This is a genomic window from Flocculibacter collagenilyticus (assembly GCF_016469335.1).
GTDB classification, from domain to species: domain Bacteria; phylum Pseudomonadota; class Gammaproteobacteria; order Enterobacterales; family Alteromonadaceae; genus Flocculibacter; species Flocculibacter collagenilyticus.
The window spans coordinates 1,556,916-1,614,586 of sequence record NZ_CP059888.1 but is presented as its reverse complement, the minus strand read 5'-3'; the positions used below and the strand labels follow the sequence as shown (position 1 = coordinate 1,614,586).

Sequence of the window (57,671 nt, the reverse complement as noted above, 5' to 3'; positions counted from 1 at the left end):
CGATAAACATGAATTACTTAAACTGATTTTACCTTATCTTGAAGATATTGTTGTTGGTGTTGAATGCATGCATTGCTGGTATTGGGTCAGTGATTTATGTGCCGAGCATAATATCGATTTTGTACTTGGTCATGCGCTGTACATGAAAGCCATTCACGGTGGTAAAGCCAAAAACGATAAGATTGATTCTTATAAAATTGCTAGCCTATTGCGTGGAGGCAACTTTCCACTGGCTTACAATTATCCTGCTCAAATGCGCTCAACTCGTGATTTACTTCGTAGAAGAACACGGCTTGTTCAACATGGTGCGCAACTTAAAGCGCATATTGTTAATACAAACAGCCAATACAACTATCCGCCTCTTGAACTGCATATGAAAAACAAATGTGTTCGCCAAGAGTTTCAAACGCGTTTTGACGACCAAGCTGTTCAACGCAATGTCAATTTTGATTTAGCCATCCTCGATGCCTACGCCGAGGAACTTAAAAAGCTTGAATACTATTTAGAGAGTAAAGCTAAAAAGCATCAACCAAACTATTACGCACAGCTACGTACTATACCTGGCATTGGTCTCATTCTAGCGATGACTATCTTGTATGAAATTGGTGACATTAATCGATTTGAGTCTGTACAAAAGTTTTCGTCTTATTGTCGGCTTGTAAAGTGTAAAGCGGAATCTGCTGGCAAAACTTATGGCACTAGCGGCAACAAGATTGGCAATGGTCACTTAAAATGGGCGTTCAGTGAAGCCGCAGTGCTTTATTTACGTGGAAACGACAAAGCAAGGCGTTATTTAAACAAGCTACAAAAACGTATGAGTAAAGCCAAAGCATTATCTGTGCTTGCTCATAAGCTTGGTCGTTGTGTTTATTTCATGTTGAAAAACAAAACGGTATTTGATGATGATCGATTTTTAAAAAGTTAAGTCGCACAATGGGATGAGCTCTATACCTAACTAGATAGCCATGAACAACCATGTACTATTTGTGTTTAAGTCAGCAAAAGTTGAACGTTACAGGTAAGTATTGTCGAAGTAATAAGCTATTTGGCCTTGATTAGACACCCCATTGGTGCGCATTAATTTAAGCAATGCATTAAATCGTTTGCACCTTAGCTGAGCCTTTAACTAACTGGACGAAAGAGCCATCCCCTTGAGTAGTGCCAGACTAAGGTTAACCGATGAATGTCTAGTGCCCCTAAACGACAGCTGTATCGACTGATTTAGGCAGCGATGAGCTCGCAATAAGAGAGCCTCAATATGTGTTTGCCGTAAACGATTTTAACGGCTACCCGACATAGCGAAGTTGAATAGATTTAAAAGATTGCTAAAACAAATTAGCTGCTTAAAAGCAGCTAAAAAGAATCGTTATGCTTACTTGACCCGAGAAGGTTCATATGTGTTATGTGTAGGAACACGATGGTGCATAAAACGGGGTAAAGGTTGAATTAAGATCAACCTTTATATGGTAATTTGCAATTGCCGCATCAATAGCACATTGGTCATTCATAATAATTAAATTTAAGTGTGACAAAGAAGCAGCATCATAACTATTTAGAAACATTGGCGGTAATTTCTTAAACACTTTATAACCCAAATAAAAGAATATTCCTACCGAAGACATCGCCGCTAATGCAGGCATAATAGTCCAAGAATAATATGAGTAGTATGTTGCATTACCATAAAGAACAGCGAGGATATAAAGTGCTACACCAATTATGGTTAGAATTATAGTACCAAAAGTTTTCATATACTCTCCTGTAGACCGACACATAACGCCTCAATCAGCCGACGCGTCAGCGGTCGGCTGGATTGAATTGTTAGGCTCTGATTTTATGTGCGTTTTTCGTTTAAACGCATAGCTAAATGCGCAGCCATATATAAACATCATAATCGCAAAGAATAGGGTCATTACGGCAAATCCTTGTGCCTGCGCTGAAGAATTAGAATCCGGGTTTAAGTGTATAAATAGTGATATAGCTGCCATGACTCCTGTAGCACTGGAGCCAAATACATATATTGTTTTTGGCATTTCACACAGTATTTCGTTTATGTAGGGCTCTACATATTTGTTATCAAAGACCCTGCCAATTGCTGAAAAGAAACCAATTACCAAAAGAATTGCTACAAAGGTAAGTCCTAGCTCTCCTAAAGTACCGTCATTTATTTTTTGCTCAGAGAATTTGACTAATTTCTCTTCACTACTTAAAAAGTTGGACGTAAAAACAGCGACAGAAAAAAATACAGCTACCTGAGATAGGAAGACTATGAACTCAGTGAAGATAAACTTGCCTATTGATTGCTTATAAAAGTCTATTTTTTCCATATTTGATTAAACCCTTGTATGAAGCCTAACTATTAATATAAGCGGCATAAATGGTTTGGCTATACTGCGCGAAGCGCGAGCCAAGCTACTTATGTCCACTTGATGTTTTTGTTATGTTTATTTTATCAAAACCCTTTTTGAGGCTTAACAAATACCGTAGCACGATTAGCGCCAACAAATTCAACCGTCAAATCGGTTACATATACATTTTGAATAGTATTTATTAACCCACTAGATTTTAACTGTTTCAAAATATTATGCTTGGCATTATCAATTCCATTCTTTGTTAACTCTTGTAATGACAATGAGCTCAATGATATTGCAATAATCTCTCTGGCAGCCAAAACATCTGCTGCGTCAGCAAGAGGAGAATCCACAACTAAATGAATTGAGGCAATGACCTTATGTGCGGAATCATCATATGGATTAACCTCAATTCGATTAAAGCTTTCGATAGAATTTGCATACAACAAGCTGGAGAAAATCGTAAACACAAATAAAAAAGTTAAAAGTTTCATAATACTCCTTTATTAACACTGAACTTTAGATAAACATAACGCCTTGCTTAGCCGAGCCAAGCATGGAGCCCCTTTGTGTTAAATTGAGCGAAGCGAAACACAAAGGGCGGAGTGTTTGGCGTCGGCTACAGCAACTTGTTATATGCTGAATTACAACGAAACTACCTTAGCTTTTAAGAAGTCATCCAGTGTCAGACCAATAAAGTCTATATCTCCGAACTCTCTTTGGAGAACCACTCCAGTTTTAGACTTTGCTTCCAATAGTAAGTCATGGCCATCAGTGTTAACCGCAAACTAGAACCAACTATTATCAATATCTTCTTTCTGCTGTCTATCTGCAGAAACAAAATATTGAACTTCTATAATCCAACTACCGTCTGAAGCTTCAAACCGTACTGGGCAAGGAGTTTCCATCAAAGTTTCTAGCTTGCGATTGATATTCAAACAGCACTCCAAGCTTTCAGATTATTTGGCACATAACGCCTCTGTTAAAAGGCAAAATTAAGTTGGCTACAATGTGAAGCGGAGCGAAACCAGCCAACATAATTTTGTCCGCTTTTGAACAGTTTGTTAGATACCGTTATGTACTAGATCGTACAAATAATTTATTGAATGATGAAGTTCATTTTGATTACAGAAATAATCATTGATAACCCCAAACTCTTTAAATTCGCTTATATTGTAGCCGTCTTCAATATCGTTGAAATATAGTACTTGGTTTCCAAATATAGCTACAACATAAAAACCACCACCTAAGTCCCCAGTAGGTGATAATTGCCATTTCTGAGGCACAACCTTAATAAGGTTCCAAAAGCGCTGTTGAGGTTCCTCAAGCAGCCAGAATTGATTTTCAAGGTCGTTTTTAATCCATGCCTTCTCTACCTGCTTCCAGTTATTCACGATATTACCTAGGTACCTAACTTTTAAATATGGGGCGCAAAGGCGTGGGCTATAATCGCGCCTCGCGCGAGCCCACGTTTTTGCGTCCCAGCACGCCATGCGTGCGACATGATTTTTTTGTTATGTGCCACCCTAAACGGAGATAAAGAGCTCAACTTCGTTTTCACTTTTGTAGAGTTCGAAATCTGTAGTAAATGTTCTCTTATGTTGGCTAGTTGGTGATTCGAAGTATTCCCATACCTGCCTCCACAAATCAATGACCACTTGCGGCATTTGACCTGTGCCCTTGAACACCAAATAGTTACCAGCTTCTAGTTGATAACTAGAAACATTTTTTGCCTCGACTTTGTCTGAACAAGCTATAACATCGAAGACTCCGTTGTGATCTGATTCATAGTTTGTATAAAGGCCATAAACATTTGCACCTTCTTTAAGCGAGGGTGCTAACTCGGCATAAAACCTTTCCCACATAGAACCAATTTTAGCAGTGGTAGAGTCCATTTCTGATAAATTATCAGTTCTGACCGCTATTCCTTTTACATCAATGTTTTCGATCTGAGTTATTTCCATTTTTTCTCCTTGGCACATAACTTTTAAATAAGGGGCGAAGACGCGTGGGCTAAAATGCTAAGCAGCCCACGTGTATGCGTCCCAGCGAACGAAGTGAGTGACTTAATTTTTTGTTAGGTTTTTGCTTGATATTCGAAAAGAGCATCTAGGACTACTTCCCCTCTATCTGTTGGCGCAATTTCAAAATAAATTAAATCGCTTTCCATTCCATGATCACTCATCCAATTGGCTGGATGCCGCAGATGCTCTTTAGCTGCCTGGAAACTCAACTCTTCTGATTTCGCTAGTAAAATTTCATTGTTGGGAATCTCTGTGTACTTGTTTTTTTGAATCGAAATCAATCCTAATTCAAGCAGGTGAATAATGGCATTCTCAGCCGTTTCGAATTTTTTACCAACTGACTTACATGTGTCTTCGAAGTGCATATCAATAGCTACTTGTCTAAGTGAAGAATTGAAGTCGGTAAGCTCCATTAGGATGCTTTTTTCTACTTTATTTAATCCAGAGAGATTAACTTTATCCATAAGCCTAACAATTTATTGGATCCCATTTTGGGGTGATTAAACACCCCAAAATGGTAAATAATATTCATGTGCGTTTTTACCATGGCTACAGGCTATATGCAATAAGCGCTCTGGAGCTGTGTGTTTTTTGCACGTCAAAAAAAGACATTGTGTCGTATATCTGCTGTTATTGGACACCGCAGCAAGTACTGTATATATAAACAGCGCTATATAAGAGGTGTAATTAATGAAAATGTTATTTTGGCAATATGTTGCAGAGTGATATGTGCGTTAGCAGAGACGCTGAACGAACTATCCAACGTTATACAAGAACAATCATCGTTTACATTCACTTTCATAATATGCTGCACACTTCATCTATGGGGCACAGTTACCGCTCGCAGTTTGCTATGAACATCATAAAAAATGCCAGTCACTTCAAAGTACTGGCATTTTAGTTTTCTATTTACAAAAAATTTTATTGTTCTGTTTGCATGGCTCCGATATTACCTTCAGTGCTACCGTCAGTACTACTTAATGCTTCATTTTGCTTTGGCTTCTTATTGCGAAATAAGCCTTTAAAATCATCAAGTATGATATACAGCGAAGGAATTAGTACTAGCGTAATTACTGTCGCGAATACGATACCAAACGCTAACGATACCGCCATTGGTATAACAATTTGTGCTTGTAGGCTTTTCTCAAACACAATTGGCGTTAATCCAAAGAACGTAGTTAAAGAAGTCAGGATAATTGCTCTGAAGCGTTGTGTTCCTGCTTCAACGGCAGCGTCACGAATACTCATACCTGCTGCACGGCCCTTATTGACAAAATCAACCATGATTAAGCTATCGTTTACTACTACGCCTGCTAGCGCGATAATTCCGAACATTGATAACATGCTCATTGATAAACCTAGCAGCAAGTGCCCCACCAATGCACCAATTAATCCAAACGGTATAACCGACATTATAATTAGTGGCTGCGAATAGGATTTAAGCGGTATAGCCATTAACGCGTAAATCATAAATAATGCTAACAATGCTGCTTTAGCTAGCTGAATAATAGAGTCTTGTTCGTCCTTACTTTGTCCTTCTAGCGCAGTGCTTACGCCTGCGTATTTTTCGGTTAACTGTGGTAAGAATTCCGCATTAATTTCTCGAACAACGCTACCAGGTTCTATCTTGTCTTTGTCTGCTGCGGCACTTACTGTAATTGAACGTTGACCGTCTATTCTAGTAATAGTTGAATAACTAGGCTGCATTTCAAACTCTGCGACTGTTGAAAACGGCACTTCATCACCATTAGCAGTACGGATCATCATTGATTCTAAGTTACTAATACTGCTACGTTCTTCACGAGGATAGCGAACCATTACTTTTATTTCTTCACCATCGCGCTGTACGCGTTGAGCCTCGGCACCATAGAAACCATAACGCACTTGTCTTGCAATGCTGGCTAACGATAGTCCTAAGGCTTCTGCTTCCGGCTTCACTTTCAAAATTAATTCGTCATTACCGCCACTCACACTATCATTAATATCATTAATGCCTTCATAAGTTGCTAATTTTTCTTTGAGTTCTTCTGCTGCTTGCCTTAATACAGGTAATGACTTGCCTTGCAGACGGAATGAAACATCTGCCCCGCCACCATTATTGATACCAGCGTTAAATGTTAAGTTTTTAAGCCCTGGTATTTCAGGCACTTTCTCACGCCATCTACGTACAATTTCAAAACCGTCTATTTCGCGGTCTTCACCTTTTTTAAGCTCAACAACCATTTCACCGCTAGTTGCTGATTGATTAAAAGCTAAGTAATGCTTTACAACGGGTTCGCCAAACTCTTTTTCAAAATCCTTATCCATCTCAAGAAGCGCATCTTGTAGCTTAATAATAGCTGCATTTGTGCTCTCTTCAGAGGTGCCTTCCATCATTGTAATATTACCTTCCACAAAATCACTTGGAATATTAGGGAACATCACAAAACGAACAAACCCACCTGCAATCATGCCAATAACAAGCACAAACACCCCAACAAATGTAGCTAAGGTAGTGTAACGGTATTGAATTGACTTCACTAAGAATGGACGATACTTGGTTTCAACAAACGTTTTTAATTTGGTGGCAACACCTGTTCGTAATCGCTTGCCAAACGAAGGTTTGTCAGTCTTATTTGTTTGTTTTAAACGCATATGCGCTAAATGTGCGGGTAGAATTAGTTTTGACTCTACTAACGAGAAGGCTAATGAAAGCATAACTACTAAAGCGATTGCTTCCCAAATAGCACCTTGAGGCCCAGACACCATCACCATTGGGGTAAATGCCGCTATCGTTGTAAGTACACCGAATGTTGCAGGCATTGCAACGCGTTTGGTACCAGCTATTACAGAGTCGGTTGATAAACCTTTCTTTTCAATTTCAGAGTAAGCACTCTCGCCAATGATAATGGCATCATCCACCACGATACCGAGTACTAATATAAATCCAAACAGGCTAATAACGTTGATTGAAACATCAAACATTTCCAATGGCATTAAGGCAATGGTGCCTAAAAAACACACTGGAATACCAATAACTACCCAAAACGCGACTTTTAATTCTAAAAATAATGCTAATGCGAGTAATACTAATAGACCACCTAACAACATATTGTTCATCATTAAGTCGAGACGTCCTTGAAGGTAAAAAGACGAATCACCCCAATGATCAATATTTACGCTACTTGGTAAGTCAGCCTTTTTCTGTTCAACATAACGTTTTACCGTTTCAGCAATTTGTAGGGTATCTTCTTCGCCAACCGCATTTATACGAATATTAACAACTGGCTTGCCGTTAAATAATGATAAATTTTCAACTTCTTCAAATCCGTCCTTTACGGTTGCAATATCAGCGAGTGTTAATCTTGTGCCGTCTGCGCGAGTAACAAGCACAATTTCTTCAAATTCCTGCGCATTGTATGCTTGGCCTTTTGCACGCAGTAAAATGTCACCATTTTCTGATTTAATTGAGCCACCCGGCACGTCAATTGACGAATTGCGAACGGCATTAACCACTTGTTCAAAGGTAAGATTGTATTTACGAAGCGTTTGTTCCGTTACTTCAATGGCAATCTCGTAGTCACGCTCTCCCACTACATCCACTTTTGAGATGCCCGGCATTGCTTTAATTTCGTCGCGAATATCATTCGCAAATACTTTCAAGCCGCGCTCTGTTAAATCACCGTATACAGCCAGCCACATTACGTTACTAGTAATTTTGGTGCGATATACCACTGGTTTTTCAGTTTGCTCTGGAAAGCTAGAGATAGAATCGACCTGAGTTTTTACTTCATCAAGGATTTCTTGAACATCGTAATCATCGTCTACTTCAACACGTACCGTACCCAGTCCTTCAACTGATGTTGAAGTGACTTTTTTAATGCCATCTATGTTCTCTAGTACTTCTTCAACCTTATCAATGATGCCCTCTTCTACTTCTTGTGGCGCAGCACCTAAATAAGCAACACGAACATTTACTACATCTACCGATATTTCAGGGAACATTTGTTTTTTGATAGTGAATGTGGTCGCGATACCTGCCAATAGAATAATCGCCATTAATAAATTGGCCGCAACGCTGTTTCGAGCAAACCAAGCAATTATGCCTTTATTTGTATCTATCATAATTACTGACCTCGATTCGCTAACGCAGTGCTTTCTTCTTCATCATTTTCTATACGTTCAGATTTAAGCTTAACGAGCATGCCTTCCATTGGGTTAGGAATTGAAGTAGTAATCACTTGGGAACCAGCAGGTATGCCAGAAGTTATATAAGCATGCGTCACATTCGTTTTTACTACGTCTACAGATTTTATACTTACCATATTATCAGGCGTAGCAATTAACACAGTGCTATCTTGCTTTAAAGCTATACGTGGGATCATCACTATATTTTCAGCAGTATTACCTTCAATTTCCGCACTAACAAAACGACCAAATTGAAGTTCAGACTTTTGATTGCCCGATTGTTTATTTCTGCCATACGGATCATTTATTTGCGCAACCGCATAAACAACACGACTTTTTTCGTCTATCACGCCTTCACTTCTTACTAGCTTAGCCTGCCAAGTTTTAATTTTACCCGCTACAAGCGCCGATAAAGTAACGTTAACTGGCATACTTCCATCGTTAAAAGTTGGTAGCGTTAAATAGGCTAAATCATTATCTGGGATCGATAATCTTATTTCGGCAACTTCGGTACCATAAAGGGTGGCTAAATTAGTACCTGTTGACACAAAGCGACCTAAATCAGCTGTTTTACCTTTAACCATGCCATCAAATGGAGCGCGTATTTTTGTACGTTTTAAGTCTCTTTCTGCTCTTTCAAGTTCAGCTTCAGCAGAACGCACGTTTGCTAATTCGCGTGCTAATTGTGGCTTACGCAAATATAAATCAGGTGCATTCCCTTCCATGAAGTTAATCCACTCTTTTTGCGCTACTTTCGCACGTGCTTTTTCTTCTTCAAGCGACGCTTTCGCTCGTGCTAAATTAGCCTCAGCAGACTTAACATTTGTAATGTAATCTGCTGGCTCAATTGACACCAGTATGTCACCTTTCTTAAAAAAGCCACCTTCAACAAACTTTGACGACACTTCAACAACTTTACCGTTAACCTGCGAAACCAAGTCTGTCACGATTTTAGGCTTAACTGTGCCCTGAGATTTAACTACAAACTGTACATCTTGCGGTTCAACAGTAACCGTTTCTACTAATAACTCGGTTTTCTTTTGTTCTTTTTTTTCAGGTGGCTGCTTTGAACCAACAAACAGAAGTGCAACAGCAACACATCCAACTAAAACTAGAATTGGAAGTACTATTTTTTTTGCTTTTGGTGACATATCCTTTAATCCTACATTTAACGCAAACATGTGAACTGGGTTAGCGTGCGATAATTATCGCAACGTTAATTTAAGTATATTAACCTTACAAGTTATAAGAGTAACGAAAATAGATGTTAGATTTTGTTTCGTTGCACATACTTTTAGCGCTATTTCATTATTTCATCTCATCTTTTAATAGCTTCATCTTATTTAGTTTTACTCTGCAAAATTATCACACAACAATAAACCTTTTGTTCCTGTGTAATCAATCATTTATAATGCGCGCAAAAGTTCGCTTTTTATCGCTCAAAGCACTAAATAGCATGCAAATGTATATTTTTACAATTTATGTTAGCTATTAAAGCTGGGTATCGAATAGTTTGCTTGTGCTTTATACCAAGGAAGTATGTGCAGTTTGCTGCTGCATTGTTGAAATTGATATGAATAAATTGAAAACTTTTTTATAGATATTCTCGACTAGTGATAGTGACAATATCTATAAAAAATCTATATTCAGGGAGTAATTGAATGAAAGCAAAGTTGAGCACGCTGTTATGTTTAGGTATGTTGTTGCCAAGCCTATCCATAGCTCAAACAGAGCAGCAAATTAATAGTCGCGATATTCCAAAAATTAATCAACCAATCACGATGGATGGTGTGTTAGATGAAGCACACTGGCAAGATGCCTTAATATTATCGTTAGATTATGTTACTTGGCCAGATGAAAATGTGCCCGCCCCCCTCGAAACTACCGTCTATGTTTATGAGAACGGTGAATCTCTTTTTGTTGGCTTTAATGCCAAAGACACCTCGCCAGAGAACATTCGCGCCTTTTTACGGGATCGCGATAATCTTTGGGATGATGATTCAGTGGGTATAAAAATAGATACTTATAATGATCATCGTCTTGCCTACCAGTTTTTTGTTAACCCGCTTGGCGCACAAGCTGACTCAATTGAAGATGCCATTAATAAACGCGAAAGTTCAGCGTGGGATGCCATCTGGGATTCTGAGGCCAAAATAACTGCAAGCGGTTATACCGTGGAAGTTGAAATTCCCTTACGCATACTTAACTTTAATGACTCATTAACCAATCAAACTTGGGGCATGGAATTTATTCGCTTTTTGCCTCGCTCTCAGCGCCTAAGGCTATCTACTAATAAAATAGACCACAATATCGATTGTTGGGTTTGTCAGCTTGAACATTACTCAGGCTTTGAAGATGCAACACAAGGTAACAGCCTTTCAATTATCCCTTCTATTGTGATGGGTGCTGAGCAAAGTCGAGATATTACAGCAGACCCAGTTACTGACTGGGAAACCGAAACTAATATTGAGCCGGGTTTAGATGTAAAGTGGGGCATTACACCTGATATTTCATTAAACGCAACCATCAACCCCGACTTTTCTCAAGTAGAGGCCGACGTTGCGCAACTCAGCATTAATAATACATTTGCCTTATATTCCCCTGAAAAGCGCACATTCTTTTTAGATAATATTGACTACTTTTCATCACCTTGGGATCTTATTTATACACGCACCATCAATAATCCTGACTTCGGCGCAAAATTAACGGGACGTGTTGATAAACATGCGTTCGGCTTATTTGCTACAGATGATAAAACGACCACGTTTATCGTACCTGGTAACGTAGGTTCTGATATTGCAGAATTAGATCAAAAAAGTACTAACGCAGCATTGCGTTATACCTACAATTATTCTGATGAACTCTCAGTCGGTATGTCGAGTACATTAAGAACCGCTGACGATTATCATAACTATGTAGCTGGCGTCGATTTTAAATACCAACCTACTGAAAATGACTCTATTTCCTTCCAGTTTTTAAACTCAAATACTGAGTATCCACTGGAATTAATGGATGAGTTCTGTGGTGAAGAAAACGAATGTAATTCACCAGAGCAATCTGAGTGTGATCAATTTGACTGTAATTTTAACGAGCAAGTGTTAAGAACATACAAAGATGACGCCTTTTCAGATACAGCCTATCGTATTGATTATCATCATGATGAGCGTGATTGGTTCTTTTACTCAGGTTACCGTAATTTAGGCGCTGACTTCCGAGCTGACCTAGGCTTTTTAGATCTGGTCGACTTTAATAAATTTGTTGCAGGTGGCGGCTATATTTGGCGCGGCGACGCTTCAGACTGGTGGAACCGCTTCCGTATTCATGGTGATTGGGATATTACTCATAATGATGATGGAGAGCTATTAGAGAAAGAAGCAGAAATTCATTTCATTATTCAGGGTCCGATGCAGTCAGAACTAGCTTATGCTATCGAAACACGCGATAAAGTTGGTCAACGACTTGATGCTCGTTCACTAAAAATTGATGGCAACACCACGCTTTTTACTGAATTAGGCCATAGAATATTTTTCGAAATTCAACCAATCTCAGGCCTTTACTTTAATACCATTATTAGCAAAAGTGATCGCATTGACTATAGTAATAACCGCTTAGGTGAAGAGTTCCGTGTAAGGCCTGTGTTTAATTGGAATATTACAAAAAATCTCCAATTAAAGTTACGCCATACCTATCAAAAGCTTGAAGCAGATAACCCACTATTGGATGACGATAAGGTTTTCACAGCAAACCTAACTGATGCACGATTAACATATCAATTTTCAACTAAAAGTTATCTGCGTTTATCTATGATAAGAAGTGATATCACAAGAAATGCAGACAATTACTTATACGATACTGTAAATGAAAGCGACCGTGATATTTCAGCTCAATTACTGTATTCATATAAAATCAATCCGCAAACAGTATTCTTCCTAGGCTATTCTGATTACGGTTGGAAAGATGATGAATACACAGAGTTTAAGAAAGAAGAGCGTAGTTTATTTATGAAAATGAGTTATGCATGGTTGCTGTAACAGAGTTTAAAACTTTAAACCGCTGATAAACATTATTTCCTGAGAGCACCTTTAACGTGCTCTCAGAAATAATACTCCCTCTCCTAACTATCACTAAAATAAATTCTGACTATTTTTCATACCGCTATTGAAATTGGTTTATTTTTTATACATGCTAGAAATTGTTGGCTTCCGAAAATAATAATTAAAGGAAATGACGATGAGCCTAAAAAAACAATATTTGAAATCTAAGCCTCTGTGTAAAGTCACTTTTCATTTAACTAAGCAACAAGCAAAAAAAGCTTCTAAGGTGTCATTACTTGGAGACTTTAATGACTGGGATCGAACTGCTACTCCCATGAAGCAATTGAAAAGTGGCGACTTTACAACAACAATTAACCTTCCAAAAGATAATAGTTATCATTTTAGGTACCTTCTTGACGATGCAAAATGGGAGATTGATTGTCAGGCGGATGCGTTGGTTAAATCACCAATTAGCCAAAGCGATAACTCAGTGATAAATGTATAACGCATTATTGAATTTATGGCATAGTAAATAAGTAAGCCTTATATACTGTGGTTGTCATAAACAATAAACAGGCGTTATTACTGATCCGCAATTTACATCCCCCTCCTTTGCTTTAGCCGTATATCTACATAATCTCGCACATTTCCGCTTTCAAACTATACTTATGCTTGGGTTAGTACTTTAAATACATTCTTAACATTTAGTTTCAGAGGTGCAGTCGATGAAAAAGCCAGAGGAAAAACAACACTCACAAAATAATGAGTATCAACAAGCAAAAGAAGATTTTTTAGACCACCCTTCTTGGATCCGTATTAATAATCTTATTCAGGTTGCTGAAAAAGATAAAGAGAAGCAAAACACCAAAGAGCAAAATATTGCTAACGATCAAAACCCATCTAAATAAGTTTCCATTGTGGGTCGTTTATTTTTTTGCTCTAGCATAAATTATTAACGCCAAATTACTTAGAGAGTTTCTGCTTATCTGATTTCATACCACCTAATGAATCGGCCAGTGCCAATTTGCTACTTTTGTTTGAAGGTTGACTTACACCTTCTTCATAAGCAATGTCGTCATCTTCATCGTTATTTTGAATTAGATTCTTATGCTCACGCATTCTTTTTTGCCATTTACTTATTGCTTTTTCCTGCATGTCAGAAAATTGATCGCGCTCATCTAAAATATCTAAGCCGATTAGCGCCTCTATTAAATCTTCGAGCGTTACCACACCTTTAATCTCACCATATTCATCTATGGCTAATGAAATATGTGTACGATGCTCTATCATGTCTGCAAACAGACGGGGTAATTGTAGCGTTACAGGCACGGTATATAGTGGTTTAACTAATTTCCCGATTCGATATTGAGCCCCTAAGCGATGAAAAGCGAGCATGACATCATTTCGATGAACAAACCCAACGATATCATCGGGATCTTTGTCATAAACTAAAATGCGCGAAAACGAAGTGGAACCATGCTGTTTCAAATATTCACTTGCGGTCATATTCTTACTTACTTTAAACAGCACCGTTCGTGGCGTAAGAATAGACTCTAGCTTGCTATTTCTAAACTTAAGTAAACTGCTAATAATTCTTGATTCGCTTTTATGAATTGCCCCAGACTTCTTCGCAAGCGCAGCCATCGCTTCTAATTCAGTGCGAATGTATTCATTACTGCCTTCTTTTTTCGCGAAAAGCTTACTAAGTCGAACAGACATCAGCACAAAAGGTTTCAAAAGAAACACCAACCAAGTTGCCATTACGGTGATTGTAGGTGCCATTCGGCGCCAATAATTAGCGCCTACTGTTTTTGGAATAATTTCAGAAAATACAAGTACTAACAGCGTCATTAATGCTGAGGCAATACCCAGCGCAGATTCACCAAAAATAACAGTGGCTTGCATCCCTACGCCAGCAGCGCCTGCAGTGTGCGCAACAGTATTTAGTGTTAGGATTGCTGAAAGGGGTTGGTCTATTTCACTCTTTAACTCAGACATTTGGTTTGCAACGTTAGGCCGTGTTCTTTTAAGCGCTTCAATATAGCTTGAAGTAATACTAAGTAAGACCGCTTCCATTATCGAACAAATAAACGACACCACAATTGCAACTAGCATGTAAACTAATAATAAAGTCAATTCAGCTCCTCAATTTGTATACGCGTTACATGGCTTTGCTTAGTATGGATGTACTAACCAAATTCTGCGAATAAGATTTACATCCTCTAAAAGCCAAGCCAATAAATGAATAAACATTCTAAATTAGTGGATATATACCAACTGGCTTGTGTATGTTTTTTTAGTTGGTGTATTTTATCCCCAGAATCGTCCCCAGTTATTTTCCAAATTACCGATTTAAATCACTTTTCCACAGATTCTGTGGATAAGTCACTCGACACCTTGAATTCTCTCAGCGGTTAAAATGCAAGTGATATTAAAATAATTTTTTCGCATTAAAAAATGTTTCATTTGTTAAAAAAGTGCTTAAAGAAACTGTACCTAAAAATTGAATTTTCTTACATCTTAGTCTTCTCTGAAAACCTTTATTAATGACGTTATCGCGTTGTTTGACCGCTGAGGCTGCCAATGTTTAACGTAATTGGTGCATAGTTAATTGACTGACTATCATTGAAGCAATCAATATAAGTGAAAATATCCACTAATTTCCTAAGCCCTACTTTAAGCCTATTACCGCAGTTTCCCTCTATCGTGTAGATTGAATCGTTTCTAGCCGACCTACCTAAAACAAACCCCGTATGGCCCTTACCACCAGAAAATAACTGTACAAAAATATCTCCAGGCTTGGGGTTGTTACAAGTTAGATTTTCTTTAACCGCGGCTAAATGCATTTTTTGGACTCCAACATGGTGCTGTTTAGCAATCGGGTAATCAGAGAAAACATGAAATAAAACCCAAGACACAAATGCACAACACCAAGGTAAACCGATAAGCCCGGTTTTTCCCCAATATTCATCAATTTCTGCACTTCTATTTGAGCCATCTGGAGATTCAAAAACCGGTTTATAATATTGTTTTAAAGCTAGGTTTAATAACTCAGCTCTCAAAGCAGAGATGTCTGATGGTATCTCTACTATAAAATTATTTCGCTGCTTTTCACCACTGCCGTGATGTAACGCCCACCATGTTTTTCGTCCAACAACTCCATCAGCATGCAATGCCAGCCCTTCACTATCTATATGCTGAGTTTGAAATACTACGGTTTCATCGTGCGTTACTTGATCAAACAAACCTTCCGCAGGTAATCTATCTCGAAGATAACCGTGACTCCGCAGTAACTGTTGTAGTAATACAACAGTCGGGTTTATCGGTAACTGCTTAATAGTCCTAGGCATATGATTTCCAAAACTTACCAATAAGCTAAAATCCAGCTATAACTTATACTGTGTTTGTATCTGATTTATGTACTATCGTTAAAATGTGTCATATAAAAAGTTTAGTACTAAAAGGGTTAAATAGCCTTAATCTTATTAGTACCTTAGTCACCTGCATACTCAGGAATTTAAAATTGCTTACAATAACCATATTCACTTATACTTACGCAGCTGATTTATAAAGGTATTTTCTTGTAGTTTTAGACTACTTTTCATTCTACGAACATTAATTAGAGCTTCCTCTTTAGCCGTTATTACCACTTTACGAGAACAAATATGAATAGACGGAATAGCCACATCATCAATGAAGAAGTCACATTTTCTGAAGGTCAGGAATTAGTATCAACAACCGATACACGTGGTGTGATTACTTATGCTAATGATATTTTTTGTGAGATAGCGGGATTTGAACGTGATGAATTGATTGGTAAAAACCATAATATCGTTCGCCATCCCGATATGCCCTCTGCTGCATTTGCAGATCTTTGGGAAAAAGCTAAAGCAGGTAAACCTTGGCGCGGGGCTGTAAAAAACCGCTGTAAAGACGGTAGATACTATTGGGTTGATGCTTTTGTCACTCCTATATACGAAAGAAATTCAATCGTAGGCTATCAATCTGTTCGTACCAAATTAGATCACAGCATTAAACAACGTGCTGAAAAAGTGTATAAGCAACTGAATAGTAACGAAAGTATTACGCCTTGGTATGCCAATAGTGCGTTAAAACACGCTACATATATTACTGCTAATGCATTAATTATTGGCGCTTGCTTTTTAACGCCACTTGCTGCACTTGCACTGCCGTTTTTGCCTTTTGTGATCTATAAGAAAGAACTCGTCGACTCTAAAAGCTACCTTAATGACTTAGCAAGCAAATATGACAGCCCCTCCCGCTTGGTATACTCCCACAGTGCAACATTAGATATCCCTGACTTTCACTTAAAAATGAATGAAGGCAAAGTGAAAACCATTATTGGCCGAATTATAGATAGTTGCACCGTTCTTCATTCAGGCTCTAACAATTTATCAAAAGCTGCACAAGCAGCGAAAGAAGGCGTTCAAAAAGAAGCCGCCGAATTACAACAAGTATCAACAGCTGTAGAAGAAATGGTCGCATCTATTGCAGAAGTTGCACAAAACACAATAAACACGTCGCAAAAGGTTACCGAGGCACATGGTGATTGTGAAACGGCTACTGAAGCGATGAATATGACAATGAAAAAAGTAAACTCGCTTGCTGATGACGTTTCGAAGTCTGCAAGCTCTGCAACAGAGCTCGCTTCTGAAGCAGAGAAAATTGGTGAAGTTATGCAAGAGATACAAGGCATTGCCGATCAAACTAATTTACTTGCACTAAATGCCGCAATTGAAGCGGCTCGAGCAGGCGAGCACGGCAGAGGTTTCTCAGTTGTTGCAGACGAAGTACGTGCGCTTTCTAGTCGAACACACGGAGCAACTGAGCAAATTCAAGTATCCATTTCTGAAATTCAGAGCACATTACTCTCTTGGTCAAAAACCATGCAAATTGGCAAAGAATCCGCTGAGCAGTGTGTAGCAGACACTAAAAGTACGCAGTCTATCGTTAATAAGGTTTATCAATCGATTACCGACATTGCCGATCTAGCGACGCAAATATCCACCGCTTCGGAACAGCAAAACTTAGTGTCACAAGAAATTAGCCAGAACATCATGAATATAAATGATGCTTCGCAAGAAAACCTCACTCAAGCTGAGCGAGTTGAAGAAGAAGCTGAATTGATTAGAGTAAGAACAGAAGCTCTGGCCGGCCTAGGAAAAACATTTGGAGGCTAATTCCACTATTTTCCGCATCACTATTTAGTGCCCCTTGAGGTGAAGCAACTCGCTTAGTCGGCCATGTTGCTCTTACCTTAAGGGAACTTAAGCGTTAAATTTAACGACCCCAACTCGCTGCTTCTTGATAAAGACAGCGCTAAACCTTAGCTAGCTTCGTCTAAAATATCGGATACTGCTTGTGAAAGCTCGATAGCATGATTGCCCACTTCGATCTTTGCTTTGAGGTATTGTTCATTATGTTTATTGGCGTACACGCCAGTTTCAACATGTTCATCAACCTCAATATTATGGCGCTTCATCGCAGCAAGCTTTTCAGGATTATTGGTCATTAGATTAATGCGTGTGATGCCCAGTGCCAGTAACATTTGCGCTGCTACACTAAAATCACGCATATCGTCTTCAAAACCCAGTTCACGATTAGCAGCGTAGGTGTCATAGCCTTTGTCTTGTAACTTATAGGCATCTAACTTGTTGTATAACCCTATGCCTCTACCTTCTTGGCGAAGATATAATAAGATACCACCCGCTTTACTCATTGAGTCTATTGCTTCATTAAGCTGCTTACCGCAGTCACAGCGAGCTGAATGAAAAATGTCTCCGGTCAAGCATTCTGAATGAATTCGCACTAACGGCGCTTTCTTCTGTTTGTCTGCTTGATTAAATACCAATGCAACATGTTCCTTATCATCATTAAGGCCATGAAAGCTAACAAATTCAGCAATTTGATCTTGATTTTTCCCGACTGGAATTTCTACACGGGCGCGGATACTCGACATTCGTCTACCTCAATTATCTGGCATGTGGCATTAACTAATAACATCATACGTAATATTATTAAGTATGAATCAACTATTATTAGCTACACCTCCCAACTTAGTGGTACTTATGTAAGTTTAAACCAATAAGCCGTTTAAACACAGCGGCATTATACAAGATATAATTATACAGGCAAAACACTGCCTCTTAGTTTTTTAGAAACACAGTCTCATAATGTTGCCAATAATCTGCATCTTTATCAGAATTCAGCAACCACTTGCCTAAGGATTCTCGGTAGTACGATTTATTTTTTTCTTTATCCAGTAATTTATTAACTTGAGTGATAACTTCTTTCCCCCAGGATGTTTTGCTACACCCTACAGAACCGTATACAAATTTATCCGTTTCAGTAATATTAAAGCTTCTTAGCTTAGGTTTACTTTTAAGCACTTGTTCTGCATATAACGCTTCATAAGGAAAGCCTAAAACAATATCTATTCGCTTCTTAGCTAGCATCGAAAACAAATCCATTTTGCTATCCCCTGCGCGGAAAACCACTTGTCCAGAGTCACGAAATTGATAAATAAGTTGGTCAATCTTATCTCCGTATGAACGCTTATACTGCACCCCAAGTACTAATTTGGTATTTGTTAATGTATCACTGAGCGAAATATTATCGGTAAAAGTGTGTTTGAATGCCGTATTCTTGCGGGTTATAGCCTGAATAGATTTATACATAACACTATATTGGCTATATAAAATAAAGTCTTCTCGTTCGGGAATTTTTAGCAATGCAGGGAAACAGCCGTTTGCGCCATTCTTCGTTTCATGAAATGCACGAGCAACCGGCAAGCGCACAATTTTATGTTTATATTGCGGAAGGCCGTCTATCAGTATTTGCAGTGTGCTATCAATGATCCCTTCCCCCTTATCATCACCTTCTAAAATCATTAAAGGGGGCCAATGAAAAACATACCAGTTTAAATCAGCGTGACTACCTTCAGATAGATTGGTTTTTACTAACGTCAACTGTTTCTCATCTGCTTGCGCATATTGAAAAAAAGTAATAAAAAAGAAAATAAAAAGACCGAGCATATTTATCGAAGTAGGTGGCTTCATTAGTAGCTCATTGTTAGGTAAGGTCTAAAAATTATAGCAGTAAACAAAAAATTCAAGGACTTAATTGCAACTATTTTACCCATTTTGGGTTCGTGGCATTGTAGTGGCTTTCATTGCTTGTTAGTAAAGTACTTTTGAGCAATTCACAATGTCATACAATGCAATATAGTGCCATTGATAAACCGTATTCAATGGCATTTAAGCTTAAAACGATATGTATGTTTTAAAATACTAACTGATCAACTAAACCGCTAGCACCAATTCTAAAGGTACTTGGTTTTACCCAGCCAGCTCCCATAATGGATTCTGCTAATGCTATATATTCTATTGCCCCTTCAAGGTCGCGAACACCACCAGCTGCTTTAAAGCCCACGGTTTTTTCTGACTGTTGAATTTGAGTTAAAATCACATTTGCAGCCTCAAGTGTCGCGTTAACAGGCACCTTACCCGTAGAGGTTTTAACAAAGTCAGCCCCAGCTTGAACACATACACTAGACGCTTCATCGATAAGTTGAGCAGTGGCCAATTCACCACTTTCAATAATGACTTTAAGCAGCACATTACCGCACTCTGCCTTAATCGCCTCAACAAATGTTTGTGCTTCTGCTTGCTTATTTTCTTGAATTAGGTGGTATGGCAATACTAAATCGATTTCATCAGCACCGTCTGCTATTGCAGTTTTTGTTTGCTGAATAACTTCTGTCAACGCTTGTTTACCATCTGGAAAATTCACAACGGTAACAACTGTAGAGACACTGTTATCGATTTCTTTTAAGGTGTTTTTTGCAGTTTTAATGAATTCAGGATAAACACACACGCCTGCACAACAAATACCATTTTTTTTAGACTTTCTTACTAAAGCAATAACATTGCTTTCATCGTCATGCTCTTCAAGCCTTGTTAAATCTACTAACTGAAACACTTTCGCTGCATCAGCTACTGAGGCAGCATTAGCCTCTGCTTTTTGCTCTTGTTCATTAATCATTATTCTTCCCCTGTATTTCTTATGGCGGGCAGAATAAAATGATCAAGAGCATATTGCAATATACCCTTGATTATCATTTCGCAAAGTTTGACATGAAACAATGTAGCCAGAAAAATACGGCATAATTGTCTATGGAGTGCAGACTCAAAAGCCTGCAAGATAACTGTATAGAGTTCTCAATCTAGCTAGTTTGGCTTAATCACTCCGTTGATAGAATTTTCTCTAGTTCACCACTCGTCATATGAACGCCTTTAGCCCAATTTTCATCGAGTGTTTCTATAATATCGGCAATTAGCTCTTTTCGCGCTTCTAGCCGCTCTACCGTTTCGGATAATTCCGTATATTTTTCTTTCAACCTAAGCATGATGGAATGATGATCCCACTTCACTTCTTTGTCGAGCAATTTAGGGATCTCTTCTTGAGTGAAGCCAAGACACTGACAGCTTTTAATCAATTGTAATCGCTCTAATGCGGCCTGTTTAAATTCATTTCCACCACGAGTTGATGATTTCTTTTTGGGTAACCATCCTTTTGCATCATAAAAACGAATCGTGGCAGGTGCCATACCTGTTTTACGAGTAAGCTCTCCAATCCTCATGAAGACCTCCCTTAAGCTTGATTATAGTCACTTGAATAACATAAAAATGGAAAGACAAATTTCAATCAAATACTACAGATTCAAGACGTAAGTTATCCGTAAGCATAGTCAAATATATGATATTTGGCTAATTAAGTAAGAATATGAACAAGTTGGAAGAGGAATAGAAAAGATGCAATATCTTTAAAAATACAAAGCAGAGTCATAACATATAAAAAAGAGCAATATGGAGTTCATATTGCTCTAGTAGCGATTATGTTGAATCAATCAATGATATTATCGATTAATTTTCTAGCAACTCATCTGTTTTAGCCGCACAGATAAAATCATTTTTGTGTAAGCCACCGATAGCATGGGTCCACCAAGTTACCGTCACTTTACCCCATTCAGTTAAAATACCTGGATGGTGGAATTCTTCTTCTGCCATTTCTGCAACTTTGTTCGTAAAAGCAAGTGCTTGTTTAAAGTTTTTAAACTTATATTCACGCTCTAACTGCATTACGCCATCAACGGCTTTAGGTGTCCAATCAGGGATTTGCCCCATTAACTCTGCTAATTCTTCATCAGAAACTTTTGGCGCATCAGCACGACATGCTTCACATTTCATTTGGTTTAATTCAGACATTACACTTCCTATTTTAACTAGCTTTTTTTTCTTTAGGTGGGAATTTGGGTTCATGTAAGCCAAGCGCTTTGGCTTTTTCAACTAATGACATTATATCCATATGTGAAATATCAAATAAGTCTTTAATATCATTAATCATAAAATATATTGGCTGCATAATATCAATGCGATATGGCGTACGCATTACATCAATAGGATCAAGCGGTTTGCGTTCGCACTCATCAGACTCTATTGCATAAATGGTTTCACCTGGTGAAGAGAGTATGCCACCGCCGTAAATACGTAAACCATTTTGCGTTTGCATTAAGCCAAACTCGATGGTGAACCAGTATAATCTTGCCAAATAAACACGATCTTCTTTTGAGGCGGCAAGCCCGAGTTTGCCATACATGTGAGTAAATTCAGCAAAATCTGGATGTGTAAGCATTGCACAATGCCCAAAGATTTCATGAAAGATATCTGGTTCTTGAAGATAATCAAATTCTTCACGTGAACGAATAAACGTTGCAACAGGAAACTTTTGATTCGCTAACAAATTAAAAAACTTATCAAAACTGATCAATGCAGGGACTTCCGCACACTCCCAGCCTGTTGTTTCGCGTAAAACTTTATTAACTTCTTCGAGCTGTGGGATCCTATCTGTCGGTAAATCCAGTAGCTCTAAACCATTTTGAAATTCGTCACAAGCTTTTCCCTGAATGCACGATAGTTGACGAGTGATTAATTCAGACCAAATTTGATTTTCTTCATCCGACCACTCGATAAAGCCTGACTCATCAGACTGTCTCGATACGTATTTACTCGCTTTACTCATATTAGTTCCTGTACAACTTTTGGTGCTAACTTTTCACGTTTGTGATTAATTATAATAAGTGTTAGCACTGAGCTTTTGTTGATCAGCATATTAGAGTAAGCAGGCTAATTAATTAATAGGGCATGGTAAATCTTATAGCCGCACTTCATGTTAAATTGTAAAAAAATAAATACATTAGAGCATTAAATTACTTTAAAACAATTACTTAGCTAAACTTAAAGCAATATTCATTTGTACACATTAATATACAACTTAATCTTTTTTGGGGGACGTTACCGACTTAACTTTCTTGAATAATAAAATTGCCATGTCGTGTAACTTTTTCTGCTGCTTATGCTCAAGTGCTATCGGTCTTGTTTTATTAATACATCGTAAACCTAGCCGTGCTGTTAGAATGCCAGCTCCCACACCTTGTGCTGCACGTGTAGAAATCTTTGATGCTAAATCCATCGTTAGTGTTGAAGAAGATAATTCAATTAATAACTCTGAACTGCCTGCAAATACCATGTTTTTGATAATATCTTTTAGTAAGCCGATGCGCCCCCAATAACCAAGCTTAATACCATATAACTCTGTAATGTCTTCTATCATTTTCAAGTTTCGCCACACTATGGCCAACATATCAATGAACGCGACTGGGCTTAATGCAACCATAACCGCAGAGTCTGATGCATATTTAACAACTTTATCATAGGCTGCTTTGTCGATGGGGCTTAACACCGTTTTAGAAAATAATGTAATAACATCCTTATCGTTATATTCAGCCTTTAACCTACTTTGCCATTCTTGTAAGCGTTCGCCTTGTAGCTGGGGATTATTGTTTGCAAGCGCTAGGCAAAGAGATTCAGCCTGACCGCGTTGCTTTGAATTTATTATTCTGTATGCATCTTTTTGGAACTCATTATGCGCACGTAGCCTGCGTAAATTTTTGTATTCTTTAATACATAAGTGCGTTACTTTTAGTGATAACAATCCAACTATAAATAAGTAAATAAAACCTAACGCAGGATTATGTAGCCACTTTTCGATAAAGAAATTGATTAACTCCCATCCTATTAATATCACCAGTGCGGTAATAAATAGCTTTTTAAACCAACTAGAATTTATCGTTTTTTTAATTTTCTGATCAGAAGAACGACTCTTAGCCTCTGTATTAGCCTGTGTCGCAATTAAACTTTGCTTATCTGGCAGTGGTTGTCCAACGCTTTCCTTAACATCTTCTTCCACTGCTGCGTCAATTTGCTCGTGAAATTGCAAGGCATCATCAATCACGGTCGCCTTTTTAAGCGCGTTTTCTTTTTCATCTACTTCTTCGAGATGATTGATTATCACTTGCTGCTTTAGCTTGCCTTCTTTCTCTTCCATCATATTAATTTATCTCCAAGTAGATATTCCAAGGCGTGATCCATTCTAATGTGCTCTACACTGCTGCCGTCTAGTGAAAGAGGCTCAAACTGTTCAAACTTAAAGCCTGTTTTCCACTGTGATATTGACGGCCGTTTTGGCGGAATTTCTCCGGGATATAACGTAATTGCGTTTGACTCTTCTTTTTTGCGACCAGTAAGGCATGGCAGGGCTTGATCGTTTTGGCGATAGGTTCCGTACCGCGTTGCCTTTATTGCAGCAACTGAAATTAATTCTGTTTCAATGCCTTCAAATTTGATTGCGCGCTGCGACTCTAACAATAAGTCGTTTAATAAAAGTATAAGGTTATCGTGTTGTTCGGGTGTGATGTGATCACTCTTACTTGCTGCAAATAAAATTTTATCAATACTTGGTGAAAACAAGCGTCTTAGTACTGAATTGGAGCCATAATTGAAGTTTTTTAATACTTCTTCTAATGCATGTTGTAAGTCATAGTAGTTACTTTGCCCTTTCGCTAATGCGCTTAGACAATCTACTAACACTACTTGGCGATTAAAATGCTTAAAGTAGTTATGGTAAAACGGCTTAATCACTTGTTCTTTGTAAGCGTTAAAGTGCTTAACAAGCGTTGTAATAAAAGGGCTTGTTGACGCATTTACCTCTTCCCCTAGCCAAGGAAAAAAATTCAATAGTGGTGCGTTTTTTAAGTCGCCAGGTTGCACAAATCGGCCTGGTTGAATTAGGTGTAATCCATGCTCATATTTACATGCAAGCAAAATGCTTGTGTATTCTTTACTTAATTGCTCAATCTCGTTGTGAAGCTCATCCGACTCAGTAAATTGTGTTAAGTCTAATGCTGCCAACTTTTGTTTGAAGGGTTTAATGAGTGATTTACGAGGTTCAGAGTTAAACACGTTCTGCATTGCTTTACTCCACTGGAAGTAGTCCATTTCCAGCATGGGTAAGTCGATTAACCATTCGCCTGGATAATCTACAATTTGAACATGTAATTTGCTTATTTCACTAATATGCTTTTTTAATGGGTGCTCAGTTTTATATCGAATTTCAAGATTAATTTCACTGATGCCATCGGTGGGTTTTGGCCAGCTTGTTGGCTCTCCCTCCAATGCTTGCATTGATTTTCTGAATGGGAAACTTGGCACATGTAAATGCTGTTGAGAAACAATTTTTGCCCCAAGTATTCGCTCTGAGCCCACCACATCAAAAAATGGCAAGTCGCGCTCAGTGCCATTCAGTAATAAATTGACTAAGGAAGTAATAAAAGCCGTTTTACCACTGCCACTAACCCCAGTTACAGCCAGCTTTATATGACGATCTAATGATTTATTAAGTTGCTTTTTGGCTTTCGCTTTTGCGCGTTTAAATAGTTTAGCCGGTTTTGTTGTTTTTAATTCCATAAAAAAATAACGCCCTTTCGGGCGTTTCATTAAAGCTTATTAATTTCTCGCGTCACTGTGTACTCAGGTGACGTAACATATTTTTCCATTGTGCGTAATCTAGATTCCATACCATCAAATTGACGGCATATATCTAACAATGCTCTTCTAGGTGGTTCGCCAGACTGCCATACCTTTTCTTTTACCTCGACGGGCTTAAGTTTTTCCATGCTCTCTGTAGCGCTATATCCACTTGCTTTGCTATACGTGTTGTTAGATGAAAACATCACATCGGGCTTTTTATCTAAAATAAACCACGCCGCAATGTAGGCAACAAAAAAGAATCCGCTAGAAAATACCAAGCCTGTGACTGCGCCAATGCGTACTAACCAAACTTCAATCCCGAAATATTCGGCAATACCCGCACAAACACCTGCAATTTTGCCTTTTTCACTATCGCGATAAAGCTCTTTGCGTTTATTTATGCTCATCCCTTTGCCCTCCATTGCGGGCTTTCTTCATCTAAAATAGCTTCTAATGTTTTAATTCTTTCAGCCATTTTTTCAGCTTTTCTTGCCAAGTCATTCAATTTTGCATAGTCAGTTTCTGACAAGCCTTGGTTTAATTGTTTCTTACTGCGGTAGTGCATAATCAACCAAATTGGTGCAACAAATATCATAAAAATGATGATTGGCAGTGTTAGAAACATTACGATATCGGAATCCATACTTCTCTCCTTGATTTATCTATTGTTAGTGGCTTATTTTTTCGAGTTCATTTTGCTTTTTAACGCTTCAAGCTCATTTTCAATCGACTCGTCAGCCTCTAATTCAGCAATTTCATTTGCTAACGACTTTTTACCCATATCATAAGATTCTACCTGAGCTTCTAAATTGTCAATCTTTCTTTCGTAACTTTCAAAGCGTGAAAGTGCACCTTCTACTTTACTGCTGCCTAAATTCTTTTTCACCCCAAGACGACTACTCACTGTTTGTTGTCTTAGTAGAATGGATTTTTGACGAGCTTTAGCGTCTGATAGTTTGTCTTGCAGCTGGCTCGTTTCAGCTTGAAGCTTCATGATATGCTCTTCAATGTGCGCTAATTCTTCTTTTACTGCAGAAGCATAATCAACCGCTTTTTGTTTTTCCATTAATGCAGCACGCGCCAAGTCTTCTCTATCTTTCGATAATGCAAGCTCTGCTTTGCTTTGCCAATCTTCAGCTTCTTGCTCTAATTTTGTGATTTTTCTTGTTAATTCTTTTTTACTTGCAATGGTTTTTGCTGACGTAGAACGCACTTCAACTAACGTGTCTTCCATCTCTTGAATGATCAATCTGACCATTTTCTCAGGGTCTTCTGCCTTATCAAGTAACGAATTAATGTTTGAATTTACAATATCTGTAAAACGCGAAAAAATACCCATAATTGTTACCTCTTTTATTTTGAAGAATATTGGGAATAATAAAAATTTCCTGATTTATATATACAGATATCTTGCCAAATTGACTAAAAAATATAAAACCATGATTTTATTGAGTTTTAAAGAAATAATAAAAATACTTTAAGTTATTTGATTTATAAAATACACTACTTATTAGTCATTTTCGCTAATTAGTTATGGAAAGCACATGAGTAGATTTCGCCAACAAGACAACTTACTTGGGCAGTCGAATAGTTTCTTAGAAGTATTAGAGCAAATATCTCAAATCGCTCCGTTGGATAAACCCGTTTTAATTATTGGTGAACGAGGTACTGGTAAAGAGTTAATTGCTGCTCGTCTTCATTATTTATCTCAACGTTGGGATAAGAACTACGTAAAACTCAACTGTGCTGCACTAAATGAGAACTTATTAGAGTCTGAGCTATTTGGTCATGAGTCTGGCGCATTTACCGGTGCAGGAAAAAAACACGAAGGCCGCTTTGAACGGGCTGACGGCGGCACATTATTTTTAGATGAATTAGCGAATACCTCCGGCCTTATTCAAGAAAAGTTATTGCGGGTCATTGAATATGGTGAATTTGAACGCGTAGGCGGAAACAAAACGGTTCGTTCAGATGCACGTTTAGTCTGTGCAACTAACGAAGATTTACCTTATTTAGCAGACATTGGCGAATTTCGTTCTGACTTACTTGATCGACTAGCATTTGACGTAATAACACTACCACCTCTGCGCGAGCGCCAAGATGATATATTGCTTTTAGCGGAACATTTTGCGATTAATATGGCTAGGGACTTAGAGTGGGAGTTATTTAGTGGCTTTAGTCGTAAAGCAAAAGAGGTGCTACTAAATTACGATTGGCCAGGTAATATTCGTGAATTAAAAAATGTGGTTGAGCGAAGTGTATATCGTAGTAATAACCCCCACGTTCCTGTACACGAAATTATTGTTGACCCCTTTGATTCTAAATTTAGGCCTACTGGCCGAGTAAAAACTCAAGATAGGGTTCAATCAAACCCGTCCGCCGCATCACCTTCTAATGTTAGCGGCCAGCAAAATAATGCTGTGGAAAATCACGCTGACGCGTCTACAAATAATAATCAATCTGCAAGTTTATCAAGAGCAAATTTAACTAGCAGTTTCCCTATCGATCTTAAACAGTTATCATGTGATTATGAAATTGAATTGATACAAAATGCACTGGCACACAGTCAATTTAACCAGAAAAAGACAGCTGAAAATTTAAATTTAACCTACCATCAATTACGTGGTTATCTTAAAAAATACAATTTGCTTGAAAATGACCAAAAAGAAGAGGCTTGATGAAGTTTAATTTTTTTACAATGCTCGCTGTTTTACTGTGTGGAACAGCGTGCACTCCCTCTTCTCATAAAGACTCTATAGATAAAAACGGGCTAATTTATTGTTCTGAAGGTACACCAGAAACCTTCAACCCGCAGCTAGTTACTTCTGGCACCACAATCGATATTATCGCTCATCAGCTTTATAATCGATTAATTGGTTTGGCCCCCGTCAGTGGTCGCTTTAATCCTGAACTGGCTGAACGGTGGGACGTTTCGGCAGATGGTACCCGCTACACATTCTTTTTACGCGATGACGTCGAATTCCATTCAACCGACTATTTTACCCCTACAAGAAAATTTAACGCCGACGATGTTATCTTTTCATTTAATCGGATTTTAGATAATTACAACGAGTACCATTACGTAAATGGCGGTAATTACCCATTTTTCCAAAGTGTGCGATTTGCAGCGCTTGTTTCAAATATTAAAAAAATTGATGACTACACCGTAGTCTTTGAACTATACCGACCAGATAACACTTTTTTATCTAACTTATCTACTGATTTTGCGGTGCTTCTTTCAAAAGAATATGCCGATCATTTACTGGAAATTGAGCAGCCAGAATTGCTGGACAGTTACCCTATTGGCACAGGCCCGTTCAAGTTTAAAGAATATAAACCTAATGTATTGGTGCGGTTTTACGATCACGAAAAATATTGGAAGAATAATGTTTTTCTAAGCCAGCTGGTATTCGACATTACCGTTCAAACCAGTAATCGCATGGCAAAGCTACTCACCAAAGAATGTGATGTGGTTGCTTACCCAGTTCACTCGCAACTTTCATTACTTGAATTAAATGAAGAGATAACTGTACAGCGCGAAGCCAATTTGAATGTAGGCTTCTGGGCATTCAATACCTCTAAAGCACCATTTAGTAATCCGCTGGTTCGCAAAGCGCTAGCATATGGCATCGATAAAGATGCTATTTTACAAGCGGTTTATTATGGGCAAGCTCAGTATGCTAATTCAATATTACCGCCAAGCTCATGGGCGTTTAAAAACACCTTAAGCGACTATTACTACGATCCGGATAAAGCTAGAAATTTACTTAAAAAAGCGGGATTAGAAGACGGCTTTACCATGGACATTTGGGCCATGCCCGTGCAGCGTGTTTATAACCCTAACGCCACCAAAATGGCCGAGTTAATTCAGGCAGACTTAAATAAAATTGGCATTACTGCCAATATTGTTAATTACGAGTGGAGTACGTTTCGCCGTAAACTTGCTGAAAATCAACACGATTCTGTATTAATCGGCTGGTCTGCTGATAATCCAGATCCCGATAATTTTTTTAGTCCACTGTTAAGCTGTGCGGCTGCCATCACTGGGAGTAATCGCAGTGGCTGGTGTCATGAAGAGTTTGATAACTTACTAGTAAAAGCACGCACAACCACTGATTTAGATGAGCGCACTGCCCTTTACTATCAGGCCCAAGAAATTTTAGCTGACGAGTTGCCCCTTTACAGCATCGCGCACTCATTACGCTTTCAAGCGCAACAATCAGATATCGAAGGGTTAACGATTTCACCCTATGGTGGTTTATCTTTCGAACAAGTAAGGAAGAAATAATGGCTTATTATATTTTACGCCGTATTTTCCTATTCTTTTTTGTCGTATTCTCAATTACCGTGTTTGCTTTTTCGCTTAGCTATTTATTTCCGGGTGAACCACTAAGTAATTTAAGTGGGTACCAAACCATTGAATACGCCGATATCGAGTTTTTGGAGCAAAAGTACAACATTAACGACTCGGTCATTACACAATATTTTACTTACTTGGGTCACGTATTAAATGGGGACTTAGGTTTATCTTTTAGTAGTCAAACCCCTGTTTTTGATGAGATCTTGCGTTTTTTACCTGCAACCTTCGAACTTTCGTTTTATGCCTTGTTAGTGTCGATGTTTGTAGGAGTACCAATCGGTATTATTGCTGCATCCAAGCACAATAAGTTTCCCGATTATTTGATTAAATACTCTACGCTAATAGGCTATTCCATGCCTATTTTCTGGTGGGCTTTACTGCTTATTATGCTCTTTTGCTTACATTTAGGCTGGCTACCTATGTCTGGCAGAATATCCCTACTTTATGAAATTCCGGCAAAAACAGGATTTATGATACCCGACATATTATTAGCCGATGTTGGTTATCGACATGAAGCATTGCTGGATGCACTTAAACATTTGTTATTACCAACGGTTATTCTTGCCACCTTCCCTACCACCGTATTGATAAGGTTTACTCGAGACTCCATGCTAGAAGTGTTGGAAACACAATACATTAAAACGGCCAGAGCAAAAGGCTTGTCTCGTATGCAGGTTTTATTTAGGCATGGCTTGCGTAACGCTTTACTGCCCGTGATCCGCCAAATTGGCTTACAATTCAGTACGCTAATCACTTTGGCGATGTTAACTGAAGTAATATTCTCGTGGCCGGGCATTGGCCGTTGGCTGGTTGATAGCATTTATCAGCGAGACTTTCCTGCTATACAAGGGGGTCTATTGGCTGTTTCATCATTCGTCATTATTGCTTCAATTCTTGCTGATAGTGTTCATTCTATCTTGAACCCGCTAACACGGAAGCGTAACCATGGCTAAATTTAAGCTTTATTACGAAGAATATAACCTCTCTCCATTCGAGCAATTATGGAATAATTTTAAGAAAAATCATTTAGCACTATTAGGCTTATGGTGTTTCACGCTACTACTGCTTATTGCTATTTGGGCGCCTGTCATTTCACCCTACGATCCTAATGCTAACAACAGTGATATCTTGCTTATGCCACCTTCTTGGGTCGTAAACGGGCAAGTTAACTACTTATTTGGCACGGATGATTTAGGCCGTGATATCTTTTCAAGACTATTAGTTGGTACAAGTTACACGTTCGGGTTAAGTATCTTATCGGTACTGTGTGCAATGATAATTGGCCTAATATTAGGTTCCTTAGCAGGTTTGAGTAAAGGGGTTAAATCCAGCTTTCTAAACCATATATTAGATATTGCATTATCAATCCCGTCTTTATTGATCGCAATTATCATTGTCGCGATTCTTGGCCCCGGCCTGCTGAATACCGTATGGGCTGTCATCCTTGCATTATTGCCACAATTTATTCATTCAATCAGAAATAGTGTGCAAGAAGAGCTACAAAAAGACTATGTTACCGCTTATAAAATGGACGGTGCGTCTCCATTAAAAGTCTTGTTCGTGGGTATTTTCCCTAATATTTTTGAAACACTGGTCATCGTTGCAACCATGGCTATTTCATCTGCCATACTTGACATTACCGCGCTTGGCTTTTTAGGTTTAGGCGCGCATCCACCTCTTTCTGAATGGGGAGCAATGCTTGCTGACAGTTTAGATTTATTATCCATTGCGCCTTGGACTGTAGCACTGCCCGGCATTATGATTTTCATCAGTGTATTCTCTACAAATTTAGTAGGTGATGGCTTAAGAGATGCGTTAAAGCGCAGAAGAGAAAGTTAATGCTGTTATTAGATATACGAAACCTTACTATTGAACTGAAAACCCCTGAAGGGTCTATCCGAGCAGTTGATAAAGTAAACTTTTCACTTAAAGAAGGCGAAGTGAGAGGGCTAGTTGGCGAGTCAGGTTCAGGCAAAAGCTTAATTGCTAAAGCCATTGTAGGTGTGCTAAACCAACGTTGGGATGTAACCGCAGACAGGTTACACTGGCAAGGTGAAGATTTAATGCACTTAACGCCAGAAAAGCGCAGAGAAATAATCAGCCGCGATGTCGCAATGATTTATCAAGAGCCGAGTCGCTGTCTTGATCCTACTGCACTGGTTGGTGAACAATTAGAAGAAGCCATTCCAGTATCTGATGGTGAATGTAGCTATTTAGGGCGCAAAGCATACCGAAAAAAGAAAACAGAAGCGCTGCTCCACAAAGTGGGCATTAAGAATCATGTTGAAGTTATTCGCTCCTACCCACATGAACTATCTGAAGGTGTGTGTCAAAAAATAATGATTGCTATCGCAATCGCTAAAAAGCCGAAACTACTTATTGCAGACGAACCTACAACTGCGCTAGAAAGTGCGACACAGGCGCAAATTTTCAGATTACTAAAGAGCCTTAACCAACTGAAGAATATGTCTATTATTTTAATCAGCCATGATTTAGAAACGATTACCAGTTGGACACACTCAATAAGCGTTTTATATTGTGGGCAGTTGGTTGAATCCGGCACTACAGAGCAAATATTTAATCAGCCTTTTCACCCTTATACCCAAGCACTGATTAAAAGCGTGCCTGACTTTCGCAAAAATATTGAACACAAAAGCAGACTTTATACACTGAAAGGCACTATACCAACATTACAACATTTACCTATTGGCTGCCGTTTAGGGCCTCGTTGTCCACAAGCACAAAAAACATGTGTGGAAACACCAAGCATGCGTAAGATTCAAAATCATTATGTGAGCTGTCATTTTCCACTTAATCAGAACATAGTTTCTAAGAAGAAAGTTAAATGAATCATTTTCTTGAAGTTAAATCGCTTTCTAAAGATTACTATTACAGTAAAGGGTTTCTTAACAAAAAAGTCGTTAAAGCGGTTTTACCTACCAGCTTTGTATTAGAAAAAGGCGAAACCATTGCCATAGTGGGTGAAACTGGCTCAGGTAAAAGTTCTTTAGCTAAAATCATTTCTGGTGCCGACAAACCAACCTCTGGTGACGTTTTTCTTGAAGGGAAAGCCCTTAGCTCGTCTAAACGCGCAAAATGGGCAAGAAATATAAGATTAATCTTTCAAGACGCAAATAAATCACTGAACCCAAGTTTAACGGTAGGCAAAACGCTATCAGAAGTATTAAAGCTAAACACCAAATTAAACGCTGTTGAGCGTAAAGAAAAAATAAAAGAAACCCTATTAACGGTTGGCCTGCTAAGTGATCACCGCACCTTCTACCCTCACATGTTTTCAGGAGGGCAACTTCAACGTGTTGCACTAGCACGAGCACTCATTTTAGATCCACAAGTGCTAGTACTAGATGAAGCCCTTGCATCGCTTGACCCATCTGTACGTGCTCAAATTATTAACTTACTGTTGGACTTACAAGAGAAAAAAAACCTTTCCTATATACTCGTCACTCATCAACTTGGCTTAGTAAAACATATTAGCGATAAGGTACTCGTGTTGCACGAAGGTGAAACGATTGAACAAGGCGTGACTGAAACTGTATTCGCATGCCCCCAGCATAAATATACTCAGCGATTATTAACGAGTCAGAATTATTAACTTTCAACGTTTTAATTTAATTAACCAGGAATGCCACCAAACTCATCATCTTCTACCGGTGCCGCTTTATCTGTTGAGCTGTGACTGTCGACTTTCATGATCTCCGCCGTGTTAATGCCTAAGTAGTCAATAACCTGCTGACTAATGTCGACAACTTCACCTACAGCCGCTATATGAGACAAGATATCGTTTAATTCTGCTGACTTATAATGCGCGTATTGGCTGATATAGTGTAACTCATTGGTTATATTGTTTAGCTCAACTTTACTTACTGGGCTTGTAAAAAAGCGCCAACAATGGAATTGCCCTTTTCGTAATGCACTATCAACAAACATTTTGCGAGCGCTTAATGTGCTTAAGTCACGCTGAGAGCTAATTTGTAAATTGTTGCCATCATCCGCTAGTGAAAAATACATATCAATGAAGGTATAGTTCTGCTCAAAACTAACAATCTTGTTGAACTGATTAATAAATTGGCTAAACGATTCATTATCAATTAACGGTTTTAAATTCAGTTGTCCCAACATTTTATCTGAGTCGAATTGATGCAATAATTGCGGCGTATTTTTTGCGACAATCATTTTATTTAAACGGCACTGTTTATTGATATTGTGAATAAAGAAAGGAACTGTAACTAATGCTTTTTGATATATGCTTTTCAATAATACAGAAAGCGCTCTAATTTTGTCGCTCTCTTGCGCAATATTTAATTTATTTTGATTTTTAACAATTAAATCATGAAAGAAGCTGGAGCCTTGATGGTTTTCAGTATCTATCGATTTGGTAAAAACGATGCGTTTATTTTTATCAAACCCTACTATCTCATAAGGTAAATTTGCTAGCTGATGCTTTTTTGTGATTTTTTGTAATAACGGAAAGGATAAGTGCAGTGTGTCCCCTTTATTTAAAGGAATGGTGCTACCCGCCTCTAATTTAACACCTTGCGTGGAAAAATCTAAAGTAGTAGCCACTAACTTGTTGTTACCAGCCTGTATAATGGCTTTTGTTTTGTATACGTATCTAGGCTCTTTGCGTAATTCTTCAAGTCCAATTGGAATATTTTTTAGTTTATATTCAACCTGTTTAGCAGCTACTTCATGTTCCGCTAATAACTTAACTTTAGTTTTATCATACGGTTTGCTGGCATAGATTTTTGCCGCTGCTTTATCAGTAACATCACTAATAAGTACACAATGAGAAATATTTTCAACAAATCCCATCATGCTATCCGCTAAACTAGCCTTATCCTTTTTATCACCATCAACTTGCGGAAGCTTAAATCTGGTTTTTAAATCTTCTGGCGATAATGAAATAAGTTGTATCTTGAACGTTTTCCAACTTTCTTTTTTTGCCCCAACGCTACAAAAAACATTTTTAAGTGCAGTATTGCTTTCCAACTGGGTAGAAAACGCTGCATAACGTCTTACACCTAACTTGCCTTGAACACTGAAACTAAACAAAGTGCATTCTGTTTTATTGGTCTTAATAAAAGTTTTTAGCCAGCTTGGTGTGAGGAGATCTTCTAGTAATATTCTAGAGTTTTTATCTTTCCAATAACGTAATGTATTTTCGGCATAACCTGAAGTCAGTGCAAACGAGGCTTGAAACTCATTATCAGGGTGAGTGGTAATAAAGATTGGTAACGAGTGTGTTCGGGCAAAAAACGCTTGTTCATAGCCTTTTTTGAGCACTGCATCAATCACATTTTCTAAATCTACTTTATAGACCTTTTTATTACCTTTAATAAAGCCCTTAATATAGTCGGTAAATAAATCGTCAGTCTCACTGAACGTTCTTTCTAGTCCCAGCCAAATTGCACCATCTACAAAAAGCACTTGCTTTACTTCGTATTCAATACCCTCTGGGCAAGCAAGGTTGTATTCTTTATTTAACCCTAATAGCGTAACGGTAACTTTATCACCTTTATTTATTTCGTGAGCGGCTGTGATACGTAGCTTTAGTCCATTTACTGAAATATCTCGGGTTGTCGCGTCAATGGTAACTTTTTTTGATAGTTTAACCTTTGCTTCTACCGCAAAGTTCATTCGCTCTTCGTGTCGGCTTAAGTAGGCACCGAACTCTAATAAAAATGATGGATAATGATCTTCATTAAAATCTTGCTGCTGCAACAGTAGATCTTGTAACTTTTGTGCTTTTCTTAAGTTTTCAAATGCTAAGGCTTGAGCCAGTGCTTCTTTGCGTTTTCGCTCAATGACTCGGTAATTATTCTCAGTATTATGGACTTCATCCCACACACCTAAACAGTAATCACCGTACTTTTCTAATCCCTTTTTAAATACTTCAATTGCGATCGGGTCCATGTAGTGCACACGGCCTTCATATACAAATTTACGGCACTCGCCTTTTACTTCTTCACGAAGATCGATGATTCGCTGGCAAGGCTCTTTTAGTCGTTGTACTTCATGATGAACTAGGTGCTGTTCACCCACGGTCAACTCGCCCGCAACAAGAGCAAAAACATCTTCATATTCGTCAGTACCAAATACTGGTAATAACTTCTCAATACAAGCTGAAACTTTTGACGTAAATTTATTCATGTACTACTCGAATTTAATAAATTCAATCATCCAACCTTGCCTTACGCTACTTAATAAAAGCAACACCGAACAATGTAAAACACTTTAAATTCATTAGGTTATCTTTGCCTTACACATAGCTGCAACGTGATTAAGATTCTGTCCATCTAACCTATTAGTAAGCCATTCATTCAACACATTTGCACCTAACGACTTATAAAAATCGATAGCTGGCGTATTCCAGTCCAGCACACTCCACTCTAATCTACCACAGTTTCTTTCAATACTGATATTTGCAAGCTGAGCTAACAGCTCTTTACCTATACCTTTTCCTCGATAAGCCTCATCAACATACAAATCCTCTAAATATATACCTGGCTTTGCCAGAAATGTTGAGTAGGTATGAAAAAACAAAGCGAAGCCAGCTGGCTTACCTTCATATTCTGCAATAATAACTTCAGCAAAAGGCGTATCTGAAAACAACGTTGTAGTAAGCTTTTCAGTAGTGGCTACTACGTCCTTGCTCATTTTTTCATATTCAGCAAGTTGTTTAATAAAAATAAGTATTTGTTCTACATCTTGCGGCTGTGCTTTTCTAACCACTAATGGGTTAGCTTCATTGTAGTGACTCACTGATATACTCCTGTACATTTAATTAGCATTAAGCCCTTATAACAAAGTAAAGTAGCATACTGTTGTTGTTACTACGGCAACGATCACGTTAAGTGCAATACCCTGTCTTGCCATATCCGCAATGGTTACTTCACCGCTCGCAAATACTATCGAATTTGGTGCGGTTGCAACGGGTAAACAAAATGCGCAGCTACAACTTATAACGGCAGGGATCATCAATAACTCAATAGGTAAATTGGCACCAATAGCAGCGCTGGCTAAAATTGGCATTAAAAGTGTTGCAGTAGCGGTATTTGAGGTTATCTCTGTTAAAAATGACACACTAATACACAGCGCAAACAAAAGTAACAGCGTTGGTAACTGGGTAAATGAACTTAGTTGCTGGCCGATAATCTCACTTAAACCGCTTGCTACAAATGCTTTCGCAATACATATTCCACCAGCAAATAGTAGTAACATTCCCCACGGAATATCACTCGCAGTTTTCCAGTCTAGCAGCTTATCATTCACTGTTTTTGATGGATTACTATCAATCACTCGCTGTTTACCATTATTCACTAAGAACATTAGCACTACGCCGAACAATGCAATGGATGAATCACCCACCATTTTCAGATCAAATAAGCCGCTCCAGCCACCAAATGGCGCTTTCCTAAATACCCATAACATGGCGATAAACCCAAACACCAACAATGCACGTACTTCTTCTGTACGCCATACTCCAACTTTTGGTAAATGAATTTTTTCGTTTAGCGTTACGCCCCGAGATAACCACCACGCCATTAGCGGAATAGCCAATAAGATGATCGGTATGCCGGTTTTCATCCATTGTAAAAAGTTAAATTCTTGATGTGCGAATTCTTCATATACAGATGCAAAAATCACATTCGGTGGTGTACCAATGAGTGTTCCTACCCCGCCTAGCGATGCTGAATAAGCTAATCCGAGCAACAAAGCTATTTTAAACTTTTTGTCGGCTGACGCTTGTGTTACTGCGATTGCAACGGGTAATAAAGCAAGCACGGTGGCGGTATTAGAGATCCACATTGACAACACTGCGGCGCTCGCCATAAACGCAAAAATTAATTTAAATGCGCTGCTACTACCAATGAAACTGACCATGCCTAATGCAATTCGTTCATGTACTTTGCTTTTTTCAATAGCTTTAGCCAACATGAATGCGCCCATTAATAATAAAATAACGTGCGAACCCAGCGCAGAGGCAGCCTCTTTATGATTGATAACACCCGCAATTGGAAATGCAAAGAATGGTATCAGTGAGGTAACAGGAATAGGTAGGGCTTCTGTTACCCATAAATAGGCAATAAAAAACGTGAGGCTGGCAGTAATAATTACGTTATGCTGCCATGGTGATAAATAGGTGAGTGCTATAAAAAGGAATAGCGCCAATACAGGCGCTATTACTAAGTGTTTTATTTTTACTTCCATTAAAAGACCTAACTATTAGTGCTAACAACTTTTTCAGTATTGGCGATATCACCTGCCAACGCTACAGCCTCTTGCCATAACTCACTTTGTGATAAATCGTCAAAGTTTAATGCTAGTCGTCCTGCTAATTCCGTTAATTTCACTCCGTTCTCAACAAAGTGATCAGCATCCAGCCTATCTAGCACTTCAATGGCACCGTTTCGATCATTACATACCAGCACCATATCACAGCCAGCATTAAGCGCAGCAGTGGCTCGGTCTTCAAAGCTACCGATTGTTGTAGCGCCTTTCATGGCCAAATCATCGCTAAACACAACGCCGTCAAAATTAAGATCCGTTCTTAAAATCCCATTTATCCAACGTTTAGAGAAACCGGCTGGTTTACTGTCGATTGAAGGGTAAATCACATGTGCGGGCATAATTGCATCAATTAACTGCTGCTCAATTAGTTGACCAAACACTTTCATATCGTGGTTAAAAATGCGCTCTTTTTCACGGCCATCCACTGGAATAGCAATGTGCGAGTCTTCTTTAACGCTGCCATGGCCGGGAAAGTGCTTACCCGTTACTTTCATGCCAGCTCTTCGCATGCCTTTAATAAAACCAGCAGCCATAGGTACAATTATATCTGGCGAAGCATGGAAGCTACGGTCGCCAATAACTTCACTGATCCCCCACACATCTAATACAGGCGCGAAGCTAATATCAATGCCAACGGCCAACGCTTCTGAGGCCATTAACCAACCCATTTTTTCACTTAACTGGGCCGCTTTTTCAATATTGCCGTCACAGTACGGGTAAATATCGCCCATCGCAGGAATATGCGTAAAGCCGTGGCGGAATCGCTGCACCCGACCACCTTCGTGATCCACTGCAATTAGGATTTGATTTCGTGAACTTTGGCGGATATCCGCAATAAGTTTCTGAATTTGTTCACGAGATTCATAGTTTCTAGTAAAAAGAATCACACCACCGACAAGTGGGTGATCGAGTATTTCCTTTTCTTCTTCGGTTAGCGTTACGCCAACCAAGTCGAGCATTACTGGTCCCATAATGATGATTTACTACATTCGTTAGTATTTTATGGTTAACGAAAATACATGAATTTAAGAAGCTTGGAAAGCACCACTAGGCAAGTTAGTGGCTCAAAAAACAAGAAAAGCTGAATAACTTCAGCTTTTCTTGAGGTAGTAATTAAAAACTATGTGTTTTTAATCTTCATTTAGGCAACGTCTTTATCAAAATTTAGTGCCATTGACTTAAACACATCCGGAGCGAAGCTATCAACATTAATAGCTTCCCAGCGAAGCTTCTCAGCGTGCTTCAGCTGTGTTGCCTCATCTTCTGTGATAATGCCTTTCTCTTTGGCAATGCTAATTGCATCTTTAAGCGGCAATTTACGTTTCATCTCGCCCGCTTTTTGCGCTTTCGTGATCTTTCTGAAAATGTCATCGGCTTCAGACATAGCAATAAATGCATGTTCCATATGACCTGTTAAATCATCTTCACTTTCACCCACATAACAAAGGTGAGTTAAACGATCGCGCATCACGCCTGGCGTCGTCATTGAATCGCACATTGCAATTGATAAATCATCTTTTGGCATTTTGTAATTAATACCGAACGGGAAGATCATCACTTTTAATAGATTAGCAACAACACGGTTAGGGAAGTTTTCAAAGAAACCACTAAACGCTTCACCAGTTAAGAATAAGCAACGCTGCAGCGCATAATGTACATATGGTAAATCAGACGCTTGGTGTCCATCATCTTCAAAACGTTTAAGCACGGTAGAAGCAATGTATAGTTGACTGAGCACATCGCCTAAACGCGCAGATATCATTTCTTTACGTTTTAGGTCACCGCCTAAAATTAACATTGAAATATCTGACGTAAAAGCTAACGCTCGGCTCATTCGTGTTAACTGCTTATAGTATGAGCTGGTTTCACCTGAAACTGGCGAATCGTTAAATTTAGCATCCGTTAAACCTTGGAATAAGCTGCTAAACGCATTTCCAGCTGCGTACTTCACATGCTTAACAAGCAGCGAGTCAAACGACTTTAAACCTTGTTTAAAGTTTGTATTTGCTGCGGCTTCCATTTCATCAAATACAAACGGATGACAACGTGTTGCACCTTGACCGAATATCATCAAGTTACGTGTAAGAATATTCGCACCTTCAACCGTAATTGAAATTGGGATCCCCATGTAGCCATGACCTAAATAGTTTTTTGGTCCTAGCTGAATACCTTTACCAGCATGAATATCCAAAGAGTCGTTAATACAGTCACGTCCCATTTCAGTCATGTGATATTTTGCAATAGCAGTAATTACCGATGGGCTTAAGCCTAAATCGATTGCACCTGCCGTCATGCTTCTCATGGCTTCTAATACATAGGTATTTGCACCAATGCGTCCCATTGCTTCCTGAACGCCCTCGAACTTACCAATCGACATACCAAATTGACGACGCACTGATGTGTAAGCACCTGTCATTCTACTGGTTAAATGCCCCGTTGCAGCACTCAGTGCAGGAAGTGAAATACCTCGTCCAGCTGACAAACATTCAACTAGCATTCTCCAGCCCTTACCCGCAAATGAAGGACCACCAATGATCCACTCAAGCGGAATAAATACGTCTTGACCATAAGTCGTACCATTCATAAAGGCCATGTTCATTGGGTAGTGTCTGTCTCCTACTTCAACCCCTTTGTGCGATGTAGGAATAAGTGCACAGGTAATGCCCAGCTCTTTTTCATCACCTAATAAACCATCTGGATCTTGCAATTTAAATGCTAACCCCAGCACTGATGCTACTGGCGCAAGTGTAATATAACGCTTGTTCCAATTTAGGTTAATACCAAGTACTTCTTTCCCTTCATGAGTACCTTTACATACTACACCGTTGTCTGGAATACCACCTGCGTCTGAACCTGCTTCTGGCCCTGTTAATGCAAAACACGGTACGTCAGTGCCATCTGCTAAGCGTGGTAACCAAAAATCTTTTTGCTCTGGTGTGCCGTAGTGCATTAATAATTCACCTGGCCCTAACGAGTTTGGCACCATTACGGTTACAGCGGCCGTTAAACTACGCGTTGCAATAGTTGCAACAATCGTGGAGTTTGCAATTGCTGAAAATTCTCGCCCACCAAATGCTTGAGGAATAATCATCGCGAAGAAACCTTCTTTCTTCATGTAATCCCAAACTTCTTGTGGTAAATCTTTTTCTTCTTGAACAATCTTGAAGTCGTCTAGCATTTTAATCAGCGTTTGCACTTCATTGTCTAAAAATGCTTGCTCGCGTTCATTAAGTTTTGGTTTTGGAAAATTATGCAGCTTTTTCCAGTCAGGCTTACCTTGGAATAAGTCACCATCCCACCATACATCGCCGGACTCCATCGCTTCACGTTCAGTAGTCGACATAGGGGGTAATATTTTTTTGAAGATTTTAAAAACAGGTTCGGTTATGAGTTTTCGGCGTATATTGCCAACGCCAAGTATGATTGCTAGCGCAATCAAAATAATAAAAATAAACTCCATGGTTATTTCCTCTTAGTAATACTAACGATCAGTGTGCGGCGTAAACGGTGCCGCGAATCCAGACGATATAAAAGGGATAACCTTTTCTATCACGTGTTTAATGGTTACGTCTTGATTAAAATCAGCTGTAGAAATTTCTGACAATGCATCAATTGATGCCATTGTGAAAACAGCAGTTCCCAACGTAAAATGCAAGCGCCAGAAGACTTCGCTTGCTGGTAGCTCAGGGTATGCGGTGTGAATGAGTGAAATAAATCTATCTAGTGGCTTACCATAATTTGCATATAGATATTTACGAAGATGTCCTTGGCTATCGTAATAACCTCTACCCAATAGCTTCAAATATATACGAGTACCATTGGGCTTTAGTTCATTAAGCATTAACAAGGGTCGAATGTGTACTGAAAAAACATCGTCTAAATTCGGCGTTTTTTTGGTATCTAGCAGCTTATCAATTTCGTCATCTAATGCTGGCATAACAACGCATAAATAGCGTTCAAGCACCTGCTGAATAAGCTCTTTTTTAGAGCCGAAGTGATAATTAACTGAAGCAAGGTTAACGCCCGCTTCGCTGGTGATTTGTCTCAATGAAGTATCACTAAATCCGTTCTCCGAAAATAGTGTTTCAGCTGCATCAAGAATTTTTTCTTTGGTCGACAATTATTTACCTTTTAAAACAAACGTCAAACAGCTGCATAAAACAACCGTATTAAACAGGTGTTTGAATTTACGTTTTAACCTTGTTTATGTCAAGTCATCTAAGCACATTATAAATTTAGTCGCGATCCTCAAGAATGCTAGCGGCTAATGATCATTAGCCCATGAATTTTGTAAGAATAAAATGATCAAAAATTACCACACATATGCCAAATACTGTGTATTTTTCTCTTTGCTGGAATGCTATATACTGGCTGCGAATTTAAACAATAGGACTTATAAAAATGAGAACAAAGTCATTCAAGCTCTCACTTACTGCTTTAACGGTTATTTCATCGTTAGCATTAAGTGGTTGTGGTGAACAGCTGGTTAATGCTAAACCAGCCTCTTCTGCAGAATTATCTAAAGAAGCGTTAAATCATCAACCAACTGCAAAAGAAGCGAAAGCATTTGTTGATAAGGCAGGTAAACAACTTGCAGATCTATATTACGAAGCAAGCCGTGCAGAATGGATTTATGCAAACTTTATTACCGACGATACTGCATCACTAGCTGCTGATATTAACGAAAAACTTACTACAATCATTGTTGACTTAGCTAATCAAGCTGCAAAATATAATAATCTTGAACTTGATTACGATACGCGTAGAAAGCTAGAAAAGTTAAAGCTAGCCCTGACTATCCCTGCCCCTTCAGACGCTAAAAAAACCGCTGAACTGTCTAAAATTGTTGCCGACCTAAGTGGCATGTACGGTAAAGGTAAATACAACCATAAAGGTGAAACGTTAAGCCTTGGCGATATGACGCAAATCATGGCGTCGTCTCGTGACTATGAAAAATTACTAGATATTTGGACTGGTTGGCGTCAAGTATCTCCGCCAATGCGACCTTTATATCAACGTCAAGTTGAGCTAGCTAACGAAGGCGCTAAAGAGTTTGGTTATGCTGACACAGGTGCAATGTGGCGCTCCAAATACGATATGCCAGCAGATGACTTTGCCAATGAGCTTGACCGCCTATGGGGACAAGTGAAGCCACTTTATGATGCCCTTCACTGTCATGTTCGCGCTGAATTGGGCGAGCAATACGGTACCGACAAAGTGCCTCAAAATAAGCCTATTCCAGCACACCTTTTAGGAAATATGTGGGCACAAACCTGGGGGAATATTTACGACATTGCTGCACCAGAAAATGCAGATCCAGGTTACGACGTAACAAGCCTGCTTGAAAAGCATAACTATGACGAAATAAAAATGGTTAAAGGGGCTGAAGGCTTCTTTACATCTTTAGGGTTTGAACCATTACCTGATACATTCTGGGAACGCTCATTATTTACGAAACCTGCAGATCGCGACGTGGTTTGTCATGCATCAGCATGGGATTTAGATTCAAAAGACGACTTACGTATTAAGATGTGTATTCAACGTACGGGTGAAGAGTTTTCAGTTATCCACCACGAACTTGGTCACAACTTTTATCAACGTGCATACAAAAACCAGCCTGTTTTCTATCAAGAAAGTGCTAACGATGGTTTCCACGAAGCCATTGGTGACACCATTGCCCTATCGGTTACTCCGGGATATTTAAAAGAAATTGGTTTATTAGACAAAGTACCAGATGAGTCTAAAGACTTAGGCTTATTGATGAAAATGGCTCTGGATAAAGTCGCATTCATTCCATTTGGCTTACTTGTTGACCAATGGCGTTGGAAAGTATTCTCTGGCGAAATTACGCCTGAGCAATACAACACAGCTTGGTGGAATTTACGTGAAAAATATCAAGGTGTGATGGCACCTGTAGAGCGTAACGAAAATCACTTCGATCCGGGTGCTAAATATCACGTTCCTGGAAACACGCCTTATACCCGTTATTTCTTAGCGCATATTTTACAATTCCAGTTCCATCGCGAACTTTGTAAAATTGCTGGTAATGAAGGCCCTGTTCATCGCTGTTCAATTTACAACAGCAAAGAAGCCGGTAAAGCATTAAATGCAATGCTTGAGATGGGTTCTTCACGTCCGTGGCAAGAAGCGCTTGAAGCGTTAACTGGTAGTAAAGAAATGGACGCAACTGCTATTCTTGATTACTTTGCACCGCTTAAAACTTGGTTAGACAAACAAAACCAAGGCCGTCAGTGTGGCTGGTAAGTAAAAGTCGAATAAACAAAGATTTATTGACGATATAAAAAAAGCACTTAGCGAATTTTTTCGTTAAGTGCTTTTTAATTACTTAGCAAAGTAACTGTTTAATCTAATTTATCTGACACCACTTTATAATGTGGATCTTCAGTAAAATTCACTTCCACTAAATCACCCGCTTTTTTCAGCAACTTACAACAATCTTCACTTAAATGACGAATGTGTAATGTTTTACCTTTCGATGTGTAGCGCTCTGCTAAGGTATCAATGGCTTCTATTGCTGAGTGATCGGCAACACGACTGTATTTAAACTCTACAATAACGTCTTTAGGATCGTCCTGAACCGTGAATAACTCTAAGAAATGAGACACCGAACCAAAGAAAAGCGGTCCATGTAATTCATAGACTTTTGAGCCATGCTCGTCTACAAATGTAGTCGCATAAATTTGTTTAGCATGTTCCCAAGCAAATACTAATGCAGACACAACCACACCAACTAATACTGCAATCGCTAAGTCAGTAAATACTGTCACACTTGAAACAAGTACAATCACCAATGCATCAGCCACAGGCACTTTGTTCATTATTCTGAAGCTTGACCATTCAAACGTACCCAGAACAACCATAAACATAACACCAACTAGGGCAGCAAGCGGGATCATCTCTATTAAGCTTGAACCAAATAGAATAAAGGCTAGCAACATTAATGCGGCTGATATACCTGATAAACGTCCACGACCACCAGAGTTAATATTGATCATACTTTGGCCAATCATGGCACAACCACCCATACCACCAAAGAAACCAGTAGCAACGTTTGCAACACCTTGACCCACACACTCGCGATTACTTTGACCACGCGTGCCTGTGATTTCGTCAATTAAAGACAGCGTTAATAACGATTCAATTAAACCAATTGCTGCCAGCACTAACGCATACGGGAAAATAATTCTTAATGTTTCTAGGCTAAATGGCACATCTGGCACCATAAAGCTTGGTAACCCTCCAGCGATTGTTGCATTAGCATCGTTAGTCATTGTTTTTACAAAATCAATGACTGTACGCGTGTCTAAGCCAAGTAAATGTACTAACGCTGTTACTGTTACAATGGCGACAAGTGAAGATGGAATGGCGGTAGTAAGTTTAGGTAGAAAGTGAATGATTGCCATGGTTAAAGCAACTAGACCCAGCATTAAATACAATGCTTCGCCCGACATCCACACTAAATCGCCAGAGGCATCTGGCACCTTGAATTGCCCTAACTGCGCTAAAAATATAACAATGGCTAATCCATTAACAAAACCAAGCATTACTGGATGCGGCACAATACGGATAAACTTACCCAGTTTAAACACGCCTGCCAGTACTTGTAGAATCCCCATCAATACAACGGTAGCAAATAAATACTGCACGCCATGTTGCGCCACTAATGCAACCATAACCACAGCAAGTGCACCTGTTGCACCAGAGATCATCCCCGGACGACCACCTAGAATAGAGGTAATCAAACCAATCATAAATGCAGCATATAAACCAACCAAAGGCTCAACACCTGCAACAAAGGCAAATGCAACCGCTTCTGGTACTAAAGCTAACGCTACAGTTAAACCCGATAACACATCATTTTTAACTGATGAGCTTGTTTTTGTTAATAAATTAAACATAAAAAAGTACTAAACCCTCTGACCGAATTAGCACCATATGTGCTAATGCCCTACCGCTTTTTTACCACCTTGGCAAAAATGGCGTGAATGCTAACAAACCTGAGGTTAACCCGCAACAAAACACCACTATGCAGCTCAAATTAGCTGCTTCATTATCTATTTAGGTACTATGTTAGGCTCTGATGAAGCGTGTAAAGCTGTTTAAATATAGAAGGCCTAGGCATGATTAGACAAGACTTCCATTAACTTATCATAACGAAGTTTAATATCTTCTAAATCGTTCGGCTCGTTAACACTCGCTTGGCTACCGCGGAAAATCATATTGCCTTGTCGCTCAATCGCGCTTCGTTGTTCTTGTGTATTAGCTTGTTTAGCAATAGCAGTAAGCGCTTCTAACAGCCTTATGATTATTGAAATACTCGTCATTCCGTACTGTCTTACTTGATCGAATGCCTCGTTTAACATGCCAGAAAAAGTGACCGTTTTGGCAATCACTCTTAGTTTATTATTATCGTCAAAACGATGGGGGGAAGGAAATGACTTGTCAGTAAGATAACACATTGTAGAAGCTAAGCGGTCTACACAACCTAATGCGGTATAAGGGTCGTTAATACCCGGAGATAAAGCACGAATAGCCACTTCCACTAATTGTCTAATAGCAAATTCTGCATCTTGCTCGGGTGTTCGTTGTGTTCCAATAAAAAACAAATCAGCCAAGTTATTCGTAGTTTTTGCATCAATTCGCGTTTTACTACATACCGTAAGTAAACATGAGCCTGTAAAAATATAATCGCCTGGACTGATATCAAGTTGAACTATGTAGTCGTATTCTGTTGCAAATGCCAATAGCCTTTCATGATCAACCGCCTGCAAATAACCACTGCGCGGTGCCGTTATCTCGAATTTATTATCCGCATAACTTTTAACAATACTCTCTACTTCGTCATCCGATAAATTAAGCCCTGAATCGCTACTGCCAATCGCAGCGGGAAATATTCGACGCACTTGATGGGTAAGCTCGCTATACACATCTTCACAAACGTTATCAGCTTGAATGGATGCTGACACATGATGAATAAAGTAAATAAGCACGCCAACGCTTAATATTGCTAATACCAAGCCAAACAGAACAGATAAATTTGGTACAAAATAATGCTCACCAGATAAATGAATTGCTCGCAAAATAATTAGGCAATAAATAAACGTTGAAATAAATGTACCGAGAACAAATTGCACTCCTCTGTCGGTCATAAAGTTACGCAATAATCGAGGACCAAATTGTGAAGAGGCTAAAGTAAGTGCAACAATAGTAATTGAAAATGCCACACTGGTGACATTAATCATTGAACCTGCAATCATGGTTAAGATAGAGCGAGCGCCTTCAGGGCCAACCTCCCCTAACATTTTTGTGATAAAAGTAATGTTGCCTTGACGGGTTTTATCTAGATCTATGAATAGAAATGAAAGGTAACCTGAAAATACGACCATCAAGGTAGGAATAAACCAAAAGCTGGCACGAATGCGCTCTAAGTAATTATTTAATAATGTTTTCATTCACGCTCGCTTTATAAGCACTATTCGTTATCGGTAGATTCAGGTTAACGGTATCTTGAATATAAATCCAATTTAAATTCAATACGTTAGTGTATAGTTAGGTATAGAATATATGTATACATATTGCAACGAAGGGTAAAAATTACTGCCATTCTATACACTTCCCTACACCTAAAAATAGCAGTTGAATGGTTAAGACGTGAGCTGTTGTAATCAGTGGCTATCAGCCTTACTTAGTATTGCACTACTTGCTACTAAAAATACTAGCCATACTAAACAGGTGTTACTTGCTCTATTTCGTACAGAGCATCATTAATAAGCTCTACTTTTTCCGAAATAACTTGCTGCGCATCGTTTATGCCTTGATTGTAATAGTAAACACCAAAGTGCTGAGCAATAAAGTCTAGCAGAAAATCAGCGTCGAATTGCCCCAAATCATAATCGAGTTCATTTTCAAAATAAGTTTGTAGCTTGCTGATTAAAAACGCTTTTTGCTGCTCATTTAATACTATTTTCTTCACTGCATTAACCTTGTTTCTTAAACTTATATAACATCACTTTTAGGCTTTTTTCATCGTCTAACTCAGGAAAATCAGCATGATTTTCTAAGCGCTGTTCAAAAGATAACGTCGGACAATGCTCAGCAACCTGTTGATGTATAAAGTCAGTGCCAAGTTCAGGCGCGTTCACGCATAGCATTACGTCTGCATTTTCCGTGGCTAAGTCAGGAATTTTTCTAAGTAACTTTTGATAGTCTGACGTTAAGATAAAACTGCCTTTTTGAAAGCTCGGTGGATCGATAATAATTAACTCATAAGGACCAGCTTTCTTAATTTTGCCCCACGATTTAAAAATGTTATGGGCTAAAAACTTGGCTTTTGAGGAATCAAGCTCATTTAAGTGATGATTTTTTTGCCCTTGCGCCATTGCAGATTTATTCATGTCTACATTAACAACATTGTTTGCACCACCATCAATAGCCGCTAACGAAAAACCGCACGTATATGAAAATAGGTTTAACACATTTTTATTATTGGCTTGTTCTTTAACCCATTCTCGGCCATTTTTCATATCAGGAAAAACGCCCGTATTCTGTCCATCTCCGGGGCGAGTTATAAATTTAATGCCGTTTTCATGCGCTATCACAGGAAGCTTAGGAACTTGAAGAAGAGTGTTCGTTACATACTTATTTTTTGTTTCTACACCATGACGATATTGAATAACAATAAATCTGACTTGCTCGCTAAAATTGGCTTCTTGGCAATCTACTAATGCTTGTTCTAGTGTCGTAAACTCTGCGTCGGATAGTTCATTAAACACAGTAACAAACCAACCTTCACCGTAATAATCAACATTAATAAACCCTAAATTAGGGTACGTTTGCCCGCGACCATGAAATAACCTTTTCAATTGACCCTGTTCAACAGGAGTGCTTTTTAACTTATCTATAATATTATTATAATCAGACACGCTTTAGTGCTTCCTGTAATTGCATTACCTTATCTCTTAACGCAGCTGCTTCTTCAAACTCAAGGTTTTTAGCATGTTCCAGCATTTGCTTCTCGCACGTTTTTATTTCATCTGCAATCTCTGCAGGCGTTTTCATTACGTATTTAGTTTTCGATTCTGCAACGTTTAAATAAGTTACATCTACTTCATCGTCACCCACATCCATAATATCGGTAACTTTCTTATTAAGTGCTTGTGGAGTAATGCCATGCTTAACATTATATGCATGTTGAATTTCGCGGCGGCGATTGGTCTCGTCAATTGCCCGCTGCATTGAGCCAGTAATCTTATCGCCATATAAAATTGCTTTACCACGTAGATTTCGAGCAGCACGGCCGATAGTTTGGATAAGAGAACGATCTGAACGTAAAAAGCCTTCTTTGTCTGCATCTAAAATCGCAACTAAAGAGACTTCTGGCATATCTAACCCTTCTCGTAACAAGTTTATCCCAACTAACACATCAAACTCGCCAATCCTTAAATCGCGTATAATTTCTACTCGCTCTACAGTGTCGATATCAGAGTGTAAATACCTTACTTTAACACCATGCTCAGACAAGTAATCGGTTAAGTCTTCTGCCATTCGTTTGGTTAAAGTCGTTACTAATATTCTTTCTTTCAGTTCTACGCGTTGGTATATTTCAGACAATAAATCATCAACTTGCGTGGCGACTGGCCGCACTTCAATCTCTGGGTCAAGCAGTCCTGTGGGTCGTACAACCTGCTCTGCAACTTCACCGCATGATTTTTCTAATTCGTACTTACCGGGTGTTGCAGATACATATATAGTTTGAGGTGTAATGGTCTCAAACTCTTCAAATTTAAGCGGACGATTATCTAGGGCAGACGGTAACCTGAATCCATACTCAACTAAATTTTCCTTACGCGAGCGGTCGCCTTTGTACATGGCACCTATTTGCGACACGGTAACGTGCGACTCATCAATAATTAATAATCCATCCGAAGGAAAATAATCTATTAATGTTGGAGGCGGCTCACCCGGCGCGCGTCCAGACAAATAACGAGAGTAGTTTTCAATCCCAGAGCAATATCCAAGCTCGTTCATCATTTCAACATCGAACATTGTACGTTGCGAAATGCGCTGTTCTTCAACAAGTTTGTTATTACTTAATAATTGCTTCTTACGTTCTTGTAGCTCTACTTTTATTTCATCTATTGCTGAAAGGATTTTTTCTCTCGGCGTTACATAATGAGTTTTAGGGAAAATAGTGGCACGTGTGGTGTGTTTTTCAATGGCACCAGTTAGAGGATCAAACAAGCTTACTCGCTCTATTTCTTCATCAAAAAGCTCAACTCGTACACCAAATTTATCTGAATCAGCAGGGAATATGTCAATTACATCACCGCGAACACGGTATGTGCCACGCTTAAAGTCGATATCGTTTCGGGTGTATTGCATTTCAGCAAGGCGGCGTAAAATAACACGCTGGTCCATTAAATCACCAACTCGTAAATGCAATAGCATTTTCATGTAAAGCTCAGGATCACCCAATCCATAAATGGCAGAAACAGATGCAACGATGATAACGTCTCGACGCTCCATTAATGCCTTAGTGGCAGACAAGCGCATTTGCTCAATATGTTCATTAATTGATGCGTCTTTTTCGATAAACGTATCGGAACTGACTACATAAGCTTCTGGTTGATAATAGTCATAATATGAAACAAAGTATTCAACAGCGTTATTAGGGAAAAATTCTTTCATTTCACCGTATAACTGTGCGGCAAGCGTTTTATTATGAGCCATTAACAATGTTGGGCGATTTACTTCTTGGATTACATTCGCCATGGTGAATGTTTTCCCCGTGCCCGTTGCCCCTAAAAGCGTTTGTTGCGCTAACCCGTTTTCTAGCCCTTCAACAAGCTGCTTGATTGCGGTGGGTTGGTCACCGCTAGGGGTATAAGGTGACGATAATTGAAAATTTCTTTCCATTTTCACGGCTCCTAGACTTCAGAATTTAGCTGAGGGTTCGCTTCTGCTTGCTGTTTAAATTGAGTCATAAACCATTTATAAGCAATCATTGCTGTACATACATTACCAATTAAGGCACCAATAAATAACCCTTGAATATCATAGAAATAACCACCTAAATACGCAAACGGCACATAGAAAATGAATAGGCGTACAATACTCAACAATAACGCATTCATCGGTTTATGTAGCGCATTAAATGAAGAGTTACTTAATATAATAACGCCTTGTAAACCGTAACCGAGCGGTAAAATGTAGATAAATAATTTAATGATAGAGATAACGTTTGGATCGTCTGTAAAAATGTTTGCAATAACACCCGCTAGGGTAACCAGCAAAATATAAACAACTAATTGCCATGCCAAAACAAACTTTAATGTTTTTTTATAGGCCTGCTCTACCCTTTCCATTTTGCCTGCACCGAAGTTCTGGCTAATAAAAGGTGGTAATGTCATAGACAGGGCTAATACCACCAAGCTAGCAAGCGACTCAATTCTTGAACCAACACCAAAAGCTGCAACCGCTTCTTTACCATACGTTGCAATAATTGCCGTTAAAATCGCCATAGCGGCGGGCGTAAGCATATTAGCCCCGGCTGCCGGCATACCTATCTTCATTATTTTTGCCGCTATTGGAGCAAATACACGTGGTCTAGGCGGCAATTTATGAATCAGTTCTTTCTTAACAGCCAATATATATATGATGATGCAAAAGCCTATCGTCCATGCAATCACACTTGCAATGGCTGCGCCCTGAATGCCCATGGCGGGAACCGGACCAAAACCAAAAATCAGTATTGGATCTAAAATAGCATTCATTGCCCCACCTAAGGCCATTATTATGCTTGGCGTTTTAGTATCGCCGCTGGCTCTTAATACACTATTGCCTATCATTGGTGTGATTAAGAAAACACTACCAAAAAACCATACTTCCATATATGAATGAATTAATGGAAGCAATGCCGGTGTAGCTCCCAAAGCAGTAAATAAAGGCTCTATTAAAAAATAGCCGGCTGTGGAAAGTAACCCGACTAAAATAAACGAGAGTAAAAGCGAGCAAGTTCCATCACTTTTGGCCTCATCTACATTTCCTGCTCCTAGTGCTTTGGCAATAATTGCTGACGTGCCAATACCTAGGCCTATAGCTAAGCTAATTACTGTAAAGGTAATTGGAAAAGTAAAACTAATCGCTGCTAGTGGTTCAGTGCCCAGCATGCCTACAAAGAATGTGTCTACTATATTGAACGTCATTAGCAACACCATTCCCATTATCATAGGTACTGTCATGCGCTTTAATGTATTGGGAATATCGCCTGCCAATAAGTCTACAGGTGGCTTAGATTTACTCATTAATAAGTCGCAACCTAATTGATAAGAAAAGAGAGTTAAGTATTCTAAGCAATATGCCGCCTGCATGCTATTTAAATTCTTTCAAAATTAGCATATTAAAAGGTATTACTTAGCAGATATATACATAAGTATAACTATAGGAACGCGTTACCATGTTCTTTTTATTCTTAGTTCGGGATGTAAATGTTAAGAAGTGAGTAAATTTTACTATATTAAGTTTTTATTACAGTAATACAGGTTGGCATTAAAACGATATCTTCGTGAAATCACGACGTCATCTACTCAAATAAAGCGACTTGCGTGAGAAGCCATTTTAAAATTTTTTTAACTAAAAAAAGTTGATTTTACTTAATCTTTGCACTTGTTACTTAATAATGTTCACAAAATAGATGTAGCTGGAATGAAATCTTTCTCTGAGTTTATCTGAAAAGTAAAAAATCACTTTAAATAACATATCTATTTGATTTATATAGCTTTAATACAATTGTTTAATTTTTTACCAATCAGCTTGAAAGAGCCGTTTTTATTGGCTTTACACATACCTTAAGGGTTTAATGAACAGAGTTATCCACAGATATGGTGGATAACTAAGTCTAGCCCTTTAAAATTACGGAAAACTTAACAAGACAATTCTCCCTAGCCCTTATTATTACTGAACTCAACGAAAAAAACTTTATCAACAACTACTGTTTATTAATACAGTGGATGTGTGCCAACAAAAATTAAGTTGCCTAAGTTAGTTATTATTCATAGATTCAAACTACTTATTTTGAACTACTTTAATAAATATGCTGGTTAAGCTCAGATATCTTATAGTTTGCTGAATATTGCTTACTGAAAGTTGCTTACTGAAAGTAGGTTACTGAATATAGTTTACTCATTATGTTTATAAGCCGATCCAACTTCTAAGGGGTAAGCTTTTAACGAGACGCCTATTGAAGCATATATTGAGGCACATATTAATGTGTAATAAACCCGATGGCCTCCGCTCGCTCATTGATGGATTAGCCTGTCATCTCTCAGATTACTCTTTCAAACGTGTCTTTATCTTTATGTACGGCTCTTTATATACAGCTGTCTTATGTACCGCTGCATAAGTAATGTAGACTTTTTCACGAACACTACGCCTGATTTATTCCTATAGACTCCATCTAATTCACCATGCAGGTAAGCTTGTGCATATGACAACACAGTATAAATGATTAAAATTAAATCTAAATTGCCTTAAATGAACAAACAATAGCCAAACAAACCTATTTGTCAGAATTATTTAAAACAAGGTGTTGACAGTTTTAATCAAGATCCTTAATATTGCGCCCCGTTGAAACGACGTGATTCCCCCTTAGCTCAGCTGGTTAGAGCGACGGACTGTTAATCCGCAGGTCCCCCGTTCAAATCGGGGAGGGGGAGCCAACTCGAAGTTTTAACAAATCAAACGGCGATTCCCCCTTAGCTCAGCTGGTTAGAGCGACGGACTGTTAATCCGCAGGTCCCCCGTTCAAATCGGGGAGGGGGAGCCACTTCAAAGTTTGATTAAAAGTATTGCTGTTCCCCCTTAGCTCAGCTGGTTAGAGCGACGGACTGTTAATCCGCAGGTCCCCCGTTCAAATCGGGGAGGGGGAGCCACTTTTAATTACCTCACTTCTTAATTTCTATAATTTTATTCAGATAACCTTAAAATTTTTAGTTGATTCGTTATACTTAATGCGCGTATTGAGTTAAAATTCCACAGTTCGTACCTAATAGCTTTATTTTTAAATGATTATTTATGGATAAAATCACTTATATCTAGATAATAATGCGTTGTATTAAGCTGGAATAATAATAAAAAATCAGGTTGCATCAGGTAAAATATGAAATCATTTACTCTACTAGCATTGAAGCAGTTTGCCACATTCATCATTATGATATGTGTTCTTGTAAGTGTTATTTTCACTGGCTTTGGCAGCATCATAGAACATAAACATAAAAATGTGTCTAGCGCCGTCAATCAATTTCTTACAAGTAACCTTGTATCCGAATCAAAATTATTATCTCGTCAATTAAAAAATGGATTAGACGTAGAAAAGCTAGTCATTCAAAAGATGGACAGCACCAACTTATACTCTTTCAAAGAAAAAAATAATCATGTTGCTTTAGCAGGTTTATTTGAACAAATTGGCCTTACCTCAAAAACTTCAACGATCACCAATAAAGACAACGATTTAAAAGTTACCTTTAAAGCCTCTCATTACGAAGAATACAAAGTACTTCAGCAGCTTCTTATTGCAGCCATTATTATTCCTCTTGCCGCTGCGCTTCTCTCTATTATTTTGCTTAAAGGTTCTGTTAACCGAATTTATAGAAAAACGTCTGAAACTATTACTGATGTGATTCATAACTACGTTAGAAAAAATGACAATCAAGCTAATCCTGATTGGAGCAAACTGCCAGATGAATTCAGTGATACCATTTCAGCGTTGAGCGCCCTCTCCTCTCATGTCGATAAGCAATCAAATGAATTGAAGCAGTCTGCTGAAAAAATAATGGACGAGGCGTACAAAGACACGGTTACTGGCCTTGCTAATCGAAATCGCTTTGTTCAATATTTTGATGAAAAAAGATTAAACGAAAAATCCAATGAATTTGGCGTATTAGCTATTATCCGTTGCAGTGAGCTAATGAAGATTAACCACGCAAAAGGTTATCAGGAAGGCGATAAGTATGTGATAGATGTGGCTGAAATTATTTCAGCTGTCGCAGGCACTTATTCAAATAGTCGTATTTTTAGATTAAATGGTTCTGACTTTGGTGTAGTCATTCCTAATATTGCCCCTAAAGAGTCAGAACGCTTTGCGCAAAACCTACAAAGTAAGTTCAACGAATATCAAAAATTTTCTGAAATTGATTCAGTCGCATACACAGGCTTAGTTGCATACGATGTCAGCAAACCATTAGGTGAAATGCTAGCATTAGCAGATACCGCTATCAGCTTAGCGCAATCAAGCCAGATGAATGGCTGGTTTATTCAGAAAGAATCATCCGTACTTGAAAACGTATCAGCTTCGTACGGTAACCAAAATTGGCGCCAAGTCATTGATGATGTATTAACTAATACCCGCGTAAGTTTGTTGCATCAACCTATTCAACCTACCAGTCGATCATCAAAAGCCTATTCTGAAGTGCTCGCGCGTTTTAAAACTGCTGAAGGGCAAATTCTGCCTACCGCCTCCTTTTTATCCATGGCCGAAAAGCTAGATAAAATAGTTGATGTTGACAAGGTCATTATCGAGAAATGCCTTGACCAAATAAAGGCAAAAAATTTAACCGATCAATACTTCGGCATAAATATCACTCCGAAAACTGCACAAAACGAGCAATTTATGATTTGGCTTGAACGCCGTTTACTTAAAGACGCCAACATAGCAAATAAACTCATTTTTGAAGTCACTGAATACGGCTTGCAACAAAACATACAAGCCAGCAAGCGTTTTATCGACATGATACATCGTGTAGGTGCGCGCATTACCGTTGAACGTTTTGGCGTTGGCATGACTTCCTTTAAGTTCTTTAGAGACTTAAAACCAGACTTTATAAAAATGGATGGCAGTTACACACGAGATATTGACGAAGATAAGAACAATCAATATTTCATGCGCTTAATGGTCGATTTAGCACATAGAATTGGCGTTACCGTATTTGCCGAGTGTGTAGAAACACAAGAAGAAAAGCATGTATTAGAGCAGCTTTTAATTGATGGCACTCAAGGCTATTTTATTGGTAAGCCTTCTGCATTATAGTTAACCGACGTTGTAGCGCATTTATTACCTCTTAACAATAATTGCGCTAAATCCCACTACTCATTTTTAAAAATTAAATTTACAGCATCTACCTTCCCACTAAACCGTTTAAATTCCGCACAATTAACTTAATCCATACAAATAGTAAGTTGTTAATTGATAACTAAAAGCGGATAATGTCCAGCTCAAACGCAATAACGGCTATACTGCAACTAGCCACAAACCGCATAATTAATAATGTGGACACAGTTTTTATATAATGATGGATTTTGGTGAATGACAGAATATCTGTTACTACTCGTCAGCACTGTTTTAGTGAATAACTTTGTGCTAGTTAAATTTCTTGGGCTTTGCCCCTTTATGGGAGTGTCAAGTAAGCTTGAGACTGCCATTGGAATGTCGCTTGCCACTACATTTGTTTTAACATTAGCATCAGTTTGCAGTTACCTCGTCAATCAATTTATTTTATTACCGCTTGAACTCACCTATTTGCGCACACTTAGCTTTATTTTAGTGATCGCAGTTGTTGTACAATTTACTGAAATGGTGGTGCATAAAACATCCCCTACTCTTTATCGTTTACTTGGTATTTTCTTGCCTCTTATTACCACTAATTGCGCCGTATTGGGTGTTGCCCTTCTTAATGTTAATGCCAAACATAATTTTTTAGAGTCCGTTATATATGGGTTTGGGGCGGCAGCCGGATTTTCTATGGTGTTAATCATTTTTGCTGCTATGCGCGAGCGCTTAGCGGCGGCAGACGTACCAGCCCCATTCAAAGGAGCCTCAATTGCTATGATTACGGCTGGATTAATGTCACTCGCATTTATGGGCTTTACAGGGTTAGTTAAGATTTAATGAGTATTTTATATGCCTTAATTGCACTCGGCGTGCTTGCTTTAATATTCGGATTGGTACTGGGCTATGCCGCCATACGTTTTAAAGTGGATGCAGATCCATTAGTCGACCAAATTGATGAGCTATTACCTCAAACGCAGTGTGGCCAATGTGGATACCCAGGTTGTAGACCGTACGCTGAAGCCATCGCAAATGGTGACGAAATTAATAAATGTCCTCCTGGCGGAGAAGCAACCATTCATAATTTAGCCGATTTAATGGGGGTTGAAGCAAAACCACTGGATGATGCGCATCAGTCAGACAATATAAAGAAAGTGGCCTATATTCGTGAAGATGAGTGTATTGGCTGTACTAAGTGTATTCAAGCGTGCCCAGTAGACGCCATATTAGGTGCAGCAAAACACATGCATACTGTGATCGCGTCAGAATGCACCGGCTGCGATTTATGTGTTGAGCCATGTCCAGTAGATTGTATTGATATGATCCCTGTAAAACAAACCACTACCAACTGGAAATG

General features: G+C 38.7%; 49 protein-coding genes and 3 tRNA genes (2 of these 52 cut by a window edge). 18 read left to right on the top strand and 34 right to left on the bottom strand.

What is annotated here, in order from left to right; all coding sequences use genetic code 11:
- Positions 1-925, top strand: the 3' portion of a protein-coding gene (locus HUU81_RS07170) for an IS110 family RNA-guided transposase (RefSeq protein WP_199611549.1). It extends 119 nt beyond the left edge of the window; 925 of the gene's 1,044 nt are visible here — the last part of the coding sequence; the start codon falls outside the window, past its left edge; it ends in the stop codon at positions 923-925.
- Positions 926-1,400: 475 nt separating this feature from the next.
- Here HUU81_RS07170 and HUU81_RS07165 read toward each other — a convergent pair whose 3' ends face one another.
- The 9 genes from HUU81_RS07165 to HUU81_RS07125 form a co-directional block, all read right to left on the bottom strand.
- Entirely contained in the window at positions 1,401-1,748 is a 348-nt protein-coding gene (locus HUU81_RS07165; protein WP_199611548.1) for a hypothetical protein, read from the bottom strand.
- Positions 1,749-1,778: 30 nt separating this feature from the next.
- On the bottom strand, positions 1,779-2,324 hold the full coding sequence (locus HUU81_RS07160) for a hypothetical protein (protein ID WP_199611547.1): 546 nt from the start codon (positions 2,322-2,324) through the stop codon (positions 1,779-1,781).
- A 125-nt stretch (positions 2,325-2,449) separates the two neighbouring features.
- Entirely contained in the window at positions 2,450-2,842 is a 393-nt protein-coding gene (locus tag HUU81_RS07155) for a hypothetical protein (RefSeq protein WP_199611546.1), read from the bottom strand.
- 294 nt (positions 2,843-3,136) lie between these two features.
- Positions 3,137-3,286 (bottom strand): hypothetical protein, encoded by a 150-nt coding sequence (locus HUU81_RS07150; RefSeq protein WP_199611545.1) that lies wholly within the window; start codon positions 3,284-3,286, stop codon positions 3,137-3,139.
- Between the two features lie 126 nt (positions 3,287-3,412).
- The gene (locus HUU81_RS07145) at positions 3,413-3,742 is read right to left on the bottom strand and encodes a hypothetical protein (protein ID WP_199611544.1); all 330 of its coding nucleotides are present in this window, start codon (positions 3,740-3,742) and stop codon (positions 3,413-3,415) included.
- A gap of 132 nt (positions 3,743-3,874) precedes the next feature.
- Complete coding sequence (locus HUU81_RS07140) at positions 3,875-4,312, bottom strand: GyrI-like domain-containing protein (RefSeq protein ID WP_199611543.1); 438 nt, start codon at positions 4,310-4,312, stop codon at positions 3,875-3,877.
- Positions 4,313-4,425: 113 nt separating this feature from the next.
- Positions 4,426-4,836 (bottom strand): hypothetical protein, encoded by a 411-nt coding sequence (locus HUU81_RS07135; RefSeq protein WP_199611542.1) that lies wholly within the window; start codon positions 4,834-4,836, stop codon positions 4,426-4,428.
- Positions 4,837-5,293: 457 nt separating this feature from the next.
- Positions 5,294-8,476, bottom strand: a complete 3,183-nt coding sequence (locus HUU81_RS07130; RefSeq protein ID WP_199611541.1) for an efflux RND transporter permease subunit — start codon at positions 8,474-8,476, stop codon at positions 5,294-5,296.
- A 2-nt stretch (positions 8,477-8,478) separates the two neighbouring features.
- A complete protein-coding gene (locus HUU81_RS07125; RefSeq protein WP_199611540.1) occupies positions 8,479-9,690 on the bottom strand; it encodes an efflux RND transporter periplasmic adaptor subunit in 1,212 nt (403 codons plus the stop codon).
- A gap of 510 nt (positions 9,691-10,200) precedes the next feature.
- Between HUU81_RS07125 and HUU81_RS07120 the strand changes: the two genes are divergently transcribed.
- From HUU81_RS07120 to HUU81_RS07110, 3 genes are all read left to right on the top strand, one after another.
- On the top strand, positions 10,201-12,570 hold the full coding sequence (locus HUU81_RS07120) for a carbohydrate binding family 9 domain-containing protein (RefSeq protein WP_199611539.1): 2,370 nt from the start codon (positions 10,201-10,203) through the stop codon (positions 12,568-12,570).
- Positions 12,571-12,769: 199 nt separating this feature from the next.
- A complete protein-coding gene (locus HUU81_RS07115) occupies positions 12,770-13,078 on the top strand; it encodes an isoamylase early set domain-containing protein (protein WP_199611538.1) in 309 nt (102 codons plus the stop codon).
- Between the two features lie 220 nt (positions 13,079-13,298).
- Positions 13,299-13,481, top strand: a complete 183-nt coding sequence (locus HUU81_RS07110; RefSeq protein WP_199611537.1) for a hypothetical protein — start codon at positions 13,299-13,301, stop codon at positions 13,479-13,481.
- Between the two features lie 55 nt (positions 13,482-13,536).
- Here the strand turns inward: HUU81_RS07110 and HUU81_RS07105 are convergent, their stop codons facing one another.
- Both HUU81_RS07105 and HUU81_RS07100 read right to left on the bottom strand, forming a co-directional pair.
- Positions 13,537-14,709 (bottom strand): CNNM domain-containing protein, encoded by a 1,173-nt coding sequence (locus tag HUU81_RS07105; RefSeq protein WP_199611536.1) that lies wholly within the window; start codon positions 14,707-14,709, stop codon positions 13,537-13,539.
- 416 nt (positions 14,710-15,125) lie between these two features.
- Entirely contained in the window at positions 15,126-15,923 is a 798-nt protein-coding gene (locus tag HUU81_RS07100) for an NlpC/P60 family protein (RefSeq protein ID WP_199611535.1), read from the bottom strand.
- 315 nt (positions 15,924-16,238) lie between these two features.
- Between HUU81_RS07100 and HUU81_RS07095 the strand changes: the two genes are divergently transcribed.
- Complete coding sequence (locus HUU81_RS07095; RefSeq protein ID WP_199611534.1) at positions 16,239-17,774, top strand: methyl-accepting chemotaxis protein; 1,536 nt, start codon at positions 16,239-16,241, stop codon at positions 17,772-17,774.
- A gap of 146 nt (positions 17,775-17,920) precedes the next feature.
- Here the strand turns inward: HUU81_RS07095 and ribA are convergent, their stop codons facing one another.
- From ribA to pspA, 11 genes are all read right to left on the bottom strand, one after another.
- Positions 17,921-18,553 carry a GTP cyclohydrolase II gene (ribA, locus tag HUU81_RS07090; protein ID WP_199611533.1) on the bottom strand — a complete coding sequence of 211 codons (633 nt, stop codon included), beginning with the start codon at positions 18,551-18,553 and terminating at the stop codon, positions 17,921-17,923.
- Between the two features lie 187 nt (positions 18,554-18,740).
- Positions 18,741-19,652 carry a TIGR02285 family protein gene (locus HUU81_RS07085; protein WP_199611532.1) on the bottom strand — a complete coding sequence of 304 codons (912 nt, stop codon included), beginning with the start codon at positions 19,650-19,652 and terminating at the stop codon, positions 18,741-18,743.
- Between the two features lie 223 nt (positions 19,653-19,875).
- A complete protein-coding gene (deoC, locus tag HUU81_RS07080; RefSeq protein ID WP_199611531.1) occupies positions 19,876-20,637 on the bottom strand; it encodes a deoxyribose-phosphate aldolase in 762 nt (253 codons plus the stop codon).
- Between the two features lie 199 nt (positions 20,638-20,836).
- Positions 20,837-21,235, bottom strand: a complete 399-nt coding sequence (locus HUU81_RS07075) for a MerR family transcriptional regulator (RefSeq protein ID WP_199611530.1) — start codon at positions 21,233-21,235, stop codon at positions 20,837-20,839.
- A 283-nt stretch (positions 21,236-21,518) separates the two neighbouring features.
- Positions 21,519-21,860 carry a 4a-hydroxytetrahydrobiopterin dehydratase gene (locus HUU81_RS07070; protein ID WP_199611529.1) on the bottom strand — a complete coding sequence of 114 codons (342 nt, stop codon included), beginning with the start codon at positions 21,858-21,860 and terminating at the stop codon, positions 21,519-21,521.
- A gap of 13 nt (positions 21,861-21,873) precedes the next feature.
- Complete coding sequence (phhA, locus tag HUU81_RS07065) at positions 21,874-22,674, bottom strand: phenylalanine 4-monooxygenase (RefSeq protein ID WP_199611528.1); 801 nt, start codon at positions 22,672-22,674, stop codon at positions 21,874-21,876.
- Between the two features lie 252 nt (positions 22,675-22,926).
- Positions 22,927-24,042, bottom strand: coding sequence for a YcjF family protein (locus HUU81_RS07060; protein ID WP_199611527.1), 1,116 nt, complete (start codon positions 24,040-24,042; stop codon positions 22,927-22,929).
- Positions 24,039-25,457, bottom strand: a complete 1,419-nt coding sequence (locus tag HUU81_RS07055; RefSeq protein WP_199611526.1) for a YcjX family GTP-binding protein — start codon at positions 25,455-25,457, stop codon at positions 24,039-24,041. The genes HUU81_RS07060 and HUU81_RS07055 overlap by 4 nt, the downstream gene beginning before the upstream one ends.
- 29 nt (positions 25,458-25,486) lie before the next feature.
- Entirely contained in the window at positions 25,487-25,927 is a 441-nt protein-coding gene (gene pspC, locus HUU81_RS07050; RefSeq protein ID WP_407644835.1) for an envelope stress response membrane protein PspC, read from the bottom strand.
- On the bottom strand, positions 25,924-26,163 hold the full coding sequence (pspB, locus tag HUU81_RS07045) for an envelope stress response membrane protein PspB (RefSeq protein ID WP_199611525.1): 240 nt from the start codon (positions 26,161-26,163) through the stop codon (positions 25,924-25,926). Before pspB ends, pspC begins: the two co-directional genes overlap by 4 nt.
- A 33-nt stretch (positions 26,164-26,196) precedes the next feature.
- Positions 26,197-26,859: a phage shock protein PspA gene (gene pspA, locus HUU81_RS07040; protein ID WP_199611524.1), complete on the bottom strand. Its 663-nt coding sequence runs from the start codon at positions 26,857-26,859 to the stop codon at positions 26,197-26,199.
- Between the two features lie 205 nt (positions 26,860-27,064).
- Between pspA and pspF the strand changes: the two genes are divergently transcribed.
- Genes pspF through HUU81_RS07010 form a run of 6 tightly spaced genes read left to right on the top strand, consistent with a single transcriptional unit; the run spans position 27,065 to position 33,493 of the window.
- Positions 27,065-28,198, top strand: a complete 1,134-nt coding sequence (pspF, locus tag HUU81_RS07035; protein ID WP_199611523.1) for a phage shock protein operon transcriptional activator — start codon at positions 27,065-27,067, stop codon at positions 28,196-28,198.
- Complete coding sequence (gene sapA / locus HUU81_RS07030) at positions 28,198-29,808, top strand: ABC transporter substrate-binding protein SapA (protein ID WP_199611522.1); 1,611 nt, start codon at positions 28,198-28,200, stop codon at positions 29,806-29,808. The genes pspF and sapA overlap by 1 nt, the downstream gene beginning before the upstream one ends.
- Positions 29,805-30,833 (top strand): ABC transporter permease, encoded by a 1,029-nt coding sequence (locus tag HUU81_RS07025; protein ID WP_199611988.1) that lies wholly within the window; start codon positions 29,805-29,807, stop codon positions 30,831-30,833. Before sapA ends, HUU81_RS07025 begins: the two co-directional genes overlap by 4 nt.
- Positions 30,826-31,719 carry an ABC transporter permease subunit gene (locus HUU81_RS07020; protein ID WP_199611521.1) on the top strand — a complete coding sequence of 298 codons (894 nt, stop codon included), beginning with the start codon at positions 30,826-30,828 and terminating at the stop codon, positions 31,717-31,719. The genes HUU81_RS07025 and HUU81_RS07020 overlap by 8 nt, the downstream gene beginning before the upstream one ends.
- Positions 31,719-32,729 (top strand): peptide ABC transporter ATP-binding protein, encoded by a 1,011-nt coding sequence (locus HUU81_RS07015; RefSeq protein WP_199611520.1) that lies wholly within the window; start codon positions 31,719-31,721, stop codon positions 32,727-32,729. Before HUU81_RS07020 ends, HUU81_RS07015 begins: the two co-directional genes overlap by 1 nt.
- Complete coding sequence (locus tag HUU81_RS07010) at positions 32,726-33,493, top strand: ATP-binding cassette domain-containing protein (RefSeq protein WP_199611519.1); 768 nt, start codon at positions 32,726-32,728, stop codon at positions 33,491-33,493. Before HUU81_RS07015 ends, HUU81_RS07010 begins: the two co-directional genes overlap by 4 nt.
- A 20-nt stretch (positions 33,494-33,513) precedes the next feature.
- Here the strand turns inward: HUU81_RS07010 and HUU81_RS07005 are convergent, their stop codons facing one another.
- From HUU81_RS07005 to HUU81_RS06980, 6 genes are all read right to left on the bottom strand, one after another.
- Positions 33,514-36,051 carry a PilZ domain-containing protein gene (locus HUU81_RS07005; protein ID WP_199611518.1) on the bottom strand — a complete coding sequence of 846 codons (2,538 nt, stop codon included), beginning with the start codon at positions 36,049-36,051 and terminating at the stop codon, positions 33,514-33,516.
- 93 nt (positions 36,052-36,144) lie between these two features.
- A complete protein-coding gene (locus HUU81_RS07000; RefSeq protein ID WP_233520592.1) occupies positions 36,145-36,663 on the bottom strand; it encodes a GNAT family N-acetyltransferase in 519 nt (172 codons plus the stop codon).
- Positions 36,664-36,699: 36 nt separating this feature from the next.
- Positions 36,700-38,112 carry an SLC13 family permease gene (locus tag HUU81_RS06995; protein ID WP_199611516.1) on the bottom strand — a complete coding sequence of 471 codons (1,413 nt, stop codon included), beginning with the start codon at positions 38,110-38,112 and terminating at the stop codon, positions 36,700-36,702.
- 8 nt (positions 38,113-38,120) lie between these two features.
- Entirely contained in the window at positions 38,121-39,164 is a 1,044-nt protein-coding gene (gene nagZ / locus HUU81_RS06990) for a beta-N-acetylhexosaminidase (protein WP_233520591.1), read from the bottom strand.
- Positions 39,165-39,334: 170 nt separating this feature from the next.
- Positions 39,335-41,653, bottom strand: coding sequence for an acyl-CoA dehydrogenase (locus HUU81_RS06985; RefSeq protein WP_199611515.1), 2,319 nt, complete (start codon positions 41,651-41,653; stop codon positions 39,335-39,337).
- Between the two features lie 21 nt (positions 41,654-41,674).
- Entirely contained in the window at positions 41,675-42,313 is a 639-nt protein-coding gene (locus HUU81_RS06980) for a TetR/AcrR family transcriptional regulator (protein ID WP_199611514.1), read from the bottom strand.
- Positions 42,314-42,594: 281 nt separating this feature from the next.
- Between HUU81_RS06980 and HUU81_RS06975 the strand changes: the two genes are divergently transcribed.
- A complete protein-coding gene (locus HUU81_RS06975; protein WP_199611513.1) occupies positions 42,595-44,457 on the top strand; it encodes a M2 family metallopeptidase in 1,863 nt (620 codons plus the stop codon).
- A 98-nt stretch (positions 44,458-44,555) separates the two neighbouring features.
- Here the strand turns inward: HUU81_RS06975 and HUU81_RS06970 are convergent, their stop codons facing one another.
- The 6 genes from HUU81_RS06970 to HUU81_RS06945 all read right to left on the bottom strand — a co-directional run bounded on the left by HUU81_RS06970 (position 44,556) and on the right by HUU81_RS06945 (position 52,517).
- Positions 44,556-46,112 (bottom strand): SulP family inorganic anion transporter, encoded by a 1,557-nt coding sequence (locus HUU81_RS06970; RefSeq protein ID WP_199611512.1) that lies wholly within the window; start codon positions 46,110-46,112, stop codon positions 44,556-44,558.
- A gap of 216 nt (positions 46,113-46,328) precedes the next feature.
- The gene (locus HUU81_RS06965; protein WP_199611511.1) at positions 46,329-47,666 is read right to left on the bottom strand and encodes a DUF2254 domain-containing protein; all 1,338 of its coding nucleotides are present in this window, start codon (positions 47,664-47,666) and stop codon (positions 46,329-46,331) included.
- A gap of 272 nt (positions 47,667-47,938) precedes the next feature.
- Positions 47,939-48,187 carry a DUF2164 domain-containing protein gene (locus HUU81_RS06960; protein ID WP_199611510.1) on the bottom strand — a complete coding sequence of 83 codons (249 nt, stop codon included), beginning with the start codon at positions 48,185-48,187 and terminating at the stop codon, positions 47,939-47,941.
- A gap of 4 nt (positions 48,188-48,191) precedes the next feature.
- Positions 48,192-49,136: a class I SAM-dependent methyltransferase gene (locus HUU81_RS06955; RefSeq protein WP_199611509.1), complete on the bottom strand. Its 945-nt coding sequence runs from the start codon at positions 49,134-49,136 to the stop codon at positions 48,192-48,194.
- Entirely contained in the window at positions 49,129-51,129 is a 2,001-nt protein-coding gene (gene uvrB / locus HUU81_RS06950) for an excinuclease ABC subunit UvrB (protein WP_199611508.1), read from the bottom strand. Before uvrB ends, HUU81_RS06955 begins: the two co-directional genes overlap by 8 nt.
- A gap of 11 nt (positions 51,130-51,140) precedes the next feature.
- On the bottom strand, positions 51,141-52,517 hold the full coding sequence (locus HUU81_RS06945) for an MATE family efflux transporter (RefSeq protein WP_233520590.1): 1,377 nt from the start codon (positions 52,515-52,517) through the stop codon (positions 51,141-51,143).
- 1,336 nt (positions 52,518-53,853) lie between these two features.
- Here HUU81_RS06945 and HUU81_RS06940 point away from each other — a divergent pair.
- The 6 genes from HUU81_RS06940 to rsxB all read left to right on the top strand — a co-directional run.
- Positions 53,854-53,930 (top strand) — tRNA-Asn (locus HUU81_RS06940).
- Between the two features lie 30 nt (positions 53,931-53,960).
- Positions 53,961-54,037: transfer RNA gene (locus tag HUU81_RS06935), tRNA-Asn, on the top strand.
- A 29-nt stretch (positions 54,038-54,066) separates the two neighbouring features.
- Positions 54,067-54,143, top strand: a tRNA-Asn gene (locus HUU81_RS06930).
- A gap of 227 nt (positions 54,144-54,370) precedes the next feature.
- Positions 54,371-56,296 carry an EAL domain-containing protein gene (locus tag HUU81_RS06925; protein ID WP_199611507.1) on the top strand — a complete coding sequence of 642 codons (1,926 nt, stop codon included), beginning with the start codon at positions 54,371-54,373 and terminating at the stop codon, positions 56,294-56,296.
- A 276-nt stretch (positions 56,297-56,572) separates the two neighbouring features.
- Positions 56,573-57,154 carry an electron transport complex subunit RsxA gene (gene rsxA / locus HUU81_RS06920; protein ID WP_199611506.1) on the top strand — a complete coding sequence of 194 codons (582 nt, stop codon included), beginning with the start codon at positions 56,573-56,575 and terminating at the stop codon, positions 57,152-57,154.
- A protein-coding gene (gene rsxB, locus HUU81_RS06915; RefSeq protein ID WP_199611505.1) for an electron transport complex subunit RsxB crosses the window boundary here: on the top strand, positions 57,154-57,671 show its 5' portion. 37 nt of this gene lie beyond the right edge of the window; the window shows 518 of its 555 coding nt (coding positions 1-518); its start codon is at positions 57,154-57,156; its stop codon lies beyond the right edge, outside the window. Before rsxA ends, rsxB begins: the two co-directional genes overlap by 1 nt.

What these genes read in the sequence shown, in the direction of transcription:
- HUU81_RS07010 (WP_199611519.1), top strand. Translation starts at nt 32,726, where the DNA reads ATGAATCATTTTCTTGAAGTTAAATCGCTTTCTAAAGATTACTATTAC.
- deoC (WP_199611531.1), bottom strand. Translation starts at nt 20,637, where the DNA reads ATGATTAATGAACAAGAGCAAAAAGCAGAGGCTAATGCTGCCTCAGTA.
- HUU81_RS06995 (WP_199611516.1), bottom strand. Translation starts at nt 38,112, where the DNA reads ATGGAAGTAAAAATAAAACACTTAGTAATAGCGCCTGTATTGGCGCTA.
- HUU81_RS07160 (WP_199611547.1), bottom strand. Translation starts at nt 2,324, where the DNA reads ATGGAAAAAATAGACTTTTATAAGCAATCAATAGGCAAGTTTATCTTC.
- HUU81_RS07140 (WP_199611543.1), bottom strand. Translation starts at nt 4,312, where the DNA reads ATGGAAATAACTCAGATCGAAAACATTGATGTAAAAGGAATAGCGGTC.
- ribA (WP_199611533.1), bottom strand. Translation starts at nt 18,553, where the DNA reads ATGTCGAGTATCCGCGCCCGTGTAGAAATTCCAGTCGGGAAAAATCAA.
- HUU81_RS07110 (WP_199611537.1), top strand. Translation starts at nt 13,299, where the DNA reads ATGAAAAAGCCAGAGGAAAAACAACACTCACAAAATAATGAGTATCAA.
- HUU81_RS07085 (WP_199611532.1), bottom strand. Translation starts at nt 19,652, where the DNA reads ATGAAGCCACCTACTTCGATAAATATGCTCGGTCTTTTTATTTTCTTT.
- HUU81_RS06965 (WP_199611511.1), bottom strand. Translation starts at nt 47,666, where the DNA reads ATGAAAACATTATTAAATAATTACTTAGAGCGCATTCGTGCCAGCTTT.
- HUU81_RS07115 (WP_199611538.1), top strand. Translation starts at nt 12,770, where the DNA reads ATGAGCCTAAAAAAACAATATTTGAAATCTAAGCCTCTGTGTAAAGTC.
- HUU81_RS07155 (WP_199611546.1), bottom strand. Translation starts at nt 2,842, where the DNA reads ATGAAACTTTTAACTTTTTTATTTGTGTTTACGATTTTCTCCAGCTTG.
- pspB (WP_199611525.1), bottom strand. Translation starts at nt 26,163, where the DNA reads ATGGATTCCGATATCGTAATGTTTCTAACACTGCCAATCATCATTTTT.
- HUU81_RS07075 (WP_199611530.1), bottom strand. Translation starts at nt 21,235, where the DNA reads ATGAGGATTGGAGAGCTTACTCGTAAAACAGGTATGGCACCTGCCACG.
- HUU81_RS07015 (WP_199611520.1), top strand. Translation starts at nt 31,719, where the DNA reads ATGCTGTTATTAGATATACGAAACCTTACTATTGAACTGAAAACCCCT.
- HUU81_RS06925 (WP_199611507.1), top strand. Translation starts at nt 54,371, where the DNA reads ATGAAATCATTTACTCTACTAGCATTGAAGCAGTTTGCCACATTCATC.
- HUU81_RS07005 (WP_199611518.1), bottom strand. Translation starts at nt 36,051, where the DNA reads ATGAATAAATTTACGTCAAAAGTTTCAGCTTGTATTGAGAAGTTATTA.
- HUU81_RS06945 (WP_233520590.1), bottom strand. Translation starts at nt 52,517, where the DNA reads ATGAGTAAATCTAAGCCACCTGTAGACTTATTGGCAGGCGATATTCCC.
- HUU81_RS06985 (WP_199611515.1), bottom strand. Translation starts at nt 41,653, where the DNA reads ATGGAGTTTATTTTTATTATTTTGATTGCGCTAGCAATCATACTTGGC.
- sapA (WP_199611522.1), top strand. Translation starts at nt 28,198, where the DNA reads ATGAAGTTTAATTTTTTTACAATGCTCGCTGTTTTACTGTGTGGAACA.
- HUU81_RS07055 (WP_199611526.1), bottom strand. Translation starts at nt 25,457, where the DNA reads ATGGAATTAAAAACAACAAAACCGGCTAAACTATTTAAACGCGCAAAA.
- pspC (WP_407644835.1), bottom strand. Translation starts at nt 25,927, where the DNA reads ATGAGCATAAATAAACGCAAAGAGCTTTATCGCGATAGTGAAAAAGGC.
- pspA (WP_199611524.1), bottom strand. Translation starts at nt 26,859, where the DNA reads ATGGGTATTTTTTCGCGTTTTACAGATATTGTAAATTCAAACATTAAT.
- HUU81_RS07060 (WP_199611527.1), bottom strand. Translation starts at nt 24,042, where the DNA reads ATGATGGAAGAGAAAGAAGGCAAGCTAAAGCAGCAAGTGATAATCAAT.
- HUU81_RS07100 (WP_199611535.1), bottom strand. Translation starts at nt 15,923, where the DNA reads ATGCCTAGGACTATTAAGCAGTTACCGATAAACCCGACTGTTGTATTA.
- uvrB (WP_199611508.1), bottom strand. Translation starts at nt 51,129, where the DNA reads ATGGAAAGAAATTTTCAATTATCGTCACCTTATACCCCTAGCGGTGAC.
- pspF (WP_199611523.1), top strand. Translation starts at nt 27,065, where the DNA reads ATGAGTAGATTTCGCCAACAAGACAACTTACTTGGGCAGTCGAATAGT.
- phhA (WP_199611528.1), bottom strand. Translation starts at nt 22,674, where the DNA reads ATGAGTAAAGCGAGTAAATACGTATCGAGACAGTCTGATGAGTCAGGC.
- HUU81_RS07020 (WP_199611521.1), top strand. Translation starts at nt 30,826, where the DNA reads ATGGCTAAATTTAAGCTTTATTACGAAGAATATAACCTCTCTCCATTC.
- HUU81_RS07120 (WP_199611539.1), top strand. Translation starts at nt 10,201, where the DNA reads ATGAAAGCAAAGTTGAGCACGCTGTTATGTTTAGGTATGTTGTTGCCA.
- HUU81_RS06970 (WP_199611512.1), bottom strand. Translation starts at nt 46,112, where the DNA reads ATGTTTAATTTATTAACAAAAACAAGCTCATCAGTTAAAAATGATGTG.
- HUU81_RS07165 (WP_199611548.1), bottom strand. Translation starts at nt 1,748, where the DNA reads ATGAAAACTTTTGGTACTATAATTCTAACCATAATTGGTGTAGCACTT.
- rsxA (WP_199611506.1), top strand. Translation starts at nt 56,573, where the DNA reads ATGACAGAATATCTGTTACTACTCGTCAGCACTGTTTTAGTGAATAAC.
- nagZ (WP_233520591.1), bottom strand. Translation starts at nt 39,164, where the DNA reads ATGGGACCAGTAATGCTCGACTTGGTTGGCGTAACGCTAACCGAAGAA.
- HUU81_RS07135 (WP_199611542.1), bottom strand. Translation starts at nt 4,836, where the DNA reads ATGGATAAAGTTAATCTCTCTGGATTAAATAAAGTAGAAAAAAGCATC.
- HUU81_RS07125 (WP_199611540.1), bottom strand. Translation starts at nt 9,690, where the DNA reads ATGTCACCAAAAGCAAAAAAAATAGTACTTCCAATTCTAGTTTTAGTT.
- HUU81_RS07130 (WP_199611541.1), bottom strand. Translation starts at nt 8,476, where the DNA reads ATGATAGATACAAATAAAGGCATAATTGCTTGGTTTGCTCGAAACAGC.
- HUU81_RS07095 (WP_199611534.1), top strand. Translation starts at nt 16,239, where the DNA reads ATGAATAGACGGAATAGCCACATCATCAATGAAGAAGTCACATTTTCT.
- HUU81_RS07070 (WP_199611529.1), bottom strand. Translation starts at nt 21,860, where the DNA reads ATGTCTGAATTAAACCAAATGAAATGTGAAGCATGTCGTGCTGATGCG.
- HUU81_RS06975 (WP_199611513.1), top strand. Translation starts at nt 42,595, where the DNA reads ATGAGAACAAAGTCATTCAAGCTCTCACTTACTGCTTTAACGGTTATT.